The organism is Holophagales bacterium (assembly GCA_016699405.1).
In the GTDB taxonomy this organism is placed as follows: domain Bacteria; phylum Acidobacteriota; class Thermoanaerobaculia; order Multivoradales; family JAGPDF01; genus JAAYLR01.
Genome location: CP064972.1, coordinates 2,206,231 through 2,263,901, shown reverse-complemented (window position 1 = coordinate 2,263,901; position 57,671 = coordinate 2,206,231). Strand labels below are relative to the sequence as shown.

The 57,671-nt window shown below is 68.4% G+C and carries 33 protein-coding genes (2 of these 33 only partly in view); 13 read left to right on the top strand and 20 right to left on the bottom strand.

From position 1 onward, the window contains the following. The 6 genes from IPJ17_09355 to IPJ17_09330 all read left to right on the top strand — a co-directional run. Window positions 1-1,003: the 3' portion of a hypothetical protein gene (locus tag IPJ17_09355; GenBank protein ID QQR76134.1), read on the top strand. Its footprint begins 56 nt before the window's first position; the window shows 1,003 of its 1,059 coding nt (coding positions 57-1,059); its start codon lies off the left edge, out of view; it ends in the stop codon at window positions 1,001-1,003. Further along, on the top strand, window positions 1,000-2,067 hold the full coding sequence (gene argC / locus IPJ17_09350) for an N-acetyl-gamma-glutamyl-phosphate reductase (GenBank protein ID QQR75756.1): 1,068 nt from the start codon (window positions 1,000-1,002) through the stop codon (window positions 2,065-2,067). The genes IPJ17_09355 and argC overlap by 4 nt, the downstream gene beginning before the upstream one ends. Before the next feature lie 322 nt (window positions 2,068-2,389). Next, the gene (locus tag IPJ17_09345) at window positions 2,390-3,541 is read left to right on the top strand and encodes an aspartate aminotransferase family protein (GenBank protein QQR75755.1); all 1,152 of its coding nucleotides are present in this window, start codon (window positions 2,390-2,392) and stop codon (window positions 3,539-3,541) included. Continuing rightward, window positions 3,538-4,548, top strand: coding sequence for an N-acetylornithine carbamoyltransferase (locus tag IPJ17_09340; GenBank protein ID QQR75754.1), 1,011 nt, complete (start codon window positions 3,538-3,540; stop codon window positions 4,546-4,548). The genes IPJ17_09345 and IPJ17_09340 overlap by 4 nt, the downstream gene beginning before the upstream one ends. A 32-nt stretch (window positions 4,549-4,580) precedes the next feature. Further along, on the top strand, window positions 4,581-5,507 hold the full coding sequence (argB, locus tag IPJ17_09335; protein QQR75753.1) for an acetylglutamate kinase: 927 nt from the start codon (window positions 4,581-4,583) through the stop codon (window positions 5,505-5,507). 455 nt (window positions 5,508-5,962) lie between these two features. After that, a complete protein-coding gene (locus tag IPJ17_09330) occupies window positions 5,963-7,054 on the top strand; it encodes a M20/M25/M40 family metallo-hydrolase (GenBank protein ID QQR75752.1) in 1,092 nt (363 codons plus the stop codon). 143 nt (window positions 7,055-7,197) lie between these two features. Here the strand turns inward: IPJ17_09330 and IPJ17_09325 are convergent, their stop codons facing one another. From IPJ17_09325 to IPJ17_09305, 5 genes are read right to left on the bottom strand one after another with little or no spacing between them, the layout of a single operon-like run. Next, window positions 7,198-7,782, bottom strand: coding sequence for a suppressor of fused domain protein (locus tag IPJ17_09325; GenBank protein QQR75751.1), 585 nt, complete (start codon window positions 7,780-7,782; stop codon window positions 7,198-7,200). Beyond that, window positions 7,779-14,693 carry a VCBS repeat-containing protein gene (locus IPJ17_09320; protein ID QQR75750.1) on the bottom strand — a complete coding sequence of 2,305 codons (6,915 nt, stop codon included), beginning with the start codon at window positions 14,691-14,693 and terminating at the stop codon, window positions 7,779-7,781. The genes IPJ17_09325 and IPJ17_09320 overlap by 4 nt, the downstream gene beginning before the upstream one ends. A 32-nt stretch (window positions 14,694-14,725) precedes the next feature. After that, window positions 14,726-15,610 carry a VWA domain-containing protein gene (locus tag IPJ17_09315; GenBank protein QQR75749.1) on the bottom strand — a complete coding sequence of 295 codons (885 nt, stop codon included), beginning with the start codon at window positions 15,608-15,610 and terminating at the stop codon, window positions 14,726-14,728. Between the two features lie 24 nt (window positions 15,611-15,634). Beyond that, window positions 15,635-16,954: a VWA domain-containing protein gene (locus IPJ17_09310; protein QQR75748.1), complete on the bottom strand. Its 1,320-nt coding sequence runs from the start codon at window positions 16,952-16,954 to the stop codon at window positions 15,635-15,637. 10 nt (window positions 16,955-16,964) lie between these two features. Beyond that, on the bottom strand, window positions 16,965-17,654 hold the full coding sequence (locus IPJ17_09305; GenBank protein QQR75747.1) for a hypothetical protein: 690 nt from the start codon (window positions 17,652-17,654) through the stop codon (window positions 16,965-16,967). 220 nt (window positions 17,655-17,874) lie between these two features. Between IPJ17_09305 and IPJ17_09300 the strand changes: the two genes are divergently transcribed. Then, on the top strand, window positions 17,875-18,390 hold the full coding sequence (locus tag IPJ17_09300) for a sigma-70 family RNA polymerase sigma factor (GenBank protein ID QQR75746.1): 516 nt from the start codon (window positions 17,875-17,877) through the stop codon (window positions 18,388-18,390). Window positions 18,391-18,504: 114 nt separating this feature from the next. Here IPJ17_09300 and IPJ17_09295 read toward each other — a convergent pair whose 3' ends face one another. The 11 genes from IPJ17_09295 to IPJ17_09245 form a co-directional block, all read right to left on the bottom strand. Next, window positions 18,505-20,817, bottom strand: a complete 2,313-nt coding sequence (locus tag IPJ17_09295) for a TonB-dependent receptor (GenBank protein QQR75745.1) — start codon at window positions 20,815-20,817, stop codon at window positions 18,505-18,507. A gap of 85 nt (window positions 20,818-20,902) precedes the next feature. Continuing rightward, window positions 20,903-23,740 carry a cation-translocating P-type ATPase gene (locus IPJ17_09290; GenBank protein ID QQR76133.1) on the bottom strand — a complete coding sequence of 946 codons (2,838 nt, stop codon included), beginning with the start codon at window positions 23,738-23,740 and terminating at the stop codon, window positions 20,903-20,905. Window positions 23,741-23,878: 138 nt separating this feature from the next. Beyond that, complete coding sequence (locus IPJ17_09285) at window positions 23,879-25,195, bottom strand: SpoIIE family protein phosphatase (GenBank protein QQR75744.1); 1,317 nt, start codon at window positions 25,193-25,195, stop codon at window positions 23,879-23,881. 152 nt (window positions 25,196-25,347) lie between these two features. Further along, window positions 25,348-26,565 (bottom strand): ATP-binding protein, encoded by a 1,218-nt coding sequence (locus tag IPJ17_09280; protein QQR75743.1) that lies wholly within the window; start codon window positions 26,563-26,565, stop codon window positions 25,348-25,350. 99 nt (window positions 26,566-26,664) lie between these two features. Beyond that, entirely contained in the window at window positions 26,665-27,750 is a 1,086-nt protein-coding gene (locus IPJ17_09275) for a DUF3883 domain-containing protein (protein ID QQR75742.1), read from the bottom strand. Window positions 27,751-27,899: 149 nt separating this feature from the next. After that, complete coding sequence (locus IPJ17_09270; GenBank protein ID QQR75741.1) at window positions 27,900-30,020, bottom strand: UvrD-helicase domain-containing protein; 2,121 nt, start codon at window positions 30,018-30,020, stop codon at window positions 27,900-27,902. Further along, window positions 30,017-30,976, bottom strand: coding sequence for an RNA-directed DNA polymerase (locus IPJ17_09265; GenBank protein QQR75740.1), 960 nt, complete (start codon window positions 30,974-30,976; stop codon window positions 30,017-30,019). The genes IPJ17_09270 and IPJ17_09265 overlap by 4 nt, the downstream gene beginning before the upstream one ends. Window positions 30,977-31,139: 163 nt before the next feature. Further along, window positions 31,140-31,721 (bottom strand): hypothetical protein, encoded by a 582-nt coding sequence (locus IPJ17_09260; protein QQR75739.1) that lies wholly within the window; start codon window positions 31,719-31,721, stop codon window positions 31,140-31,142. A 684-nt stretch (window positions 31,722-32,405) separates the two neighbouring features. Beyond that, window positions 32,406-35,249, bottom strand: coding sequence for a site-specific DNA-methyltransferase (locus IPJ17_09255; GenBank protein ID QQR75738.1), 2,844 nt, complete (start codon window positions 35,247-35,249; stop codon window positions 32,406-32,408). Between the two features lie 22 nt (window positions 35,250-35,271). Further along, on the bottom strand, window positions 35,272-36,435 hold the full coding sequence (locus IPJ17_09250) for a Fic family protein (protein ID QQR75737.1): 1,164 nt from the start codon (window positions 36,433-36,435) through the stop codon (window positions 35,272-35,274). 163 nt (window positions 36,436-36,598) lie between these two features. Further along, window positions 36,599-39,655 (bottom strand): DEAD/DEAH box helicase family protein, encoded by a 3,057-nt coding sequence (locus IPJ17_09245; protein ID QQR75736.1) that lies wholly within the window; start codon window positions 39,653-39,655, stop codon window positions 36,599-36,601. 304 nt (window positions 39,656-39,959) lie between these two features. On the opposite strand from IPJ17_09245, the gene IPJ17_09240 reads away from it, so the two are divergent. From IPJ17_09240 to IPJ17_09215, 6 genes are all read left to right on the top strand, one after another. Next, window positions 39,960-40,460 (top strand): hypothetical protein, encoded by a 501-nt coding sequence (locus IPJ17_09240; GenBank protein QQR75735.1) that lies wholly within the window; start codon window positions 39,960-39,962, stop codon window positions 40,458-40,460. After that, window positions 40,457-41,428, top strand: a complete 972-nt coding sequence (locus IPJ17_09235) for a hypothetical protein (protein QQR75734.1) — start codon at window positions 40,457-40,459, stop codon at window positions 41,426-41,428. The genes IPJ17_09240 and IPJ17_09235 overlap by 4 nt, the downstream gene beginning before the upstream one ends. A 16-nt stretch (window positions 41,429-41,444) precedes the next feature. Continuing rightward, entirely contained in the window at window positions 41,445-42,473 is a 1,029-nt protein-coding gene (gene dctP / locus IPJ17_09230; GenBank protein QQR75733.1) for a TRAP transporter substrate-binding protein DctP, read from the top strand. Then, window positions 42,436-44,298 carry a TRAP transporter large permease subunit gene (locus tag IPJ17_09225; protein QQR75732.1) on the top strand — a complete coding sequence of 621 codons (1,863 nt, stop codon included), beginning with the start codon at window positions 42,436-42,438 and terminating at the stop codon, window positions 44,296-44,298. The genes dctP and IPJ17_09225 overlap by 38 nt, the downstream gene beginning before the upstream one ends. Window positions 44,299-44,455: 157 nt before the next feature. Further along, the gene (locus tag IPJ17_09220; GenBank protein ID QQR75731.1) at window positions 44,456-45,589 is read left to right on the top strand and encodes an efflux RND transporter periplasmic adaptor subunit; all 1,134 of its coding nucleotides are present in this window, start codon (window positions 44,456-44,458) and stop codon (window positions 45,587-45,589) included. A gap of 61 nt (window positions 45,590-45,650) precedes the next feature. After that, entirely contained in the window at window positions 45,651-48,812 is a 3,162-nt protein-coding gene (locus IPJ17_09215; GenBank protein ID QQR76132.1) for an efflux RND transporter permease subunit, read from the top strand. 19 nt (window positions 48,813-48,831) lie between these two features. Here the strand turns inward: IPJ17_09215 and IPJ17_09210 are convergent, their stop codons facing one another. The 4 genes from IPJ17_09210 to IPJ17_09195 all read right to left on the bottom strand — a co-directional run. Further along, a complete protein-coding gene (locus IPJ17_09210) occupies window positions 48,832-50,070 on the bottom strand; it encodes a hypothetical protein (GenBank protein QQR75730.1) in 1,239 nt (412 codons plus the stop codon). Window positions 50,071-50,114: 44 nt separating this feature from the next. After that, window positions 50,115-53,906: an SBBP repeat-containing protein gene (locus tag IPJ17_09205; protein ID QQR75729.1), complete on the bottom strand. Its 3,792-nt coding sequence runs from the start codon at window positions 53,904-53,906 to the stop codon at window positions 50,115-50,117. Between the two features lie 439 nt (window positions 53,907-54,345). Beyond that, on the bottom strand, window positions 54,346-56,163 hold the full coding sequence (locus tag IPJ17_09200) for a sigma 54-interacting transcriptional regulator (protein QQR75728.1): 1,818 nt from the start codon (window positions 56,161-56,163) through the stop codon (window positions 54,346-54,348). A gap of 7 nt (window positions 56,164-56,170) precedes the next feature. Beyond that, on the bottom strand, window positions 56,171-57,671 hold the 3' portion of the coding sequence (locus tag IPJ17_09195; GenBank protein QQR75727.1) for a serine/threonine protein kinase. 1,115 nt of this gene lie beyond the right edge of the window; 1,501 of the gene's 2,616 nt are visible here — the last part of the coding sequence; its start codon lies beyond the right edge, outside the window — the gene reads right to left on this strand; its stop codon occupies window positions 56,171-56,173.

The window sequence follows — 57,671 nt, the reverse complement described above, 5'->3', positions numbered from 1 at the left end:
CAAGCTCTCCGACGACATCCCCTGCGAAGAGGGGATCGTCGTCGCGGTGCGGGTGCTCAACGACAAGAACACCTACAACCAGATCGAGCTGCCGAGCGGTCGCATGGCGCAGGTGAAGAAGGGCGACCTCGTCGCCGGCGCCCTCGGCCACCGCAAGGCGCTCTTCGGCTACTCCGGGCACCTGCCGGAGTCGCTCGCGCCGGGCGACCAGATCAACCTGCTCAACATCGGCGGGGTGCTCGGCATCTGCGACTCGATCAACCCCGACCTCGGCCGGCCGTTCGCCTGCGAGGTCCTCGGCAGCGTGCTGCACTTCCCCTACCTCGGCGAGCGCATCGGCGTGCCGACGCGCATCGGCGAGGAACGGCTCGATCTCGCCGCGCCGCTCGAGGCCGCCGGCGTGCCGGTGCTGGCGCTCGTCGGCACCTGCATGAACGCCGGCAAGACGGCAGCCGCCTGCGCCCTGGTGCGCGAGATGTCGCACGCCGGCTGGACCGTCGACGCGCTCAAGGCGACCGGCGTCTCGCTGCGGCGCGACGTGCTGGCGATGGAAGACGCCGGGGCCCGGCGCACCGGCCTCTTCACCGATCTCGGGATCGTCGCCACGACCGCCAAGGTCGCCCCGGCGCTCGCGCGCACGCTGATCAGCCGGCTCGCCCACGAGAAGCCGGACGCCATCGTCGCCGAGCTCGGCGACGGCCTGCTCGGCGCCTACGGCGTCGACGCGATCCTCGAGGCGCCCGACCTGCGCGGCGCCTTCACCGCCGTGGTGCTCGCCGCCAACGACCCGGTCGCCGCCTGGGGCGGCATCCGCCTGCTGCGCGAGGAGTACGGGATCGAGCCGACGGTAGTCACCGGGCCGGCGACCGACAACCTCGTCGGCGTGCAGCAGATCGAGACGCGCCTCGGCGTGCCGGCGGTCAACGCCCGCACCGACGCGCCGCGCCTCACCCGGCTCGTCCTCGCCAAGCTCGGGCTGTCCGAGAACGGACCGCGCGGATGAGCGAGAGCACGGGAATCCCCGCCGTCGTCCTCGGCGGCAGCGGTTACGTCGCCGGCGAGCTCATGCGCCTGCTCGCCGGCCATCCGCGCTTCGCCGTCGTCGCCATCGCCTCCGAGGGGCACGCCGGAGAGCGCGTCGAGGCGCAGTTCCCACATCTGCGCGGCGCCTTCCCGGGGCTCGCCTTCGTCGCCCCCGCAGAGGTCGGTGGACACCTCGAGGGTCTGCCGCACGCCGCCGTCTTCGCGGCGCTCCCGCACGGCCACGCCGCCGCCGGCGTCGATCGTCTTCTCGGCCAGGCCGAGGCTTGCGGCTGCACGGCGCGCGTGGTCGACATCTCGGCCGACTTCCGCTACCCCGACGCGGCTGCCTACGAAGCGGTCTATCGCCATCCGCACGGCGCGCCGGCGCGGATGGCCGAGTTCGTCTCGGCGCTTCCCGAGCACCACCGTGGAGCGACGCCGCGCCACGTTGGACACCCCGGCTGCTTCACCACCGCGGTGACGCTCGCCACCGTGCCGCTGCTCGCCCTCGGTCTCGTCGAGCCGGAGATCTCGGTCACGGCGATCACCGGCTCGACCGGAGCCGGCCGCACGCCGACGGCGACGACGCACCACCCCGAGCGGCGCAGCACGCTCTTCGCCTACGGCGCGCTCGCCCATCGCCACGAGCCGGAGATGCGCGCCCTGGCGCTCGCCGCGACCGGCATCGAGCCCGATCTCGCCTTCGTGCCGCACGCCGGGCCGTTCGCACGCGGCATCCACGCGACGCTGCACGCGCGGCTGACGAGCGAGAGGACCGCGCAGGCGGTGCGCGAAGCGGTCGCCGGTTTCTACTCCCAGGCCCCGTTCGTCTGCGTCGAGAGCGAGCCGCCGAAGCTCCAGTCGGTCGTCGGCACGAATCGCGCCGTGCTCGCGTTTGCCGTGCGCGGTCGGCGCCTCGTGGCCTTCTCCGTCCTCGACAATCTGACGAAGGGCGCCGCCGGCGGCGCCGTGCAATGGATGAACCGTCTCTTCGACCTGCCGGAGACGGCCGGGCTCGAGGCCGCCGGCCTCGGATGGATCTGAACGCAGCCATGCACCCCGTCCGCTCCGCGGCGAACTTCGCCTGTCGACGCCCGGTCATCCTGAGCCAAGCTCTCGTCATCCCGAGCCACCCCCCCGTCTTCCTGAGCGCAGCGAAGGATCTGGGCGGGGGAAGCCGCCGCGAGATCGCACCGGCCACGTGCCGCCCCACCCCCAGGTCCTTCGCTCTCGCTCAGGACGACAGGGTGGACGTCTCGCGTACGTCCGCCTGCCCAGCCGTCGTCGTCCTCGGTCATTCCCTCTTCGCTCAGGTCGATGGGGTGAGGGCGTCCCATCCGTTCGCTGCCGTTGCCGGGGAGAATCCATGACCCGATCGAACTCTGAGAGCCCGCACCTCGTCCCTGTCTACGCCCAGCTCGGCGTCGAGCCCGTCGCCGGCGAGGGTTGCCGCCTGCGCACCGCCGACGGGCGGTGGCTCGTCGACTTCTACGGCGGTCACGCCGTGGCGCTCCTCGGCTACGGCCATCCGCGCCTGCTCGCCGCGCTCACCGAGGCGGCCGGCTCGCTCTTCTTCCAGAGCAACGCGGTGCCGAACGCCGCCCGCCGGCGCGCCGCCGAGCGACTCGCCGCCTTCGCCCCGGCGGGGCTCGACCAGGTCTTCTTCGTCAACTCCGGCGCCGAGGCCAACGAGAACGCCCTGCGGCTCGCCCTGCGCACGACCCGACGCACCCGGATCATCGCCGTCGAGGGGGCGTTCCACGGCCGCACCGCCGCCGCCGCCGCCGTGACTGCGGGCAGCGCCAAGTGGTACGGCTTCCCCTCGACTCCGTTCGCCGTGACCTTCGTGCCGCGCGACGACGAAGCTGCCCTCGCCGCCGTGCTCGATGACGACGTCGCCGCGGTGATCGTCGAGCCGGTGCAGGGTGTCGCCGGCGCCGTGGCGCTGTCGCGCGACTGGCTGCACGCGGCGCGGCGACTCACCGCCGAGCGCGGCGCGCTGCTCATCCTCGACGAGGTGCAGTGCGGCATGGGTCGCACCGGCGCGCCGTTCGCCGCCCAGCTGCACGGCGTCACGCCCGATCTGCTGACGACCGCCAAGGGCCTCGCCGGCGGCTTCCCGGTCGGCGCCCTGCTGATGGGCGACGCGCTTGCCGCGACGCTGCGGCTCGGCGACCTCGGCACCACCTTCGGCGGTGCGCCGATGGCCTGCGCCCTCGTCGAGACGGTGATCGACGTCATCGAACGCGACGATCTGCTCGCCAACGTGCGGCAGCAGTCGGCGGCGATCCTCGCCTCCTGTCGCGTCGGACCGGTGGTCGACATCCAGGGGCACGGCTTCCTGCTCGGCCTGCGCACCACGCGCCCGGCGCAGGAGATCCTCACCGAGCTGCTCGCCCGTGGCATCCTCGCCGGTGGCAGCGGCGACCCGCACGTCGTCCGCCTGCTGCCCCCGCTCGTGCTCGGGCGCGAGCACGTCGACCAGTTGGCCCAGGCCCTTTCGGAGATCTCCGCATGAAGAGCTTCCTCGACCTCGCCGACCTCTCGCTTGCCGAGATCGACGACCTCGTCGCCCTCGCCACGCGTCTCGAGCGGCAGGGCGCACCGGGAGCGCTCGCCGGCAAGGTGCTGGCGCTCCTCTTCTTCAACCCGTCGCTGCGCACCCTCGCCTCGTTCCAGTCGGGGATGGCGCGGCTCGGCGGCAGCTCGTTCGTCATCTCGCCCGGCCAGGGGAGCTGGCAGCTCGAGACGCGCGAGGGCGTGGTGATGGACGGCGTCGCCGCCGAGCACGTGCGCGAGGCGATCCCGGTGCTCGCCAGCTACGCCGACGCCATCGGCATCCGCTCCTTTGCCGGCGGCAAGGACCTCGTCGCCGACGTCGAGGAGCACGAGTTCCGCCGCATGGCCGCGCTCTCGCCGGTCCCGGTGATCAACCTCGAGTCGGCGGCCAACCACCCGTGCCAGGCGCTCGGCGACTGGAAGACGCTCGACGACCTCGCGGTGCCACGCCGCGGCGGGCGCTTCGTCCTCTCCTGGGCCAACCATCCGAAGGCGTTGCCGCTCGCCGTGCCCGCCGCGGCGGTGCACATGGCGGCGGCGCGCGGCATGGAGGTGGTCGTGCTGCGACCGGAGGCGTACGCGCTCCCCGCCCCGATCCTGGCGAAGGCCCGCGCCGCCGCCGCGCTCTCCGGCGGTTCGGTCGTCGAGACCGACGACCGCCAGGCGGCGATGGCGGGGGCGCACGTGCTCTACGCCAAGTCGTGGTCGTCGCCGGCCGTCTACGGCCACGAGGCCGAAGAGAGGCGGCTGCGCGCCGGACTCGCCGACTGGTGCGTCGACGAGCCGTGGTTCGCTCCCGCCGCTCCGGAGTGCCGCTTCATGCACTGCCTGCCGGTGCGGCGCAACGTGGTGGTATCCGACCGTGTCCTCGACGGCCCGCGCAGCGTGGTCGTGCACGAGGCGAAGAACCGCATGTGGGCGCAGATGGCGGTACTCGTCCGCCTGCTCGCCGCGCAGCAGCACTAGGCCCGCGAGCGGGCAGATCTGAGGAGACAGCGATGAAGGACGTGGGTCAGCGCGGAGTCGAAGTGGCGGCGCTCAAGCACGCCGTGCCTTACCTCGAGATGTTCCGGGGCAAGGTGTTCGTGGTCAAGATCGGCGGCGCGGCGATGGGTGACGCGCGCGCCATGGCCAGCCTGGCCGAGCAGCTCGGGGTGCTCCACCACCTCGGCGTGAAGGTCGTCGTGGTGCACGGCGGCGGGCCGCAGACGACGGCGCTCTCCGAGGCGTTGGGGCTCGAGGTAACGCTCGTCGCCGGACGCCGGGTCACCGACGAGCGGACGCTCGAGATCGCCACGATGGTGCTCAACGGCACGGCGAACACGGCGCTGCTCTCGGCCTGCCGCGCCTCGGGGCTTCCGGTGGTCGGCCTCTCGGGGGTCGACGCCGGCCTGGTCAAGGCGCGGCGCCGTCCGCCGGTGGACGTCGACGGCCACGACCAGCCGGTCGACTACGGGCACGTCGGCGACATCGTCTCGGTCGACGCCTCGCTGCTCCGCCATCTGCTCGACGGCGGCTTCCTGCCGATCGTCAGTCCGATCTCCGCCGACGAGCGCGGCGCACTGCTCAACGTCAACGCCGACAGTGTCGCCGCGGCGATCGCCCGCGCCCTGCCGGCCGAGAAGCTCGTGCTGCTGCAGGAGGCACCCGGGCTGCTGTCCAATCCCGAGGACCCGGATTCGCTCGTCTCCTACGTCGACCTCGCCGGGCTCGCCCGCCTGCGCGCCGGCGGCAGCCTCACCAAGGGGATGCTCCCCAAGGCGGCGGCGATCGAGAGCGCCATCTCGGGCGGCGTCAAGCGCGCCCACCTGATCTCCTTCAAGCTGCGCGACGCGCTGCTGCTCGAGCTCTTCACCAACGAGGGGTGCGGCACGATGGTCGTCGCCGAGCTGGCGAGCCTGCTGCCGGAGGAACAGAGCGAGTAGACTCTCGGGCCGATGACGGCTCGACGTCACGGCAGGCTCCGGAGCGTTCGCAGCACGACGCGAGCGTCGCGCGACGACCTCCGCGCTCGTTCGAGCGCCTGCCGTACCGCCCGCCCCCCGGGTCCCTCGCTCTCGCTCGGGAAGACGTGGGGAACGGCGGCCACCGTCGTCCCGAGCAACGCGAGGGACCTGGGCGGGGGGTCTCCGCCGGAACTCCTCGCGACGACGAGGAGAACGGCCACCGACGTCTCCCCCTCCGTCCTCCCGTGCAACGCAAGGGACCTGAAAGGACCCTCGGCGTCACGGCCTCTCCCAGCGATCCGGAACGCTGCGGTCGACCCCTCGTCCGCTGTCGTCCCGAGCAACGCGAGGGACCTGGGTGGGGGGTCTCCGCCGGGGATTCTCGGAACGATGCGCCGAGCCGCGGTGATCGCGCACTTCCCGGAGGACCTCACGTGCTGACCGACGCCGAAGTCCTCGCGCTGCATCGCGCCCTGGTGACGATCCCCTCGGTCTCGGGCTCCGAGAAGACGATCGTCGACTTCCTCGAGGAGTGGCTGGCGTCGCGCGGCGTCGTCGCCGAGCGGATCGGCGAGAGCCTCTTTGCCACCTGCGGTGCCCCGCTCGGCACGGCACCGCTCCTGCTCTTCGACACGCACCTCGACACCGTGCCGCCGGGCTCCGGCTGGACGCGCCCGCCGTTTTCCCCGACGGTCGACGAGGGGCGCGTCTATGGGCTCGGGAGCAACGACGCGAAGGCGTCGGTCGCCGCGATGATCGCCGCGCTTCTCGCGCTCTGCCGCGAGCCGCTGGCGGTCACGCTCGGGCTCGCCCTGGTCGAAGGCGAGGAGACTCGCGGCAAGGGGACGGAGAACGTGCTCGCCGCGCTCGCCGCGCGCGAGCTGCCGATCGCCGCCGCGGTGGTCGGCGAGCCGACCTCGCTCGACGTCGCGGTGGCGCAGAAGGGGCTGCTGATCCTCGAGCTCGTCGCCCGCGGCACCGCCTGCCACGCGGCGCACGCCGACGCGCTCGGCGCCGTCAACCCGATCCTCAAGCTCGCCCGCGATCTCGCACGACTGCCGCAGACCGACCTCGGACCGCCGCATCCGCAGCTCGGCTCGACGACGCTGCAGCCCACCGTTCTGCGCGCCGGCGAAGCGCGCAACAGCGTGCCCGGCGAAGCGACCGCCATCCTCGACCTGCGCACCGCCCCGGGGCTCGCACGCGGCGAGCTCGCGGCACGGCTCGGCGCGATGCTCGAGAGCGAGGTCGTCGTGCGCTCCGAGCGCCTGCTGCCGAAGGCCACCGCCGAGGACGCGGCGATCGTGCGGGCCGCCCTCGCCGCCCGGCCGGAGGCGCGGCTCTACGGCTCGCCGACCCTCTCGGACTGGGCGCTGCTCGGCGACATCCCGGCGATCAAGTGCGGGCCCGGCGCGAGCGCCCGCTCGCACACCGCCGACGAGCACGTGGGCGAGGAAGAGATCCTCGCCGGGGCCCGTTTCTTCGCCGATCTGGTTCGCGCCTTCGCACCGATCGCCACAAGCTGAGCCGGCAGCCGTCCGCGGATCTCGCCGCTCGACCGGCGTCGATGCATCGCCAGGCGCGTCGTGGCTGCGTCCTCTCGAGGTGATCGGCACCCCGCGACACGGCGAGCGACCGGCGGCGAAGACCGCGAAGAGAGCAGCCGGCGTCAGTCGCGCCGGAGGTCCAGCAGATCCGGGTCGGCTTCCAGCAGATGTGTCTCGAAGGCCTCCGGACCCCGCTCCTCGATCAAGTCCACTTCCGCCGCGTTGACAGGCAGGAGCCAGAGGACCTCGATCTCCCCGTGCGAGTCGCCATCGCCGGGCGCCGGGATCGTCGCCACCTCGTCACGGTGGTAGGTCGGAGGGTAGAGGAAGACGTGCCGCAGGTCACCCAGCTCGGAGAGCGGCCCATCGAGCTCGAGGACGGCCCCTGGATTGGCGGTCTCGCCCTCGTCGCGGATCCCCGTGGCGACACTGAAGAGCAGGCCGTAGAGGCGGTCGTCGAGGTCGGCATTCCAACCGCAGAGCAGGAGCTCCTGGCGCACCAGCTCGCCCTCCGGGCCGATCAGCGGCGAGTCCGAAAGTCCCAACGTGACTAGGGTGAAGGCCCCCTCGACCGGTTGGTCGGCGAAGGTGGCGATCGAGCAGGGTGCCGTTTGACTGCCCACGAGATCCCGGCCGGTGGTGACGCTCACCACCGGCCCGAGAATCCGCTCGAGATAGGTCCTGACGCGGTCGCTCGCGGTCGTCACCAGTATCCCAGCGCCTTGAGGATCTGCGTCGCCGCCTTGCGGCCCGCGGCCGTCGTCGGCTCGAATGCATGAGACACGTTTTCGGCCATGGTCAGGTAGCGCAGGTTCGGAGCGTAGTTGCTGATCTCGATCATATTCTTCCAGGTGACCACCTTCTTCGACTTCCCGGCCGCCCAGAGCAGATCGCGATAGGGGGCCTTGGCATGGTCGAGCTGCCAGATGCTGACCTTGCGCCCCTTGGTGCCGACGGCGATCTTCGTCGAGCGCGCGAATCGCTGCTTGCTGACTCCACTCTGGACGGCGCCCTTGATCGTCTGGCGCTTGAACACCAGGTCCTTGACCGACTTGCGGAAGCCCGGCCGCTTCGTCCCCTTGGCCGCGAGACAGAGGCCGTGGACGTTCTTGACCAGGACGTGGTCGGCCGAGACGAAGTAGTTCTCGGCACCGTCGATCGACAGATTGAAGACCGCCTGCGGAACGGGCAGCGTGCGGGTCTCGACCGACCGCAGCGGCACCGGCTCTCCCGCGAGATTCACCAGCGAGAGGTCGGCGTGGAGATCCTGGGCCGCAATCCACCCCATGCCGTGAACCCGGAAGGGATGATTCGCCGTCGCGTCGATCACCTCTCCCGACGCGGTGGTGACCCGGGTCAGGGTCGTCGCCTCGCCCTCGAGCGTTGCCGCCACGGAATAGGGACGGCTCGTGCCCTCTCCGCCCTCGACACCGAGCACGCGGTCCCCCACGGCGACCTTCTGAATCGGTTTCGCGTTGCCGTCGGCGGTGAGCACCGTCTCTCCCGGCAGGAAGCTCGAACAGGTCGAGCGCAGGCCGCGCGCCACCGCCGACTCGGCGGCCTCTCCGCCTTCGGTGACCAGCTCCGCTCCGGCCCGCGCCGCCCGACTCGCCCCCGAAGCCCCCTCCGCCGCTCTCCCGGCGCCGCGCAACAGGCGCCCGGCAGCCGCCCCGGCGCCGCCGAAGAGGAACCCGAACGCCGCGCCTTCGGCGGCCGAGATGAGGATCTCCTTGGCGCTGCCACCCCCCATGGCGGTGAACGCCGCGTTCTCGCCCGCCCCGACGAGGATTGCCCCGGCGATTCCGGCCGCCACCCCGGCGGTCGCCGCCACCTCGACGAGCGCGCCACCGACCGCACCGATGATCGCGCCCCCCAGAAGGCCGGCGTAGGTCTTCCCGCTCTTCCAGTCCCAGTTGGCCGGGTTGTAGTCGTGGTTGACCGCTGCGGCACCCATGTAGGCGCCGATCACCGCTCCGATGATGATCACCGCCAGGAACGCGAACTCACCGGTCGGGTCCATCTGGCTGATCGGGTTGTCCGCAGCGAGCACGTATGGGTTGAGGTACTGCGCCGCGGGGTCCGGTGTGGTGAATCGCCCGACCTCGGGGTCGTAGTAGCGCTGGCCGAAAAAATAGAGCTTGGAGTCGTCGTCGAAGCTCTTGTCGGTGAACTTCGGACGGAAGTTGTCCACGCCCTGGCTCGCGGACGGATCCACGCCGCCGAACGGCAGATAACCCACGGTGGCGCTCGCTTGACCCGCCGCATCGGTCACCGCGACCGTGCTCTGCACCAAGTCCTGAACGAAGTAGAGCGTTCCCTCGGTCGGGTTGCCCGGGCCGTTGGCGCCCGGGGTGAGTGCCGCGTCGGCCGGAATCGCCGTCGCCAGCAGGACCACCGCCGCCAACAACGGGGCGAGGGCGGCCATCGCCGGCTGTCGTCGGACGCAGAGGGTGGCGTCGCGGTCGCTTCGCCGACGCACGACCGCGATGGATGCCGCCACGGCGATGCCGGTGAGAAGCCACAGGAGTCCGACCTTCGACGCCGCCACGACCTGGGGTGACGACAACCGCGCGAGGATGCCGTGGCCCGAAGCGAGCACCGCCGCCCGCCATCCGTGCCCACCTTCGTAGAGGCGGGCCGCCATGGCGTGACGATGCTCGGCGGGCGCCGCGGTCGACGGCGTCGTGATGGCGACCGCGCGGCCGAACTGGCCGTCGATGTACTTCGTGGCGATCACCTTGCCGCCACCGTAGTCGGCGACCTCGAAGTCCGAAGACACGGCGAAGAACTGCTCGGTCGAGCCGATCGGACGGTAGAAGATCCGATTGCCGGCGAAGTCGTAGGCCACCACTCCCGGCGCCCCCGCCCCGTCCTTGGTGATGCCGACGACCTGGCCACCGGCGTTGTAGGTGAAGGTGAAGGCGCCCGTCGGATTGGTCAGCGACTTCAGCGTCCCGTTCTGGTTCCAGGTGAGGGCGGTTCCCGGCCCGTAGGAGGAGAGTCGGTCGCTGCCGGTCGGGTAACTGTAGGCGACGCCGTTGTGGTTCGTCCGATTGCCGACCTTGTCGTAGCCGTAGGACTCGCTGCCGTAGGGACCCTGCGCCGTGGTGAGAAAGCCCAGCTTGGCGGCATCGTAGGTGTAGGTCTCGTTGCCCCGGCTCCGTGCCAGGTCCTCGACCTGGGTCACGAAGTCGAGTCGATTCCAGGTGTACCGATTGGCGAAGAGCGTGGCCGATCCGCGCTTGGCGGTGATGGACTCGAGCTTGCCGGTGGCGACGGCATTCGGGTAGAAGGTGCGGGTCGTCTCGACACCGTTCTTGTACGTCGTGCGAAGCGGCACGCCATTCGCGTCGTACCCACCGTAGGTGACGTAGGTCTCTGCCGGCGCGCCGCCGACCGCGAGGTCGAGGGTCGAGGGGGAAGCGTCGGGCCGGTAGCTCACCGAAAGCTTCGCGCCGTCCGGGTAGACCTCGCCCACCACCTGCCCCAGAGGCGTGTAGTCCATGCCGTAGGACCAGCTTCGTCCCCCGAGCGCGACCGCCACGGCACGCGTCTGCTTGTACGGGTCGTAGCCGATCTCGTACGAATACCCGCCGAGGACGGGATGGGAGAGCTCGGCGCGGGTGACGTTGCCCCGGCCGTTCGCTGTCGCACCGTCATAAGTCAGGCGCAGCACGTTGGTGCCCGCCGTCGTGGTGCCGGTCACCGTCGTCGCGCGACCGAGATCGTCGTAGGCGTAGGCGACGGTGTTGCCGTCGGCGTCGGTCGATCCGGTCATCTGGTTGACGCCGTTCCAGTGGTAGCTGGTCGTCCCCGTGTCGACGCTGCGGGTCGACCGCAACCGACCGAGCGAGTCGTAGGTAAACACCACCTGACGACGATCGGGCAGCGTGTCGATCTGCACCAGCTCGCCCAGGGTGTTGTACTGGTAGCGGTACATCTCGCCGTTCGGGAAGGTCTGACTGGTGAGCTGACCGAAGGCGTCGAACTGGTCGATCTCGGTGCGCGCGTCGGCGGTGCCGAAGGCGTCCGTGGTGTAGACCTTGAGGGCGCCGAGCTGACTGAAGTCGATCTTCTGCACGGTCCCGTCCGGTTGGGTGATGGTCACCGGGCGGTTGTAGACGTCATAGGCCGTGACGATGAAGCTCGGCGCCTCGCTGGCGAAGTACGGCAGCGACGTGTGACTGACCTGCCCCTCGGCGTTGAAGCGGATCTCCTCGACGCGCGAGTTTGCGGCGTCGTCGCCGCGCGTCTCGGTCCGCCATTCGCGCTCCAGGCCGTCGGTGTAGGTCTTCTCCCAGAACCAGGTGGCGACGTCGTCGCTCGCGTTCCAGCTCGGCTTCGACGAGACCGTCGTGTAGGCGCCGAGCGCATCGCGGCCGAAGGAGGTGTGGCGCAACCGCACCGGCTGGGTCGGTGACCCGCCCGGCTCCGGTCCGAGCTCGTCGACCACCCGTCCGAGGGTGTCGACCTTCCACGAAAACAGATTGCCGTTCGGGTCGACGTTCTGGATCTGATGGCCGAACGCGGGCTCGTACTCGAAGGTGTCGACCAAGGACACCCCGGCCTCGTTCGGCGGCGAGGTCATGCGGGCGAGAAACGTGTGGTAGGTCGCGTCGAACTCGTAGGTCGTGGTCTTCCCCGCCGGATCGGTCGTCGTCAGCACGTTGCCGTAATCGTCGTAGGTCGAGGTCGACGTCACCCAGACGTCGTTCGAGTCGTCCCAGGTCGCCGACGAGGTGACGTTGCGGCGCTCGTCGTAGCTCTTCTTCGACCAACTGGCGTCGGAGGCCGGATCCCAGGTGGGGTTCGGGCTGGCGAGGAAGGAGCGGCAGCGACTCTCCGTCTTGGCCAGAAGCTCCTGGGTCACGTAGCCGAGCCGCCACGCGGCGACGTCGTTGTCGTAGCGGAAGCAGTTGAATCGACTGGTCGTCGTGACGCCGGGTTGGCCGAGGTCCGAGATCAGGCTGACGTTGCCGAAGGCGTCGTACTCGTAGACCTTCTCGAGCGTGTAGAGCCGCGCGCCACCATGGCTGTCGGCGTAGGCCGAGTACTTCTCCCCGGCCCGCACGAACTGGTGGATGCCCTTGGCCTGCAAGGCGTTCGTGGCGACGTCCCGATAGGTGAGATCGGTGGTGCCGAGGGCGACGCCGTTCTGGTTGTAGATGCCGTTGCGGGCCACGAGACCGTTCCCGGGCCAGTCCTGTCCGTAGAGCACCTCGGAGAATCGGGCATTCGAGTCCTGCGTCATCTTGACGGCACGGAATCCCAGCCAACCGATCCCGGTGTAGCCGACGCGGCCCTGGTCGTAGTGGTAGGAGAAGGAGTACCGCCCTCCTCGACCGTCGGTGTTGGTATACGCCGAGACGAGCGGCATCGACGTCTGGAGATCGACGACCGGATAGGCCGCGTTCCGGCCCTTGGAGTAGATCGACGCATCGGTCATCGGCCGATGCGTCACCAGGACCTCTCCACCGAGTCCGTTGACGACGCGAGTCAGCAGATCGGGCTGACCGACCGTGTTGAGCACCAGAGAGAGCTTCAGCCGCCCGCTCGCGTCCTGCGGGTCGAGGGCGTCCTGCTTGCCGTCGCCGTCGAGGTCGAGGAGCTTGAGGCCCAACGACTCCGTCGCCAGGGAGCTGTCGAAGGCAGGACCGGCGGTGAAGCTCTCGCCGTTGCCGTAGTACGGCAGGAAGCGCACCTTGCCGCCCACCTTCCAGAGCTGCACGAGATCGGCGCGGTCGTCGCCGTTGAGCGTCGCGCTCCACACGCCGAGGTTGTCGTCGCCGCCCGCCAGGGTCGTCGGACGGACGTTCCTGAAGGTCGTCCCGGTCGACAGATACGGTGCGACCTCGACGCTCGAGCCGTCGAGGGAGATCAGCAGCAGATCGCCCAGGCTGTCCCCGTTGACGTCCGCCGGCTCGATCTCGAGCTTGGTCGGGTTTCGCCCGGTGGCGACCGACACACCGCCCTCGAAGGCACGGCCGTCCGACAGGTAGTAGACGAACTGCACCGAACCGCCGGAGCGCTGGCCCTGGACCACGTCCACCCGTCCGTCGCCGTTGACGTCGAGCGGGAAGAACCCGAGGTTCTCTGTCGAGAAGGTCGTGCTGCTGGTGACCGCCGGGCTGAACGTCCCCGTGCCCGTCGAGGCGAAGACGACGAAGCCGACCTTGCCCGACTGCTCGATCAACTGGACCACATCCTCTCGTCCGTCAGCATCGACGTCGAGCGGGAGGTAGGCCAGCGCTTTCGCCGAGCGACCTGTCGCGGTCTGGACACTCGTCCCGAAGCCGGTGCCGTTCGACAGATAGGCGTAGAGACTCAATGCGCCGCCCTGGTCGACCGGCATGACGACGTCGCCCTGGCGGTCACCGTTGACGTCCATGGCGAGCAGTCCGAGATTCCCCGCATCGGTGCCGGTGTTCTGCGTCGACCCCGCGCCGAGACTGCGGCCGGTCGAGAGATAGGTCGTCAACGCGAGCTTCGCCGAGCTCTTGGCGGCACTGACGAAGTCGGTCTTGCCGTCGCCGTTGACATCCATCGGCAGGAGGCCGAGCAGCGCCGAGGTGCTCTGGCCGGTGTTGGTCGAAGAGCCCGAGGAGAACCCGTTGGCCGGGCTCGATTGCTCGAAGACGGTGGCCGGCAGACAGGTCGCCGTCGTCGGTGTCGCGGTCGTGCAGTCGAGGAGCGACGAGAGCCGACTCCGTTGCGTCACCGCGCTGGTGTCGTAGCCCAGCGCGTAGTGCTTGACGAGGACGGAGTCGACGTAGGTCTCGACGCTCGCCAGACGGACCAGGATCTGCCACGGGCTGCCACCGCTGTAGCCGGTGATGCGGTCGCTGCGCGATTCGTAGCCGAACACGACGGCACGCTGCGGGACCAGACCGGTTCTCTCGTTGCCGCTGTAGTCGATCCGCGTCGGGTAGTACTCGCCGAACAGCGGGTTGTTCGCGTAGGTGATGGCCGCAGCGTTGCCGTTGAGGTCGGTGTAGCGATCCTGACTCCAGACCCGCACCGCGCCGTCGCTGCGCCCGGTCGCCAGAATCCGCGACCCGGTCGTCCCGGTCGTGAATCCGAAGCGAAGCTCGGCGCCGTCCTTGTTCTGGGCCGAGAACCAGCAGGGCCCCTGACCGCAGCTGCCGTGCGAGACGACGCGCGTCCAGGTGTCTCGCATCATGCGGTATTCCGTGCCGTCGAAGCCGTACTCGCCGGACACCGCAAGCAGCGGCGTGCCGGCCAGACAGAAGCGATCGCGATAGCTGAAGCTGACCGCCGAGGTGTAGCCGTTCGGCACCTGGTTGGCGTTGCAGCGGGCGATGCTCTCGATGCCGTTCAACGCCCAGCCCATGCCGATCGTGCCGTTGTCGCGCTGGCTGTTGTAGGTCAACGCCAATTCGGGGGTCAGCCCGGCCGTCCCCGGCGGCAGCTCGAGGTCGATCTGGTAGGTGGCTGCACCGTTGCCGTCGACGCTGAAGACGCCGTCGATGGTGCCCACGGGCTCCGCAGGCACCGGGGCGGCGTGTGCCCTCGTCGCATCGGCCGCCGGCGAGCGGGCACCGAGCAGGGAGATCGTCAGGCAGAGGAGGGACAACGACCGAAGCAGGCGCAGTGTCATGGCTGGGTCCCCCGGGGCGGGTGAGCGGCAGGTCAGGCGAGCACGGCGTTGGTGAATCGACAGTTGCCCGGTCCGACGAAGGTCGCGCCGAGGGTCCAGCTACCCGCCGCAGGATCGGGAATGGAGAACACGGCGAAGCCGTCGCTCGCCCAATCGGGTGATCTCGTCACCGGCTTGCCGTCGGGATCGAGCAGGTCGGCCGTCACCCAGCGAGGGCCGCTGCCTGACCCATAGGTGATCGCTGGATCCCCCCAGAAGACCAGGAACGTCGCCATCGGGGTGCCGGCGCTCACTCGGCCGACGAGCGAGTACGACTGGTGGTTGCCGACCGTGCGCGAACCGACGCCGAGGATCTGGGCGATCCCCATCGACTCGACGAGATCGAGGAGGATGTTGAGCAACGCGGCCGGGTCGACGGCGAAGTTGTACTCCCCGCCGGTCCCGGCGGCGATGGCGCGCAGGGTCTCCTGTTGTCCGTGGTCTCCCAGCGCGATCGTCTCGACCGGCACGTCGGGAAGATCCTCGAGTGGGTCGCCGCCGCGATTCCACGGGCTGGCGGCGACCAGGACCATCGACTTCGGCGTGGGCTTCTTGGCCAACAACCGTGCACCGGCGCGCAGCGCTGCGCGCAGATTCGAGGCGGTGCCTCCCGCGCTCGTGGCGATCAGGGCATTCGTGGCGTCGTCGAGCACCTGCCGTTCGTCATAGGTCGCGAGGCCGAGCTTGGGAAAGATGCGCGACACCAATCCGCGGTAGCCGAGCACGGCGAACTGGTCACCGAGTTGAAGCAGGTTGAGGAAGGCCCCGAGCGCCGGCTGGGCCTCGGCCAAGGGCATCAGCTCGGTGCGGTCGACGATCAGCACGATCTTCTGCTGCTGGGTCTGGCGGTCCGGTCCCGAAGTGGCGGTCTTCTTCATCTCGAGGTTCCTTCGCGGCGCAGGTCAACCGACGGAGATGGTGAGGTGGCGGGTGCGCATCAACTCGCCTCCGCGCGGATGGGGTGCCACGGCCTCGACGCGGACGACGTACTCACCCGGCTTGTCGGTCTGGAACGTGAGCTCGTGCTCTCCCGCCGCGGTCTCGCGCACGGTCGGCCGGACGACGTGGCGCGGCAGCAGGTCGACGCCGGGCATCCGCTGCTCGCGCAGGCGCGTCAGCTTGCTCTCCGGAGTGCAGGGGCCGTCGGGGAGGTCGCGCATCGCGGCGAGTTCGCTCGCGTGGCGGGCCAGTGCCTCCCGCATCGACACGGACGGCACTTCGGCGCTTGCCCCGAGGCCGCCGCCGCCCACCGGATTGCCCTCGAAGGAGAGTCTCGTCCGGACCTTGAAGCTCTCGCCCGCCGGCACGATGCCCCGGGGGCCTTCGAGTGACAGCACCGCCAGCTGGTCCGGATCGATCGCGCCGGCCGTCACGTTCACCGTCTTGTTGCCGACGAAGACGGTGTCGAAGTACCAGTTCCCGGGCTTGGGATTGAGCAGCGTATAGACGACGAAACCGTAGTTGCGGTAGGTGGGCTGGATCGGGACGATCTTGAAGTCCGGATCGCGGACGGTGACCCCGATCTGGTTGTTGCCCGGCGTCCCCGAGGCGAAGGTCACCGTCGGATCGGCCCAATTGACCGAGATCGAGGCACTGTCCAACCCCGCCGAGAGCTTGACCACGGCGTTGAAGTGCTGCTGGTTGGTCATCCCCTTGCGCAGCGTGTTGTAGACGACCTGGCCGACACGGGCGTACTCGAGGATGTCGAAGTAGATACTGGCGAGGCCGATGGCATCGGGCGTGAACGAGTAGAACCCGCCCGTCTCTTGCGAGATCTTGCGCAGCAGGTCGAGCTGACCGTTGTTGCCGAGGGCGATCGTGTAGATGCGGATGCTCTTGTTCAGCACGCTCAGCGGATCGGGCCCCTGGTTCCAGATGCCGTCGGAAAGAAGCACTTGACCGCGCGGCTCGCTCTCCGGAACCAGGAGGTTGTTGCCGAAGGCGATGGCCTCGCCGATGTTCGTCATGTTGATCGACCGCAACGCCTGAATCGCTGCGGAGGCGGCGGCCGCCGTCGGCGGATTGAAGACCTCGAGATTCGCGGTGGTCGGATAGGTTCGGTAAGCGTTGTTGCTGAACGAGATGACGGCAAACCGGTCGCCCGGCTGGAACATGTTGACGAAGGTGTCCGCGTCGGCCTTGGCCGGCGTCAGATAACCGTACTGCTCCATGCTGCCGGAGATGTCGATCAACGTCGCGATCTTGGCGATGGCACGGGGCATGGGTTCTCCTTCAGCCGCAGATCGGGCTGGTCGTGAGGGGGAAGTTCTGGGACGTGCCGCCGCCTGGGGCGGGACAGAGGATCGACGCGCTGCCGCTCTGCGGATCGCCGAGCCAGATGTTGCCGGGGGTCGAGGCCGTGCCGTTGGTATTCCAGACCACCGCCTGATCCGTCGCCACCACCTTGCCGTTCATGTAGGCCGCGAGCGGCCCGACGAGGTCCGTCCCCTTGTAGACGGTGCCCTCGAAGGTGTTGTCGGCCGCCGTCGAGCTGCAGATCAGCGTGACGGTGGCACCGGGAGCGAAAGACGAGAGCGTGCCGCCGAAATCGTGGACCTGGGTGTCGCCCGGCAGCAGGCCGACGACGCCGGCGGAGTTGGGAAGGGCGCTCGCCAGCGTGGCGTAGAAGAGAGCGCCCTGGCCCGCGGTGGCGAAGAGCACCTGGCCGATCTGGTATCCCAGCTGCTGGAGGCGAAGGCAGACGTAATAGACGAAGGTCGGTCCTTCGCTCTGGATCGGGAAGAGCCAGCGGTTGGCCTGGTCGGCCGCCTCCCAGGCAAAGCCGAAGTCGAGCGCCGCGCTGTCGTAGAACAACACCGCGGTCGATCCGGTTTGTGACCGCGGTCTCGGCCGCCGTTCGACGATCGTCGCGACGATCTCGCGCGTCGCGACGCTCAGTCCGAAGGTTTCGTCCTGGCTCATCGTGCCTTCCCTCCTTGATCGATCCGGTTCCCCCGCCTGAGTCGACGATCCCTCCAAGGCCTCGCGATCGGTCGAGGTCACGATGCTCCTGAGGTGTCGCTTCCCAGATATAGATCCCGTCGACCCTCGTGCCGTGACATGACGTGCTGCATCCGCTACGATTCCCGAGGGTCAACACCTCAATTCGAGTCCCACTCGGCTTCTCCGCCTGCGGGGCACCATGAGCTCGCTTCCTCTTCGTGTGATCGACGCCCCGAGCCCGATCGAGGAGACGATCTCCCGATCGCGCCTGTCGTGTCTGAAGGTGTTGACGAGGTTCCGGATCCCGCCGGAGGACGCCGAGGATCTCCTGCAGGACGCCTTTCTCCTGCTGATCAAGAAGGGCGACGAGGTGCGCAACCCCGAGCTGTGGCTGCCCGTCGTGCTCGGCAATCTCTGCCGTCACCACCTGCGCAGCCGGCGACGCGAGCGCACGGTGGCCGTCGACTCGTCGCAGCTCGAGCAGTTCGCCGATGAACGCACCGCGGACCCGGCCCAGCGCGAGCGCGAGCACGATCTCGAGCTGCTCCTCGAGCGGATGCCGGAGCCCTGCCGCACGCTGTTGCGCCTGCGCTACCAGCTCGAGCTCGACCCCTCCGAGATCGCACGACGACTCGGCTGTCGGCCGACGAGCATCCGCAAGATGGCGCAGCGCTGCCTCGAACGGCTGGCGTCGCAGCGTGTCCGCTCGGGTTGAGGCGCGAGCGTCACTCGGCAGGAAAAAGCAAACGGCCCCGGACGAACCGGGGCCGCGAGGAATCTGCCGAGAGCGCAGCGCATCGGGCGACCGTCGGCCGCCCGGCGGTGCGACTCAGAAGTGGACGACGAATTCGAGCCCGACGAGACGCGGGTCGTTGGTCATTCCGGTCAGGTTGTTGAAGTCGATGCCGTTCTGCACGACGACTTCGTCGGTGAGGTTGCGCGCGAAGAGCGCCACTTCGTAGCGGGCCTCGGCGAAGGTGTAGCCGACGCGCGCTCCGAGCTCGAACGAGTCGGCCTTGAACTCCTTCGACTCGTAGAGGAAGAAGTTCTTCTCGCTGTGGTACGCCCAGTCGACGCTGGCGCTCAGCAGGCCCGAGCCGACCGGCTTGCGGAAGTCGATGATGCCGTCGAAGATCCACTCCGGCGCGTGCGGCAGCGCATTGCCGTCGATGCGCGCCAGACCGCCGACGATCGGGTCGGTCACCGTGCAGCCGCCGCCGCACGGCGCGACGAGCAGGCTGGGGTCGTCGATCTTCGTCTTGTTGTAGCTCGTGCCGAGGGTGATCAGCCACATCGGGCTCGGCGCGAAGTCGAGGTTGGCCTCGAACCCGTAGCCGTCGGTCTGGTCGGCGTTGAGCAGCGTCGCGGTGTTGTAGCGCCCGCCCACCGCGACGAGCTGCTGGCCGTCGACCTTGTAGTCGTAGATGGCGAGGTTCAGCCGCAGCTTGCGGTCGAGCAGCTCGCTCTTCAGGCCGAGCTCGGTGGAGAAGATCTTCTCTTCGTTGGCGATCGAAACGCAGTTGGTCGCCGGGTTGACGCCGCCTTCGAAGTCGGCGCAGAACATGATGCGCCCCTGGATCGACGGGGCGCGGAATCCCGTGCCGACACGACCGTAGAAGTTGAGCGTGTCGCTTGCCTTGTAGCTGCCGGACAGATCCCAGGTCAGCAGGTCGGCGTCGGTCTCGACGTGGATCGGGCGCACCAGCGGCGGCTGGAAGAGCGGCTGCGGGCGCTCGGCGGTGAAGTCCTTCTTGTCGGTCGTGTAGCGCAGACCGGCCTTGAAGCTCCAGCGGTCGGTGGGGCGGAAGTCGAACGAGCCGAAGAGCGCCCAGGAGTCGGACTCCTGGTGCTGCTTGGCGTAGCCGTTCTGCACGCCGCCGGCGAGCGTGTCGTAGCTGAAGCTGTCGACGTCGAGCTTCTCGTTGAAGTAGAAGGCACCGAACAGCCAGTCGAAGACGCCGCCGGTGTCGCTCGCCAGCCGCAGCTCCTCGGTGACCTGATCGAGGCTCGGAATGCCGTCGGCGCTCTCGGAGGGGAACGGGATCAGCCCGGGGCCCGACGGCGGGGCGAAGACGGCGCCGTAGCCGCCGTCGATGTCGCCGCGACTGTACATGTCGCTGATCGTCTCGTAGCCGGTCACCGAGGTCAGCTTGGCGAAGCCGAGGTCGTAGTTGAGCTTGAGCGCACCGCCCATCGAGTCGATCGTCTGCTCGTTGCGGCCGTCCTGGTAGACCTTGTCCTGGCGGAAGCCGTCCGCGAGGTCGTTGCTTCCCGCCTTGAGGATGTTGGCGCGGAAGATGCGGGCCGTACCGTCGAGCGACCAACCGTGCAGGTTGAGCAGGGCGTCGAAGCGGTCGTTCGGCTGCCACAGGAACTGCAGGCGCAGCGCCTGGGTGTCGAAGCCGCCGAGGGCGTCCTTCTTGCCGGTGAAGCCGTTGTCGACCCAGTCGGACTGCGACTGGTAGAGCACCGAGAGGCGCGCCGAGAGCGTCGGCGTGAGGGCGCCGCCATAGGCCGCCTGGACGTCGACGTTGTCGTAGCTGCCGTAGGAGGCGCGCAGGAAGCCCTCACGCTCCTGGCTCGGCTTGACGGTGTCGAACTTGACGACGCCGGCCGGCGTGTTGCGGCCGAAGAGCGTCCCCTGCGGTCCGCGCAGGACCTCGGTGTGGTCGATGTCGAAAAGCGGCATCCCCTTGACCACCGGGTTTTCGAGCACCACCTCGTCGACGATCATCGAGACCGGCTGCGAGGCGTTGAGGTCGAAGTCGGTGTTGCCCAGGCCGCGGATGTAGAAGCGCGGGAAGGCGCGACCGAACGACGACTCGAGCAGCAGGCTGGGAACGCGGCCCGACAGCACCTTGACGTCGCCGCCGCCGGCCGAAAGCAGTTGCATCTGCTCGCTGTCGAGCGTGGTGATCGACAGCGGCACCTCCTGGATGTTCTCCTCGCGCTTCTGCGCGGTGACGACGATCTCGTCGAGGACCACCGGCATCTGCTCGGGCGAGTCCGCCTTCGCTTCGGCCGGCGGCGGGGTCGGCGTCGCCGGGGCGGCAGGGGTCTGCCCCCAGGCTGCACCGCCGACGGCCACCGCCAGGGCGAGTGTCATCCCTCCGAACGAACGCCTGAACGACGTGGTTTCCATGGGCTCTCCTCCATAAGGAACTGCGAAGAGGGACTCTAGCACCGCAGTGCGGCAAGGGGCTCCGGCCGGCGCGGCCCACACCCGCTCAGGTCGGACGCCCGGAGGCGCTCGCCCTCCGGCGGTCGGCGAGCCGCAGAACCACCTTCTGCGCCTCGCGCAACCAGAGGACGCTGCTCGCCACGGCGAGACAGCGCAGCCAGTCTCCGACCCCGAGCGAGACCGTCCCGAAGGCGCGCTGCAGGGCGGGGACCTCGAGCACGATCCCCTGCAGGGCGAGGGACAGGACGAGCGAGGCCCAGAGCCAGCGGTTGGTGAAGAGACGCGAGAAGGCGCTCCGCTCGTCCGAGCGCGCATTGAGGACGTTGAAGAGCTGGAAGAGCATGAGGGTGGTGAAGGCCATCGTCTGCGCGAACGGCAGGTCGCCGTTCCCCTCCACCATCCCGCCGGGCAGCGCGGCGTCGAGCACGAAGAGCGTGCCGGCCGCCATCGCGAGGCCGACGAGGCCGATGCCGCGCCACATCCGTGGGGTGATCGTCCTCTCGCCGGCGGGGCGCGCCGACCGGATCATCAGGTCCTCGTCCGGCGGATCCACACCGAGCGCCAAGGCCGGCGCGCCGTCGGTCACCAGGTTGATCCACAGCAGTTGCGTCGCCAGGAGCGGCAGGACGACGGCGCCCTCCTTGGCAGGCAGACCGAGACGGTGAGCCAGCAGCACGCCGAAGAACATCGTCAGCACCTCGCCGATGTTCGACGAGAGCAGGAAGCGCAGGAACCGGCGGATGTTGGCGAAGACCGCCCGCCCCTCCTCCACGGCGGCGACCAGCGTGGCGAAGTTGTCGTCGGCGAGCACCAGGTCGGCCGCCTCCTTCGAGACGTCAGTGCCGGTGATCCCCATCGCCACGCCGATATCGGCCATCTTCAGCGCCGGAGCGTCGTTGACCCCGTCGCCGGTCATCGCGACGATCGCGCCGCCGTGCTGCAGCGCCTGGACGAGCCGCAGCTTGTGCGCGGGGTTGACCCGGGCATAGACCGCCGTCGCGTCGACCGCCAGTCTCAGCGCTTCGTCGTCCATCCGTTCGAGCTCGGCACCGGTGACCACCCGACCGTCGTCGGAGATGCCGAGCTCGCGGGCGATGACCACCGCCGTCCGCGGATGATCGCCGGTGATCATCAGCGGCCGGATCCCCGCCCCGCGGGCGCGCGCCACCGCCTCCTTCGCCTCGGCGCGCGGCGGGTCAATCATGCCGACGAGCCCGAGGAAGACGAGGTCGCGCTCCGCCTGCTCGCTCACCTGGCCGCCGGCCGGGAGCATCTCGTCCGTCAGCCAGCGGGTCGCGATCCCGAGCGTGCGCAGCGCCGCGTCGGCGAGCGCGTCGTTGGTCCGCAGGATCGCCGCCCGGCGCTCCGGCGTGAGCGGCCGCACCTCGGCACCGACGAGCTCGGCGGCGCAGCGTTCGAGCACCACGCCGGGAGCGCCCTTGGTGAAGACGACCAGGCGCCGGTCGCTTTCGGCATCGCGGTGGATGGTGCTCATCAACTTGCGTTCGGAGGAGAACGGCACCTCCCCGACGCGCGGCAGCCGCGCGGCGAGGGCCGAGGGGGCGAGCCCGGCCTTGCGTGCGGCGGCGAGCAGCGCCGCCTCGGTCGGATCGCCCTGCGCGCTCGAGCGGCCGTCGCGCTCGACGATCGCGGCGTTGTTGGCGCGATCGGCGGCGGTCAAGGCACGCTCGAGCTCCAGGCGCAACGCCCCGTCGAGCGGCCCGCCGTCCTCGCGCGTCACGTCCCCCTCGGGTCCGTAGCCGGAGCCGCCGAACGCCACGCGCCCGCTCGCGGTGACCAGCATCCGCACGGTCATCTCGTTGCGGGTCAAGGTGCCGGTCTTGTCGGAGGCGATGACGCTCGCCGAGCCCAGCGTCTCGACCGCAGCGAGATGGCGGACGATCGCCCGGCGCTTCGCCAGGCGCTGTACGCCGAGGGCGAGCACGGCGGTGACCACCGCCGGCAGCCCCTCCGGCACCGCGGCGACGGCGAGCGCCACGCCGAGGATCAGGGCGTCGAGGAACGCCGCGGCGCTGCGCACCTGGTCGACGACGACGATGGTGGCGATCATCACCGCCGCGATCACCAGCACGGCGAGCCCGAGTCGTCTTCCGAGGCGGTCGAGCTCGCGCTGCAGCGGCGTCGACGTGGCGCGCGTCTCGCCGAGCAGGACGGCGATGCGCCCCATCTCGGTCCGCATCCCGGTCGCCGTGACCAGCGCCTTGCCGTGCCCGTAGGTGACGGCGGTGCCGCTCCAGATCATGTTGACGCGGTCGCCGAGGGCGGCCTCGGCGGCGATCGGCGCCGTCTCCTTGTCGACCGGCTGGCTCTCGCCGGTCAACGCCGCTTCGCCGGTCTGCAACCCGGTCACCTCGACGAGCCGCGCATCGGCGGCGAGGGTGTCGCCCTCCTCGATTAGCACGAGGTCGCCGGGGACGAGCTCGGCGGCCGGCACGCGGCGGCGCTCGCCAGCGCGGATCGCCGTGGCCTCGGCCGCGGACATCGCCTTGAGCGCCGCCACCGCCGCCTCCGCCCGCGACTCGAGCACGAAGCCGAGGGTGGCGTTGAGCAGCACCACCGCGAGGATGGCGAACGACTCGTAGGGCAGCGTCGTGTCGCGCTCCAGCGCCCAAAGCACCGCCGAGATCGCCGTGGCCGCCAGCAGCAGCAGGACCAGCACGTCCCGGAACTGGGCGGCGAACCGCCGCCAGGCGGCGACGGGCTTCACCGTCGCCAGCTCGTTGCGACCGAAGCGCAGGAGACGCGCCGCGGCCTCCGCGTCGCTCAGGCCGCGCTGGGCGTCGGTACCGAGCGCCTTCGCCACCTCGTCGACCGACTGCCGATACGGGGCGCTTCGATCCTCTTGCGACGGAACGTCTGCGATCACGGGGCGGAACCTCGAGCGTGAGGACGGGTGTGAAGCCGGTGCCTGAAACGGTCGACGGGAGAGAGCGCGGCCCCGGCACGCTGCCCGGAGTCACCGCACGAAGCCGCGGCCGAACCCGCAACCCCCGGGGGCAGCCTACTCCTGTGCGACCGAACGCCGCAGGACGAGCAGCGTCAGGTCGTCGGCGAGATGGGGCGAGGCGGTGAAAGCGCGCACCTGGGCTACCAGCTCGTCGACCAGCGCCGCGGCCGAAAGGCCGCGCGAGCCGGCGAGCGCCGCCATCAGCCGGCCGGAGCCGAGCTCCTCGCCCGCCGGGTTCGCCGCCTCGAGCAACCCGTCGGTGAAGAGCACCAACCGGTCGCCGGGAGCGAGCGTCGTCTCACGCTCGACATGCCCGGCGTCGCCGAAGACGCCGAGCGCCGGTCCGCAGTTCGGCAGCTCCTCGAGCCTGCCATCGGCGCGCTCGAGCACCGCGAGCGGGTGGCCGCAGCTCGCGTAGGTCAGCCGGCCGCTCGCCGGTTCGAGCAGGGCGTAGATGCAGGTGACGAACTGGCGCGGCGCCGCCGACTCGCGCAACAGCCGGCCGACCTCCGTCACCGTGGCATCGACCCTGGTCCCCAGATCGTGGCGCGAGCGCAGCAGCGCGCGGAAGGTCGCCATGACCAGAGCCGCCGGCACGCCCTTGCCGGCGACATCGGCGATCACCAGGCCGAGCCGACCGTCGGGAAGTGGCAGGAAGTCGAAGTAGTCGCCGCCGAGCTCGAGGCTCGGCAGACAGACGCCGGCGAGGTCGTAGCCCGGCAGCACCGGCGCTGCCGCCGGCAACAGGCCGGTCTGCACGTCGCGGGCGATGCGGAGCTGCGTCTCGAGGTGCTCGCGGTCGAGCAGGTGGCGGTGGAGCATCGCCTTCTCGATCGCCATCGCCGCCGCCTCGGCGAAGAACTCGAGCAGCCCGACATCGCGCGCGTCGAAGGCGTCGAGGCGATCGCTCTCGACGTTGAGGGCGGCGATCGTGCGGCCGTCGACGACGACCGGCACCGCGAGCTCCGAGCGCGTCTCGTTCCTTCCGACGACGTAGCGGGGATCCCGGCTGACATCCGGTACGAGCACGCTCTGACCGGTGCGGATGGCATGCCCGACGATCCCCCGCCCGGAGCTGAGCATCGCGTCGTCGGCGACGGGCCGGATCTCGAAGCCGCGGCGCGCCACCCCGGCGATCACCCCCGGCGGCCGCTCCCGCCCCGGGTAGAGATCCTCGGCGAGCGCGAAGATCCCGGCCGCGTCGTAGTCCACCACGGACCCCACCGCTCCGAGCAGCGTGTCGAGCGTCTCGGTCAGATCGAGCGTCCCCCGGCTGCGCCGCGAGATCTCGAGCAGCAGCGCACACTTCTCCTCGGCGCCGAGCTCCCGCCCGTCGCGCGGTGCGCCGCCGACCGCCGGATTCGCTGTCATGTTCCCCTCTGCAACGAGGATACGACGGCTTCAGTGCCGGGGTTGCGGACCGGAGAGGACGCGCCGGGCATTGCACCCAACGTCCGCAAGGAGCGTTGGCTCAGACGGGGACTTCACCGGCTCGGAAGACTCCCCAGCTCGGGACAACCGGCTCAGGCCGAGCCCTTCTCGGAAGCCGAGGCAGACCTTGGCTGGAATTCCGGGATGGCCCGGCGCATGAACTCGTCGAACAGCGGGACGGTGAATGCCATTTCGCCATGGGCCGGGCTGTAGACCATGCCCTTCCGGATGAGATTGGCGCGCACCGGTCCGAGGCTCGTCAGCTTCACGCGCAACGCGTCGGCGATCTCCGCGGTGCGGTAGGGGCCGGCGCCGAGCTCCGCCATCGCCCGCAGGAAGGTCTTCTCCCCGGGCGTCAGCCGATCGAATCGGACACGGAAGAAGTTCTCGTCGAGGCGCGGAAGCACGATGGCTGTCGCGTCATGAACGATCTGCAGGGTAATCGGCGAGGAGGGCGCCCGATTCCAGGACTGGTAGCCCCACTCCTGCAGGAAGTACGGGTAGCCCTGAGTGAGCCTGAAGATCTCCTCCAAGGCAGCCGGCTCGACGACCACCCCGGCGGCCAGCGCGGGTTCCTTGATGGCCTTGGCAGCATCCTCTCGAGACAGTGCACCGATGTCTGGGAAGCTGAAGCGCCGTTCAGCGTATGACTTCGCTTCGCCGGCGAGTCCGGGCAGGATCGGCAGCCCCGCTCCGAACAGGACGAATGGAAGCTGGCCCTGCTGGATCCGGTGGAGCGCCATGATCAGCGCTCCCAGCTCCTTCTGACTGAAGTACTGGATCTCGTCGATGAAGAGCGCCACCCCGGTCTTCTTGTCCTCGGCCGCTTCTGCGATAGCCACGAGGAGGTTGGGAAGGTCGATCTCGAGGTCTCCGCTGTCGGCGGCTCCCGCCTCCGGTTCGATGTCGAGCCCGAAGGTCACGTCGCTGACCGTGACTCGGATCGCGCCAATGAAGCTCCGCAGGACGGCGAGGCCCCGCTTGACCTTGCCGCCCGCCCCGGCGGCGCGGTCCAGCTCGAAGAGGAGGTTCTTGAGGTAAGGCACCAAGAGCTCGGCCAGTGGCTTCTCTTCGAGGGCTTCGATGGAGACTGTGCGGTACTCCTGCTGAGCCGCCAGACGCTTGATCTCGTTGAGGAGAACGGTCTTTCCGACCCCCCGCAGCCCCGTGAGCAGCAGGCTCTTCTCGGGCCGCCGGAGTTTCACCCGGCCGAGGAGTATCCTCGCCTGTTCCAAGACCGGATCCCGCCCGACGAGTTCGGGAGGGGGAGATCCGGCACCGGGGGAGAAGGGATTCTGGATCGGGTCCATGGCCTCGTTTATAGCAAGTTCTAGCCGCCTATAGCCATTTATAGCCGTTTTCGGCAATAAATCGCTATATCTCGGGGCGGCTGCCGGCGAGGAGCGGGACTACGACCGCCAAGCGACATGGGAATCGGGGCTGACATGCCAGGTCGACGCTTCGATGCGCCAGCCGTCGGGCGCCGAGGTGATCGGGTTCCCAAGGTCTTCGAGAGTCGGGCTCTTGTCGACCGACCAAACCCTGAAGAGGCGCCACGCAGGATCGTTCTTGGCGCACCGGATCTCATTCTCCGAGATGAAGAACCCGTAGTCCTGCTCTCGCCCGCGTGTGGTCGACTTGACCTCGACGTGAATCTCGCGCCCCAAGTCGTCGAAGCTGCGGATGTCGTAGCCGAGTGCGGCCGAGTCGTCGGCCACCAGCTTGGTCGCTTCTGCAAGGTCAGGTCGATTCCCCGCCAGTAGGCGCCGCCTGAGCTCCTCGAACACGAACAGCTCTCCCGCTAGGCCGATCCTCTCCCGCTCGTCGGCCCGGCACTGTCGCGCCTTCAGGGTGGCTGCGAAGTCGATCGCGGTGCCCTCGTCGTCGGGCGCAAGGCCTGCATTGACCAGGTTCGCGACCACCCACATGTAGGACTGGATCTCGATGAGGCTCGGCGTTCCATAGATCGAAAGCTCGTTGCGCAGGAAGTCGGTGACGCGCAAGAGCTCCTCGTAGGCCTTCCAGGAGATGTTGGAGGCCAGCCTTGTCGACAGGCCGTAATGCGTGAGCAGGGCATCGAAGCGCTCCGGCCGAACCGGCATGAAGCTCCGCGGCTCCAACAAGAAGGCCAGGTAAGCCAGGAAAGGCCACTTGCAGCCCAGCCGGTGCGCCTTCAGGTAAGACGCGAAAGCGTCGAACCGTGGGCCGAACGACGCGGCCGAGGAGTCGCCTCCGAGCAGATACTCGAAGAGCGCCTCCTCGAGGCCGGCTACGGCTTGGGTTGTAGTCGCAAGGAACAGGGGCGAGTGAGAGCAGCTCTTTGGTCCGTGCCGCTGCTGCTCTAGCAGGTTCCGGCTGACGCGTTGCTCGCAGGCAGCCTTCACCGCCCCGAGGATCTTCCCGGGGGATCGACGCCAGGCCTTCCAGCGATCGAGATGCAAGGCCTTCGCACCGTCGGCATAGGCCAGATGCTTGTAGGCGACCTCGTCACGCACGAAGTACGGATGGTCGAAGCTCCTGAAGGTCTCGCCTCCGCTCTTCTCCTCGGCCCACCGCAGAAAGGCGCGATGAGAGCGATTGAACGCCTCTCGATCCGGGACCTCGTTCACTCTCCACCCTCCAGGTCTCGGCCTCTCGCCGATCCTCAGGCTGTCGGTCCAGTTCGCAGGTCCTCAAGGAACTCCGACCCCGGCTCGACCCCGGTCACCAGCAGCCGGTCCCGCGCCCGCGTGCAGGCGACGTAGAGCAGGTGCCGCTCGGTGTCGTAGACGTCCTCGAGGTCCGCCTCGTCGGTGACGCTCTCAATCCGCGACTGGAGCGGCAGCACCTCGTCGTCGCAGGCGGCGACGATCACCGCGCGGTACTCAAGGCCCTTGGCGAGGTGCATGGTGCCGACGGCGACGGCGCCTGCCGCTCCACTGGCCTGGCCGCCGTGCTGGCGGTCGAGCTCGAGGGGGCGAAGGCCCGCTGCCCGGACCGCCGCGCCGGCGCGCTCGAGCTCGGCTTCGGAGCGGACGAAGATCCCGATCTCCTGCGGGGCGTACCCCTCGCCGATGCGGGCGCGCAACCACGCGGCGATGGCGGCCGATTCCGCGGCTGCCGAGCCGAACCGCTCGACCGCCGGCTCGGGGCCGTTGAAGGCGGAGAGGGTCCGCCGCCGCTCTTCGGTGTTGCCGTCGACGTCGGCGAGCTCAGCGGGCAGCAGCCGATCGGCCTGACGGCGGATCTGATGCGAGGTCCGGTAGTTGATCCGCAACGTCTGCGAGCGCCCGCGCACGTCGACGCCGAGGGAGCGCCAGGAGAACGGCGTCTGGAAGATCCGCTGCCCGAGGTCGCCGGCGAAGAAGAGGGAATCCGGACGGTCTCCCCCGAGCGCCGCGAGGAAGCGCAGCTCGGCGACGCCGAGGTCCTGGGCTTCGTCGATCACCGCGAAGTCGAACGGCGGCCGCTTCGCCTTCGCCAAGTGCCGTTCGAGCCGGCGGAAGAGCCCCGGCTCGGTCGAGAGCCCCCCGGCTTCGAGCCGGTCGCGGACGAGCGAGAAGATCGACCAGAGCACCGAGCGCTGGGTCTCGGCGAGGCGGGTCTTGCGCCCGAGCCGCTGGACGTCGCGGTACTGCTCCCAGCTCTCGATCTGCCAGGCGTCGACGACTGCCGTCCACTCGGCGAAGAGGAACTCGGGGCGGAAGCGGTGCCCCTCGATCCGGCCGGCGGCCTCGCGCAGGAACCGGCGGATCTCCTCGGCGCCCGCCAGGTGCGGCGCCCCGAAGTTCGCCTCGTAGAGCCGCCGGGCGACGGCGCCCAACGACTGCACTTCGAGCCGCTCGGCGAGCCGCGTCTCCTTGCCGATCAGCCGCCGCAGGCGCAGGTGGAGGGCGCCAGCGAGCGGCTCGGAGAAGGTGGCGAGAAGGACACGCGCCTCCGGGCGGCTCCGCGCCAGGTGCACGGCGCGGTGGAGCGCCACGATCGTCTTGCCGGTCCCGGCAGACCCGGCCACTCGCGCCGGCCCGCCGTAGCTCTTCTCGACGATCTCGCGCTGGGTGGGGTGGAGGAAGACCATCCACTTCTCCCACGGGTACTCGAGCGCCCGTTCGAGCTCTTCGACGTTCGCCATGAGGCGAAAGCGCCGCTGCGCGTCGGGATGCGCGAACGGATCCGCCCCCGCCGGCGCCTGCACCGGCCGCACCGGCCGCCCCCCGGTCGCCAGATCCAGCAGCGCTTCGGCTGCTTCCCCCGGCAGGTGCTCCGCAAGCTGAAGGAGGCTCTCTTCCGTCGCCTCGGTAACTTCGCCGACCCATTCTGCGGGAACGCCGTAGGCCAGCAGCTCGTCGCGCGGCACGTCGCGGAAGAGCGGCAGCTTCGGCACCTGCGCAGCCGGTTCACTGGGGGCCTCAACGAGCCTGGGAACGACGACTTCGCGCACCACCTCGCGCACGCTCTCGCGCAGCTCGACTAGCTGCGCCGCCCCGGTCGTCGGATGCCGCTCGATCTTCCTCGACTCCGCCCACCGGTAGGCGTCGTCGTGGTGCCCTACGTAGCAGAGCAGCAGTCTGCCCTCGCTTCGGTGAACGATTATTCTCAGGTCCGCATTGACGCGCACCGACCAGAGGCTCTTGTCCTTCGCCTTGTCGAGCCGGTGGAACTGGAAGCCGGGGTGCGCGGGGTTGAGTTGAAGGTCAAACGCGGCGGTCTTTGCCGCCTTTTGCGAATCGCCGCCAAGCCTCCCGAGACTGTCGGCAAAGGAGTCGGCGATAAGGAACTCGCTCACTCTTCCTCCGACAGACGGTCAATCGAGTCCGCGTAGCGCAAGTGACCCGCTACTCGTGCGGCGTCCTCCGACCTGACTTTTCCGACGGCCGAGAGGTGCCTAAGGGCTCGGATCCGATTGCGATACCCCTTTGTCAACCGAGGCCGGTCGCCGTGCACAACCAGCCCATGGACCTTGAGCCGAATGGGACTCTCCGCCAACTCTTCCTTCGCGTCGTTGAGGTCCCAACCGCCGGCTGTCACGACGGCCTTGACGCGATCGGGCAACCCAGCTGGCACGGCTGCCTGTCCGGAGAAGACGATGTCGTCGGCGTAGCGGGTGAGCCGAGCGCCGAACTCCCTGGCGAGCTCGTGCAGTTGCTGGTCCTGCTCTCTGAATACGAGGTTCGAAAGGACCGGGCTAGCTGGTGACCCCTGTGCAAGCCCCTCTCCGTAACAGCAGAGGCTCGCTGCCAGCTCCGCTCCATGACCCGGGTACCCCAAGCCTTGAAGCGCTCCCACAACCCGAGTTCTGGAGACACTCGGAAAGAAGTCGGCGAGATCGACCGAGTAGATCCACCTCGCTCGCGCGTGCACGCGAGCAGCCATTGGGGCCGAGCGCCCAGGCACGAATCCGAAGACCCACGGATCAAACTCGAGTGCCGCCGCCAGGTGGGTCCCAAACCACTTCTGAAACACCTTCAAGCCCACCTTCGGCGAGTGGATCTGCCTCTTCTTCCTTCCAGTCCTGATGACAAATGACCTGTAGTAGCGCTCCGGGTTTCTCCGCAATGCACCGACGAACTTGCTGCTCACACCGAAGAGACACGCAAGCGCGCGCACTGAGACAACTGGAGGGAGCCGTCGCTCGCCAAGGTGGCCTATGTCTGGCCAATACAGCTCGGCGACTCCATCGCCCAACGCGGCGCGGTAGTCAGCAGCAGTACGGAAGGAGACGAAAAATGGCGGCGGCTTCACGGGATTAGCAAAGCCCGGAGGCTTTCATTGAGATCGCCGGCTCCTCGTCGAGCGATCCGAAGGAGCGACCGGCGAGGAGCCGGCGCCCTTCTGTGGCTGACCTGCGCAACGGCTGGGCGTGATGCACGCCCGCGCGCAAAGCCGCCGCCATTCAGACTAGTGTCTACCATCGGCGCCTCGCCAGCGCAAGGACCCTCTCAATGTCGGAACTCGCTCGAAAGTCCCCGTGCGGAACAAGCCGGCCGCCCTCGTCGGTGAGCGAGTAGTCGCCGTTCGCGTGGCGGACGATTAGACCCTTCCGCCTGAGGGTGTCCAGGCGGCTCCTGAGCCACTTTTCGGAGATTTCGAAGCCCAGATCCTGCAGAGCGACGCCCACTTCACGTCCGCTAGCAGGTGCCGTCTTCTTCACAGCTCGTAGAACCACTGCGCTCGCGGGGAGGTCTTGAGGGTTCCCCACGACCACTTCCACGCCGTCAAGACCAAGAAGGCCCAGACATTGCGAAGCCACATCTCGAATGAGCCCACTTCGGCGCTGAGTCCCGCCAGCCGGCCGAACTTCGATCCATGCTACGGCAGGTGGTCTGTCCAAGTCAGACAGGGCCACAGCCTCGATCTCCTCCCCAAACCGGCGGCGCAGCGTGGCCTCGAGCGCGACCCTCGTCTCATCTTGTTCGCCTCTCCCGACTACTATCCAGTCGACTTGGGCTCCCGTACGCCGCCGAACCTCCGCCGAGATCTTCTCCATGCGACTATGAGAAATGCGGCGCCTTGACGCGCGCCTCCCGACGAGGTCTTGAGGCACCAAAGCGACGAGCCGCGTTCCGTCTTCGTCAACTTGGCGAAGCTCAACAGATTCCGCGACTGGGCCAACGACCGCGAGTGCCTCCCGCAGAGCTCTCAAGCTAGCTGATGATGGCTGCATGCCGATACTCCCGTCGCACAGTCCCCACGAGAAACTGCACCCTCCTCTCCCATTCTCGCGCAGCGGCGAGTGAGGTCTCACGGAGCCGCAGCTGACCGCCACGCAGCTCCATCCGGATCTCCGGCTCGTAGTCGGCGATTCGCCTCGTTTCTCGCGCTTGCCGCAAGAGGTCCGCCAATGCCTGTAGCGCCTGGCGTACCTGTCTCCGGGTCTTCGAGGCGTCGCCTGGCGCAAGTTGGTTCCCTCGAACCTGTGCCGCGAGCTGGTTTGCGAACACGGCGAAGAACTTCCCCGTCAGCAGATCAGGCATGTCGGCGTGACCCATCACCGACCACCGTGAATTCACAGCACGCAGCAGGCTCCGGACCTCCAAGAAGGCGGCATAGTAGTAGCGGTTCAGAGCGCTTCGCCCGAACAGGTCCTGGCGCTGCGCATCTCCCGCTGTGCTCGCTTCGTCAGCGAGAGACCTTCCTACAACCCACATTCAGGTCACCTCCAGCGCCGCCATCACACCCGAAACACCTTCATCACCTCATCCCCAAGGTGATTGATCACCTTCACCGCAATCCTCCCCGACTGCGGCTTCGCGAACGGCCGCGAGGTGTCGCTGTGGAGCGTCGACCACGCCTCTTCGTCGATCTCGGCTTTGAGGGTGGTCTTCAGCGCCTTGTAGGGGTCGTTGGCGCCGAGGAAGTAGGCGTGGCGGACGAAGAAGGACTCTTCGTTGTAGTCGGTGTCGATGAACCAGCAGGCGATGCCTTCGGGGCCGTCGCTGCGGATCTCGCCGGTCTGGGGGTGGAAGACGTCGACGCCTTTGACTTTGACCTGGATCTGGTTGCCTTCGGCGGGCAGGAGCTCGATGTCGGGCTCGCCGAAAATGACGAAGAGGTTGCCCTTGCCGGTGTTCTTCAGGTCCTCGGCCATGTGCAGGTCGGCGTTCATGCGGGCCTTGAGGATGGGGATGGGGCCGAGCCGGGCGAGCTCGCTCGAGTGGACGTCGTAGTTGAAGGCGCAGGCGATGAGGACGTCGAAGTCGGCGTCGCCGCACTCCTTGGCGGCGGCCACCAAGTCGGGGCGGTTGACGGTGCCGAACTCGGGGCCGATGAAGATGCCGGCGCGGCGCTGGGTCTTGCCCTCGAGGTACTTGCCTTCGCCGCAGATGTACTTGCCGGGCCAGGGCGTGAGGGACAGGAAGACGATCTTGTCTTCCTTGTGCGCTTGCTGCACGCCGGCGGTCTTCAGGTTCTCGAGGATCAGCGACGGGAAGTCCTGCTTGTTGCCGTACCCGAGCTTCTTCTCGGCGACGTCGATCAGCTCGTCGTTCTCGTCGACGCCGAGCGTGCGGTGGGGCGAGAGGCTCTCGACGGTGAACGGCCCGGCGACGCGGACCTTCTTGCCGTCTTCGTAGGGCTTGTCGAAGAGGAACTCGTATTCGGCCTTGGCAGCGATCGAGGCGTCGATCTCGCGCTGGCGGGCGATGCGCTGCTCCCACCACTGCGTGTGGAGCTCCTTCGCCTTGGCCGGCCACTTCGGGTCGGCTTCGCGTGGGATCTCCCACTCTTCCCACTTCTTGCCGAGGGCTTCGTTCAGAGACGAAAGCAAAGACGTCTGGGTAGGGAGGTACTTCTCCCAGATGACGTCGATCTCGGCGTTGTTGGCGATCGACTTGAGGGTGACGTGGGGCACGCGCTCGTAGACGAAGCCGTGTCGGACGTCTCCGCGCGTCGGAGCTGTCGACGGCTCGCAGCGGGTGATCTCGGCCTCCCTTCGCTGGCCGTCCTTGCTGTCGGCGAGTAGGTAGAACGGATACCGCGCCCCCATGATGCGAGCCCGCGCCAATGCCAGGGCCACTCTCGAGGTGTCGACCGTGATCCAGCGGCGTCCCCATTGCTCCGCTATGAACGCAGTGGTGCCAGAGCCGCAGGTGGGGTCGAGTACAAGATCGCCCGGATCGCTCGTCATCAGAAGACACCTTTGAATCAAGGGCGTAGGCGTCTGCACGACGTAGACCTTCGGATCTGCGCGACTCTGAATGCCTCCGATGTCCACCCAGGCATTCCCAATGGCGGTTGCGCTGAAGTCGTCGAGGTAGCGGACGTAAGAGAGACTGTTGGTGGTCAGCTCAATGCGGTCAGCACGCAGCAGCCGTTCCATTCCGAACTCGTTGGTCTTCCATCGCACCTTGATCGAGGGTCGGATCGTCGTCCCGTCAATGGTGACCGGGAACCATGAGGCAGCCCCTTCACCCTTGTCTCGGCCCACACTCTGGCTGGTTAGGTTGTCCTGCCGGTAGACCCGTGAACCGCTTGTCAGCTCCTCCTCCAGACAGCGTTCGGTCGGAGTTAGGCTTCTTCGCTGAAGATCGGGCAAGCGGACCCGCGAGTACTTCTCAGCGCCGTCCTCGCCAAGCTCCTTGGAACCGAAAAGAGCTCGGTACTTCGTCTCCTCGTGGTTTCGCGCGTACCAGAGGACATAGTCAACAACACCCGGAAGATAGACGCCTGTCGACCCGCCTGAAGTCTTCGTCGAAATCTGCGCGATGAAGTTCTCGTCTCCAAAGACCTCATCCATTACTCCCCGCACCCGATGCACGTTCTCGTCCCCGATCTGCACGAAGATCGAGCCGGAGTCGGTGAGGAGGTCGCGGGCGACGGTGAGGCGGTCGCGGAGGTAGGTGAGGTAGCTATGGATGCCGTCGCGCCAGGTGTCGCGGAAGGCTTTGACCTGCTCGGGCTCGCGGGTGATGTGCTCGGCGTTGCCGTCCTTGACGTCGCGGCTGGTCGTCGACCACTGGAAGTTCGAGTTGAACTTGATCCCGTACGGCGGGTCGAGGTAGATGCACTGCACCTTGCCGCGCAGGCCCTCGCGCTCGGCGAGCGAGGCCATCACCTGGAGGCTGTCGCCGAGGATCATCCGGTTCGACCAGTTGGCGTCGTGCTGGTAGAACTCGGTCTTCGCCTCTTGCGAGGGCAGGCCGTTGAAGTCGGCGAAGAGATCCACCTGGAAACCGGACCGCTCTGACGCGGCTTCGGAGCTGCGGCGCATCAGGTCGTCGATCAGCACCTTCGGGTGGACCTTCTCCTGGATGAAGAGCGGCGGCGCCGGGACGACCAGGTCCGACCAGTCCTTCTCGTCCTTGCCGCGCCAGACGAGCTGCGGGTCGAGGTCCCGGTTGCGCTCGGCCTTCTCCTCTGCGAGGCCTGAAGCCCCGCGCGGATAGCGCACCTCCACCGGGCTCTCGCCTTCCCGCGCCAGCACCGACTGGTACTCCGCCGTCGGGATGTGCTTCCGGGAAGCCTCCTCGTGGCGGAGCGCTTCGACCTGCTTGGGGGACTTCGGCTTCTTCGCCATACTCAGCTCTTCCCTCTCCCGGTCACAGCGGCTCCGCCCCCTCGCCGAGGATCGCGACGTAGCGGTCGTACAAGAAGACGCGGTTCCGTTCTCGCCCCGTCAGCTCGCGAGCGATTCCGAGCTTCACCAGCGCCTCGGCCCCCGTGGCCGCCGTCGGAAACGACAGCCCTGAACGCCTCGACAGGTCCGTGATCGTAGTCAGCGGGCGCGACCGCAGCGCGGCAAAAAGCCGCAGCAGGCTGCTCGACTTCCGCCCCTGCCCGGAGATTCGCCCCTCGTCCTCCCGGAAGAGCGTGAGCAGCCGATGTGCGGTCGCCACCGCTGCGCCCGCCGTCTGCGCAACGCCCTCGAGGAAGAACTCCACCCAGGCCTCCCAGTCACCTTGCAGGCGCACTTCGTCGAGCAGCCGGTAGTACTCCGCCCGGTGTTGCTTCAAGAAGAGGCTCAGGTAGAGGAGTGGCTGCTGGATCACTCGCTCCTCGTTGAGAAGCAGGGCGATCAGCAGGCGGCCCACCCGGCCGTTGCCGTCGAGAAACGGGTGGATCGTCTCGAACTGGGCGTGCGCCAGCGCCGCCTTCACCAAGGTCGGCAGCCCCGGTTCCGCGTCGTGGAGGAACCTCTCCAGCGCCGCCATGCACTCCTCTACCCGGGCCGGCGGGCAGGGAACAAAGTGCGCATCGCCGGGCCGGGTGCCCCCGACCCAGTTCTGGGTCCGGCGGAATTCGCCTGGCGCCTTTTCTGCTCCGCGGCCGCGTTCGAGAAGCCTGCCGTGAACTTCGCGCAGCAGCCGATTCGAGAGCGGAAATCCGCCACGCAGTCGGTTCAACCCATGCTCCTGGGCGGCGACGTAGTTCGAGACCTCGACGACGTCGTCGAACGGGACGCCCGGCGCCTCCTCCATCTCGAACAGCAGAAGGTCCGAGAGCGAAGACTGCGTCCCCTCGATCTGCGACGAGAGCAGGGCCTCGCGCCGAACGTAGGCGTAGAGAAAGAGCTCGGGGTCTGGCAGCAGTGCCGAGATTCCGTCGAGTCGGCCGCAGGCCAGAAGAGCTCGTTCGAGCAGCTTCTGACGTTCGCCGGTCAGGTCGATCGGTGGATCGGGGGGAAGGGGATTGGGCACGAAGGCTCGAACGGCCTCGCCGGCCGTCGTGGTCACTTCGTAGTTGCCAGAAACCCCTCGTTTCACTGGGCTTTCCCCTGTTGAACGCCTGCGATAGAGCCAAGGGGCCCGAGCCGGCTCCCGTTCAAGAACCTTTCATTCGGTCGAATGTTATCAAAAAAATCGCGCTCAATTTTAATAAAGAGACACGCGCCGGCCCCTGCCCGCACCCCGCCCACCTGGAAGACGCTCATCTCGAGGCGGCCCCATTCGCTTCGCGGAGGGCCTCCTCCACCCGGCTGTTGAACTCGCTACCGATCTCCCAAACGTCCCGCAGCTCGACGAACGCCCACCTTCCGAAGCTGCCGAGGTGGTTGACCCCCGGGATCCAGTAGGTGTCCATCGTCGCCTTCTTCTCCTTGGCGTCCTCGCCGCGGTAGCCCTTGATCTCGACGACCAGGTGGAGGAGGTCGTCCTCCCCGCGGCCGTCGTCGACCAGGACGATGAAGTCCGGCCGATAGTGCTTCTTCACCGAGCCGAGCAGATACGGCACCTCGAAGCCGAGGCTGTGGTTCTTGACGTAGGCACGCACCCGCGGATGGTCCTCGACCACCCGGCAGAGCTCTGCCTCCCAGTCGCTGTCGAAGACCACGTAGTTGACGTGGCAGCGGTCGGCGTGCGTCTTCCAGAGCGTCTGCTTCGAAGTCACGAAGTGGACGTGGCGCGTCGAGCCGGCGGCGTTGTACGGGTCGAGCATCGCGGTGATCGGGCTCGTGCCGGCGTGCGAGGCGACGATGCCGCGATGGATGCGCTGGCAGGCGAGGTCGGCAAGCTCGAGGTAAAGGAGCTGTGCCGGATAGGTGCCCCCCTTGCAGACGAGGTGAGCGTCGAGCCACTCGCGGGTGACGCGCTTCAACTGACCGAAGAGATGGAGCTTCGGCTCGCCGCCAGGGTCGCGCCAGAGCGTGTAGAGAAGACGCTGGGTGAGGTGGAAGAGGAGCGTCGAGTGGCGGACGTCGCCGAGATGCTCGAGCGAGAGGTTCACCCCTTCGCCGATGATCCCCTCGTTGCGCGTCTTCGTCGCGCCGACCATGTCGGGAGTCAGGACCAGCGTCGAGTCGGCGTCGAACGCGGCGGAGAGGCGCTCGCTCGGCAGCTCGACGCGGTAGCCCTCGACCCGTGGAAAGCGGATCTCGCAGCCGTCACGTTCCGGCGAAAGCGCACGGATCTGCACCGTCGGCCGCGGCGGCTTCGGCGGCGCCACCACCGGCTTGGCGGTGAAATCGAAGGGGATGCCGAGGATGTCGGCGTACTCGACGTTGAGCAAACCCTGCTCGTTGAGCTCGTACGACTGACGGCGCAGGGCACGGCCGATCACCTGCTCGCAGAGGAGCTGCGTGCCGAAGGCGCGGACACCGAGAATGTGGGTGACGGTGTTGGCGTCCCAGCCCTCGGTCAGCATCGAGACCGAAACCACGCAGCGCGTGGCGCCGCCGAGGCGGTCCTTCTTGCCGACCGTGTTCATCACCTCGCGCAGAAGGTCCTGGTCGGAGAGGTCCGCAGCGTCCTGGCGGTTGCCGGTGCGCTCGACGATCTCGCGGCGGAAGCGCTCGATCTCGGGACCGGCGGCGGTGCGGAAGGCCTCGTCGAGCGCCTCGCCGGAGTCGAGCTGCTCGCTGTCGATGAGCAGCGTGCGCGGACGGGGCAGGGGGTTGCCGTGCTCATCGTAGTTCGAGAAGAGCGGGAACTTGCCGAGGAAGGGCGGCGGCGTCACCCCGTCTTCGCCCTCCGGGTAGTCGAAGCCGGCGATGAAGTCGTAGACCAGCTTCGAGGTCGAGGTGTTGTTGCAGACGACGATGAAGCAGGGCGGGACGTCGATCGCCGCCTGCTGCCAGAGCTCGTACGTCCTTGCGTAGTGGCCGTAGAGCGCCTCGAGCGCCGTCTGTAGCTCGACCGGGAGCTGGAGCGGGTCGTAGCCTTTGGCGGCGGTGCCGCGGCCCTTCTTCGGCATCTTCTTGCCGATGTGCTCCCAGAGATTGCGGAACATCGGCATGTCGCCGCCGGGGATGTTGTCGGCAACCGGGACGCGCGGCAGCTTGACGATGCCGCACTCGATCGCATCCATGAGCGAGAAGTCGCTCATCGTCCAGGGGAAGAGGACGCCTTCGGCTTCACCCGAACCGCGCAGGAAGAAGGGGGTCGCCGAGAGGTCGACGACGCGCGCGAGACCGAGCTTGGCCTTGACCGCTTCGAGCCCGGAGATCCAAAGCCGCGCGGCCTCGCGGTTCTTCTCGGCCTCCTCGCGTTCGTCACCCTTGAGGTCTTCGTCCGTGTCGTCGCCCGGCTTCTCGCGGTAGCAATGGTGGGCCTCGTCGTTGATCGCCAGGATGTTCTTCAGGCCCATGAGATCCGGCATCACGCGCTGGAGCATCTGGCCCTCGGTCTCGACCGAGCGAATCTCCTCGCCCCGCCGCCCCTGAAGCAGCCGGCGGCCGCCCTTCGAAATCTCCAGCGTCTCGCGCAGCTTGAGCGCCTGGAAGTTGGTGATGACGATCTTGGCGCGGCCGAGGTCGGGCAACAGGTCCGCCGGCACCAGCTCGCGGCTCTGGTAGTAGCTGTCCGGATCATTCGGCTGGAGAACGCGCAGGCGGTCCTTGATCGTCAGGCCCGGCGTGACGACCAGAAATCCACGCGTGAACCGGGGGCTTCCCGGACGGCGCACGGCGTTGATCGTCTGCCAGGCGATCAGCATCGCCATGACCGTCGTCTTGCCGGCGCCGGTCGCGAGCTTGAGCGCCAGCCGGGAGAGCCCGGGGTTCCACTGCGCGTTGGCCTGGTCGAGGTGGTCGAGGAAGCGCTTGCCGCGCGGGCCGAAGTTGGGGGCGACCTCGGTCAGCCAGATCAGCGTCTCGATCGCCTCGACCTGGCAGAAGAAAGGGCGGAGGTCGCTGAAGGCATGGTGCCGCCAATGCTGCAGGAGGCGCACCGATTCGGGCGTGACCTGCCACTGCTCGGGGTTGGGCAAGGCGCGCCAGGCATCGACCTGCTGGCGGAGCTCGTTGATGACCGCCGACGTGAGCTCGTACTGCTGCGCCTCGGTCGAGAGCCCCTGGCCTTCCTCGAAGACCAGCCCCTTCTGCCCCGGCTTCTGCTTCTTCGGCTTGGGAATCGGAGTGATGAACTCCGCTCGCCGTCGCCGCTCGGCGATCTCCCCGGTCGGTTGGCCCTGGAAGTCGAGCACCCAGTGCTGGCGCGGGTACTCGTACGGCGAGTTGAGGATCGGCTGGTCGAAGAAGCGGTCGGTCATCCCGAGGATCCTGGGCGGCGAGCTTGGGCCAGGTTCTGGCCGAGTCGTGGAGGCACGACCCGAGGCTAGCGCGAGATCTTTACCGCTGTAAACCTCCGAGAGATCACTCGCTCCCGTGGCGCACCTGGCCGTGGCGGCGCACGCCTTATCCAGGCTTGGCCCTTCTCCGGCCGCTCTCGCGTGTCTTGGAGGAGGGGCAAGGCCGGCGCGGGACGGGCCTCGCGGCCGGCGGCTTCGGCGACTGCGCCGGGGCCACGACCCCGCTATCATTGCCGCCGATCCGTAGAACCCGAGGAGCCTCTCCATGTCCGCCGCTCAGAGCCCTGTCCCGACAACGACGAATGCGCCGCCCGAGCCTTCGGTGAAGCCGGCGGCCGGTCGCCCCTGGCGGGAGCGGGCGGCGGCGTGGGCGTTGGGGCTCGCGGCGCTGTCGTTGCTGGGGATCGCGCTCGTTCACGGCGCGGCCTACGTGACGGCGTCGATCGCGCTCGCCAACAGCGGGCTCTCCCCCGCCTACAAAGAGGCGTTCGGCTCGCTCTGGCTCGGCTTCTCGCTGCAGGCCACCGTGCTGGCGGGCGTGCTCGGGCTGGCCGCCCTGCGGCCGAGCTCGGTGTCGCGTGCCGTCGTCGGCATCTGCGGCTTGCTGCCGGTGCTGAGCGTCGCGCTGTTGCAGCGTTCGCTCGGCGGGACCTTCTCCGGATTCCTGCTCGCCGTCGCCTGCGCCCTGGTGCTCGCCGGGATGGCCCTGCAACCCAGCCGGGCGAGCGGCGAGCGGCGCCGCGCCGAGGCCAAGGAGGGGCGATGAGCTCCGACGCTCGGCGACCCCAGGGGTCGACCACGACCTCCCGGCACGCTTCGCCCGGGCGTCGTCTCGCGGCGGCGTTGCTGCTGCCGATCCTCGGGCTCGCCGGCTGTTCGGTGCAGCGCCTGGTGGCGCGCACCGCAGGCCAGGCGCTCGCCGGCGGCGGCAGCGTCTGGTCGTCGGACGACGACCCGGAGCTGGTGCGTGAGGCGTTCCCCTTCGCCTTGAAGACGATCGAGTCGCTGCTCGCCGCCGCGCCCGACGATCCGGGCCTGCTGCTCGCCGCCAGCTCGAGCTTCACCCAGTACGTCGAGGGGTTCCTCGCCGCCCAGGCCGACGAGCTCGAGGCGACCGATTTCGCCGCGTCGCGCGCGCTGCGCGCTCGCGCTGCCCGCCTGCTCGCGCGGGGCACGTCCTACGGCATGCGCGGGCTCGAACAGGCCTCGCCGGGGTTGCGCGCCGCGCTCGCCGATCGCGACCGCGCCGACGCGGCGCTCGCCCGCCTCGGGCGTGCCCAAGTGCCTCTTCTCTACTGGACCGCGGCGTCGTGGGGGGCGCGCATCTCCCAGGCCAAGGACGACCCGACGCTCTCGGCCGACCTGCCGAGCGTCGAGCGGCTGATGAGCCGCGCGCGGGCGCTCGACCCGGGCTTCGGCGACGGCGCGATCTTCGACTTCTACATCGTCTGGGACGGGGCGCGACCGGCCGCCGCAGGCGGTTCGGCTGCCCGGGCGGAAGCGGCGCTCGCCGAGGCACTGCGCTACGCCCGCGGCCGACGCGCCGCCCCGTTCGTCGCCTTCGCCGAGACCGTCTGCGTCGCCGCCCAGGATCGGCAGCGCTTCGAGCAGGCTCTCGCCGACGCGCTCGCCGTCGACGCCGCGGCGAGCGGCGAGCATCGGCTCGCCAATCTGCTGACCCAACGGCGCGCCGCCTGGCTGCGCGAGCGCGCCGACGAGCTCTTCGTGGACTGACTGGAGAAACGCTTCGATGCGACTGCGCACGTTCTTCCTTCCCCTCGTCGTCGCCTGCACCCTCGCCGCCCTCTCGCCCGCGGCGGCGTCGGCGCAGAAGGTGACGATCAAGATCGCCACCCTCGTGCCCCAGGGCTCGGCCTGGCACACCACGTTGCAGGAGATGGCCCAACGCTGGCAGGAGCTCTCCGGCGGGCGCGTCACCGTGCGGCTCTATGCCGGCGGCGTGGCCGGCGACGACGGCGACGTGGTGCGCAAGATGCGGCTCGGCACGCTCGACGGCGGCCTGCTGTCGCCGGCGGGGCTCGCCGAGATCGACCGCTCGTCGAACGCCCTGCTGATCCCGCTCGCCTACGCGAGCTACGAGGAGCTCGAGGCGGTCTCCGCCGGACTGACGCCGACGATCGCCCAGGCGTTCTCCGGCAAGGGCTTCGTGCTGCTCTCCTGGGCCGACGCCGGCTGGGTCCGCTTCTTCACCAAGAGCGCGGTGCGCACGCCGACCGACCTCAAGGGGCAGAAGCTCTACGCCTGGAACGGCGACCCGGCGACGATCGAGCTCTGGAAGGCCGCCGGCTTCAACCCGGTGCCGCTCCCGGCCACCGAGATCTCGACGGCGTTGCAGACCGGGATGATCACCGCCGTGCCGACCTCGCCGCAGGCCGCCGTGCTGCTGCAGTGGTACGAGAAGGCGCCGTTCATGACCGATCTGCCCTGGGCGGTGCTCGTCGGCGGCATGGTGCTCTCCGACGCGGCCTGGAAGAAGATCCCCGAGGAGCTGCACGGGCCGTTCGTCGAGTCGGCGCGCGAGACCGGCCGCAAGCTCTCGCAGCAGACGCGCGAAAGCGCCGCCGGCTTCGTCGAGGCGATGACCAAGCGCGGTCTCACCGTCGTCGCGGTCGACGCCGCCGCCCGCGCCGACTGGCAACACGCCGCCGAAGCGGCCTACCCGAAGCTGCGCGAGGGCTTCCTCCCCTCGGCGCTCCTCGACCAGGCGCTCGCCCTGCGCGATGCCGAGCGGGCGCGGAGCAAGGGCAAGGGCAAGTGAGCGCGGCGTGAAGCGACTGATCGCCGCCGCGCACCGGTGCGAAGAGGGTCTGCTCACCGGAGCCTTCCTGCTCGCCATCGCCCTGCCGCTCAGCGAAGCGGTCGGCAGGCCACTCGGCGGATGGCACGTCCCGGGCACCGCCGTCTACGTCCAGCAGCTGACGCTCTGGCTGGCCTTGCTCGGCGGCCTTCTCGCCGCGCGCGACGGCGGTCACCTGACGCTCTCCACCGCCGAGTTCCTGCGCGAGGGGACGACGGCGCGGCGTCTCGCCACCGGCTTCGCCGCCGCCGTCGGCACGGCGGTGACGGCGGTGCTCGCCTACGGCGCGGCCCAGGTCGTGCTCGCCAACCGTCAGCAGGGCGAACGGCTGCCGTTCGGCGCCCCGCTCTGGTGGAGCGAGCTGGTGATGCCGGTGGCCTTCGCGCTGATCGCCCTGCGCCTGGCTTGGCGCAACGAGGCCGGCTGGAGCGGGAGGATCGCCGCGTGGCTGGCGGCCGGGGGCGCGTTCGCCCTCGGCTGGCTCGCCGAGCCGCCCTCCGGCATCTTCTTCTGGCTGTTGGTCGGCGCGGTGCTCCTCGCCGCAGTGGTCGGAGCGCCGGTCTTCACCGCGATGGCCGGCGTCGGCCTGCTGCTCTTCTTCGCCGACTCGACCCCGGTCTCCGCGGTCCCGGCCGAGATCTACCGGCTCGTCGCCTCGCCCACCCTGCCGGCGATCCCGCTGCTCACCGCCTGCGGCTACGTGCTCGCCGAGTCGCGCGCCGCCGAGCGACTGGTGCGCTTCTTCCGCGCCCTCTTCGGCTGGCTGCCGGGGGGGATCGCCCTGCTGGTCGCCGGCGTCTGCGCCCTCTTCACCACCTTCACCGGCGGCTCGGGGATCACCATCCTCGCCCTCGGCGGCCTCGTCTACCCGATGCTGCGCGAGGAGGGCTACTCGGAGCGCTTTGCGCTCGGCCTGGTCACCGCCGGCGGCAGCCTCGGGCTGCTCTTCCCGCCGAGCCTGCCGGTGATCCTCTTCGCCGTCGTGGCGAGCGCGCCGGCCGACGACCTGTTCGTCGCCGGCTTCGTCCCGGCGCTGCTGCTCGTCGGCCTGACCGCCGGCTACGGCATGTGGGTCGGCCGGCGGCAGCAGCGCGCCGCACCGCCATTCTCCTGGCGCGAGCTCGGCGCCGCGGCGTGGGCGGCGAAGTGGGAGGTCTCGGTCCCGCTGCTCGTCGTCGGGCTCTTCGCCAGCGGCGTCGCGACGATGGTCGAGACCGCCGCGGCGGCCGCCGCCTACGCGCTCTTCGTCGAATGCGTCGTCATGCGCGAGATCCACCCGTGGCGCGACCTGCCGCGCGTCCTGCTCAAGGGCGGGCGATTGGTGGGCGGCGTGCTGGTGCTCTTGGCGAGCGCCATGGGGCTGACGTCGTACCTGGTCGACGCCCAGATCCCCGACCGCCTCCTGGCGCTCGCCCAGGCGCACATCGACTCGAAGCTGGTCTTCCTGCTGGCGCTCAACGTCTTCTTGCTCGTGCTCGGCTCGGTGCTCGAAATCTACTCGGCGATCGTCGTCCTCACCCCGCTCGTCGTGCCGCTCGGCGTCGCCTTCGGCATCGACCCGCTGCACCTCGGAGTGATCTTCCTCGCCAACCTCGAGCTCGGCTTCCTCTTCCCGCCGGTGGGGTTGAATCTCTTCCTCTCCGCCTCGCGCTTCTCGGTGCCGATCACTCGGCTTTACCGCGACGTCTGGCCGTTCTTCGCCCTGCGCGCCGCCGGCGTGCTGCTCGTCACCTACCTGCCCTGGCTCTCGCTCGCCCTGCCCCGCCTCCTCGCCAAGTCGCCCTGACCGGGCGAGCGCAGGCCGTCCGTTCGGGTGTGGACGAATCGCCCGGCGCTCTCCAGAATCGACCGGCAACGCCGCCCGCCGCCCCTGGCGTCCGGCGAGTCGAGCCTCGCTCCGGCGTCGAGCAGAAACCGCCGACCGCGTGCTCTCGGAGATCCCGGTGACCAAGCGAACGGCATGTCGAGTGATGGCGCTGCTCCTCGGTGGGCTCGCCTTCGCCTGTGGTGGAGAACGCGAGGGCACGAGCGGCGCCCGCCGGGCCGCGCGCAGCCTGCCGGTGCGGCAGGCGAGCGTGGTGACGCGCGACGTGGTCTACAAGGTCGAAGCGCTCGGCTCGCTCGAACCGGCCGAGCTCGGCCAGATCACCGCCGAGGTCGCCGGCGCCGTCAAGGAGGTGCGCTTCCAGGCGGGCGACCGCGTCACGCCGTCGACGGTCCTGGCGCGCATCGATCCCGAACGCTACCGCCTCGAGGCCGCGAAGGCCGAAGCGACGCACCGCAAGGCGGTCGCCGACGCCGAGCGCGCCCAGGCCGAGCTCACGCGGCGCGAGGCGCTGGCGCGCGATCGCCTGGTTGCCGAGGAGGAGCTGGCGCGCGCGCGGATCGAAGCCGAACGGCTGGCGGCGGAGGCCGCGTCGGCGCAGGCTTCGCTCGACATCGCCCGCCTCGCCGAGCGGCGCTCCGAGGTCCGCCCGCCGCGCGCCGGCGAGATCAACACGCGCAGCGTCGACACCGGGCAGTTCGTTTCGGTGGGCAACGTGCTGGCGACGCTGGTCGACCTCGGACGGCTGCGGCTGCGCTTCAAGGTCTCCGACGTCGAGTCGCTGCGCGCCGAGAAGAACCCGTCGGTGCGCTTCCGCGTCGCCACGCTCGGCGATCGCGAGTTCGCGGCGACCGTCTATCACGTCGGTGCGGTGGCCGATCCGGCGACGCGGCAGGTCGAAGTGCTCGCCTGGGTCGACAACCCCGGCGCGCTGCGTCCGGGCTTCTTCGCCGAGGTGACGCTCGCCACCGAGAAGCACGCCGACGCCCTCGTCGTGCCGGAGGGCGCCGTGCAGGCGAGCGAACGCGGCTTCGTCGTCTACGTCGTCGAGGACGGGATCGCCCGCCAGCGCGCCGTGCGGATCGGCCTGCGCACCGGCGGCGGGGAGGTCGAGATCCTCTCCGGTCTCGCCGCCGGCGAGCAGATCGTCACCGAAGGCTCCGACCGCCTCGCCGACGGCATCGCCGTCGAAGCGGTCGCCGGCGGCACCTCCACGGCCCAGGGCTCTCCGGCCGCCAGCGGCGGGAACTGACATGACCGACCGCACCCCGAGCCCGAACACCTCCGAGGACCCGGCGGCGATCGCCACCGGGATGACGCTCGCCGACATCTCGATCCGCAATCACGTCTTCGCCTGGATCCTGATGGCCGCGCTCATCGGCTTCGGCATTCTCTGCTACACCGGCGCCGGCGGCGTCTTCCGCGGCCTCGGCATCAGCCAGAACCCGGACGTCGACTACCCGATCGTCAACGTCGGCGTGTCGTGGGAGGGCGCCTCGCCCGAGATCATGGAGAGCGACGTCGTCGACCCGCTCGAGGACGCCTGCTCGACCGTCGAGGGCGTCGTCCAGATGTCGTCGACCGCCCGCCAGGGCTCGGCGAGCATCACCCTCGAGTTCGAGATCGGCCGCAACATCGACGCGGCGCTCCAGGACGTGCAGACCAAGGTCTCGCAGGCGGTCCACGACCTGCCGCGCGAGATGGACCCGCCGAACATCTCGAAGACGAACCCCGAGGACCAGCCGATCATCCGGCTCGCCCTTTCCGGCGACCGGCCGCCGCTCTTCCTCGCCGACTACGTGCGCAACGTCATCCGGCCGCAGCTGCAGATGATCGACGGCGTCGGCGAGATCCACGTCTTCGGCTTCCGCGACCGCAACGTGCGCGTCTGGTACGACGCCGCGCGACTCGAGGCGCAGGGCCTGACGGTGCTCGACGTCAATCGGGCGATCGCCCGGGAGCATCAAGAGGTCCCGGCGGGCCGCATCGAGAGCGGCGAGCGCGAGATGAACGTGCGCGCCGAAGGCGAGGCGATCGACATCTCCTCGTTCCGCGACCTGGTCGTCACCTACGCTCAGGGCGCCCCGGTCCGCCTCAAGGACGTCGCCGTGGTCGAGGACGGCCTCGAGGACCGCCGCCGCCTCAACCGCGCCATGGGCGAGACCTCGATCGGCTTCGGCATCACCAAGCTGCGCGGCGCCAACGCCGTGCAGGTCGGCCGCGACGTCAAGGCGCGGATGGCGACCCTGGCGGCGCAGCTTCCCGAAGGGATGAAGCTCGACGTCAACTGGGACACCACCGTCTTCGTCGAGCGCTCGATCCACGAGATCCTCTTCACCCTGCTGCTCGCGGCGCTCCTGACCGGGCTCGTCTGCTGGCTCTTCCTCGGCTCCTGGTCGACGACGGTCAACATCCTGCTCGCCATTCCGACCTCGATCCTCGGCACCTTCATCGTCATCTACTTCCTCGGCTTCACGCTCAACACCTACACGGTGCTCGGCCTGACGCTGGTCGTCGGCATCGTCGTCGACGACGCGATCATGGTGCTGGAGAACATCTACCGGCACCGCGAGCAGGGCGAGGGCAAGGTGAAGGCCGCCTCGCTCGGGGCGCGCGAGATCACCTTCGCCGCGGCGGCGACGACGCTGGCGATCGTCGCCATCTTCCTGCCGGTGGCGTTCATGAAGGGGATCATCGGCAAGTTCTTCTTCCAGTTCGGCGTCACGATCTCGGTGGCCGTGCTCATCTCGCTGCTCGAGGCGCTGACGCTCGCCCCGATGCGCTGCTCGCAGTTCCTCGAGGTCGAGCACCGCGGGCGCCTCGGGCGGACGATGGACGCGATCTTCCAGCGCCTGGCGACCGGCTACTCGCGGGCGCTGGCGCCGACCCTCGCCCATCGCGGCCGGGTGCTCGCCGGTTCGCTGCTCTTCTTCGCGCTGTCGCTCGGCACGATCTTCTTCCTGCGCCAGGAGTTCACGCCGAGTCAGGACATGAGCCGCTTCACCCTGCGCTTCTCGACGCCGGTGGGCACCAGCCTCGACGCCACCGACCGCTACTTCCGCCAGATCGAGTCGCGCATGATCGCCCGCCCCGAGGTGACGCTCTTTGCCGGCAGCGTCGGCGGCGGCTCCGACGTCAACTCCGGCCAGGCCTACGTCAACCTGCTCGAGCCGCGCGAACGACCGGTCGATCGGAAGAGCGGACGTCGCCCGACGCAGCTCGAGATCATGGACGACGTGCGACGCGAGCTCGCCAGCATCCCGGGCGGGCGCGCCATGCTGCAGGACATCTCGCAGACCGGCTTCTCGCCGTCGCGCGGCGGCGGCTTCCCGGTCGAATTCAACATCCGCGGGCCGAACTGGGAGGTGCTCGCCACCTCCGCGCGGGAGATCGCCGAGCGGATGCGCAACTCGGGCCTGGTCACCGACGTCGACAGCGACTACCGCGTCGGCATGCCCGAAGTCCGGGTCATCCCCGACCGCAACCGCGCCGCCGACCTCGGGGTGAGCATGGCGACGATCGGCGAGACGGTGAACGCGGCGATCGGCGGGGCACGCGTCGGCAAGTTCAAGGACCAGGGGCGGCGCTTCGCCATCCGCGCCCGCCTGCTCGCGCCGCAGCGCGAACGGCCCGAGGACATCGCGCGACTCCTGGTGCGGACGGGCAGCGGCGAGCTGGTGCGGCTCGGCGACCTCATCCGCATCGAGCAGTCGCCGACCCTGCAGGCGATCACCCGTCGCGACCGGGAGCGCGCCATCACGATCTTCGCCAACGTCTCCCGCGGCGTCTCGCAGGCCAAGGCGGTCGACGGTTCGCTCGCCGTCGCGCGCGAGGTCCTGCCGGACGGCTACCGCGCCGTGGTCTCCGGCAGCACCAAGGCGTTCCGCGAGTCGTTCGAGTCGCTCTGGTTCGCCTTCGGCCTCGGCCTGGTGATGGCGTACATGGTGCTCGCCTCGCAGTTCAACTCGTTTTCCCATCCGGTCACCGTGCTACTCGCCCTGCCCTTCTCGGTGAGCGGCGCGCTGCTGGCCCTCTGGATCGGCGGCCAGAGCCTGAACGTCTACAGCATGCTCGGACTGATCCTGCTCGTCGGCATCGCCAAGAAGAACTCGATCATGCTGGTCGACTTCACCAATCAGATGCGGCGGCGCGGGCTCGACCGGCAGTCGGCGCTGCTCGAGGCCTGTCCGATCCGCCTGCGGCCGATCCTCATGACCTCGATCGCCACGATCGCCGGCGCGCTCCCTCCCGCCCTCGCCATTGGCCCCGGCGCCGAAGTCCAGCGCCCGATGGCCCTCGCCCTCGTCGGCGGCATGGCGGTCTCGACGCTGCTCACCCTCTTCGTCGTCCCCGCCGGCTACAGCCTGCTCGACGAGGGGATCGAACGGCTGGGCGCGCCTCGCCGCGCGCGCGCAAGCGACGCCCTCGGCGCAGCACCAAAGAGCGTCGGCGCACTCTCCGACGAGAACTCGTAACGACCCGCACGAGGCCTCACTACTCGGTCAGAACGACGGCCACACCCGACACTCCGGCGAAGTCCTCGGTGATATTGATCACCGCGTTCGCTCCGAGCTTCGCCGCCTCCTTCTTAAGGTCGGCGTCGATTTCCCCGCGCTTTCTGGAGATTCCGACGAGGTTGTACTTCTGGGCGCTCACTCGCCCGAGCTCTCGATAGTGCCCGGCTGGCCTATCGGTGAAATAGAGCGTGACTTCGCCCGGTCGATGGGGACGACCATCCGCTCCGGTCGAGCTCGCGACGGGCGAGCTACCGACCGGCATGCCGCTCGGGTTCGTCGCACTTCCGCCGCTCGAAGGTGGCGTCGCGCTACGCGCTTCGCTCCGCCTGATCATCGCCTCAATCACCGGTTGGCTGACGCCCTTCTTCTTGAGCGCGACGAGGGCATCGACCGAAACGTCGAAGCCCTCGGCTGGTGCCTGCTGGATCTTCGCCAGGATGATCGAGTCGCCGAGCCCGGAGGCGGCCAGGGCAACGATGTCCTGGTTCGAGAGTCGCTCCGCTTCCGACCCGGCGGATGGTTTCGTTCCCTGGGTCGAGATCGGGGCCGGCACCTGCCGGTCAACTCGCGGAGCCGGGGCCACCGCCTGACTTCCCGCGGTGGAACGGAGGGCGGCCAGGAACTCCTGAGACCTAGCCAACACGGCATCTGCGTCGAGGAGCGCATCCGAGAGCGTCTCGTTGTAGTTCTCGGCGCTGTAGGAACGCCCGAATCGCTTTGCGCTGCCCGTCACGACGCCCTTCCAACGCAGCGATCCCGACGCGTCCCTCACCGCGACGTTCAGCAGGACCGACCCGACATAGGTCGACTCCTCGACGACCTTGAGCTCGGTGACCTCCGCGGTGAGCACGACCGTCCCACCGGAGTCGACGATCGGTAACCCCAACTCGGAGAGGAAGCGGCGCAGCTGCCCGCGACAGAATTCGGGGACGGAGTCCGCAGTCGACACCGGAAGCACGACTCCGTCGTCGGCATCCTCCCGGTTCTCGCCGATCAGCTCCGGCGGACCGCTGCGAGCGTCGGTGAAGGCCCCGACCTCGACACGGACTCCCTGCAGCGCCGTCAGGTCGATGGCGCCGAGACCGAGCTCACCGACTTTCGTCGTCGGCGCCCATTGCAAAGTCAGGTTCGACAACGGCTTCTTCTTGGCGAGCACTGGAGTGAATGAGACCGTCAGCATGAGAGGGAACAGGACGAGCAGCGGTCGACAGCGCATGCGACTCTCCTTTATAGGGAATCTCCCACAACAACATACCCTGACTAACGTCTGCTGGCGCTCTGAGCGCTCACCCTGACCACTTCGAGCGGCACGGCGTCCTCCAAAGATGTCCGCTCGTTCAGCGCCTCGAATTCGGCTCTGGCGGCCTCCCGAACAACATCGGGCGACGCACTCGCCTGCGAGGAGCAAGTCGCGAAGGCACTGGTGTCCTGAATAGGCTGGAACTTCGTGTGAGGTTGGTTGGTATAGGTCCTAACTGCACCGGTCCCCGTGTCGGTGACGGTCATCACCACGTTAACGTCCGTCAGCCCACCTGCGAAGACCCAGTAGTGCCCGCCTAGGCCGCACCCATTCAGGACCTTGACGACCACCTCGACGTTTGAGCTGGCGAAGAACCACAAATACCCGGTATCCGCGGTCAATTGGACGGCCTGAGCGACGCCTGCGTTGCCCCCGCCAGCATCGAATCGAGCGGTTACCTGGAAGCGATTCCCATTGAGGCAGAGCGCCGTAGCCGTCTCGACGCACGGTCCACCTCCGCCACCGTCCACCTTCGAAGTAACAGTGAAATCCCCGATGTTGTCGGGATAGTAGTGGTCGTTGACAGCGAATTCGAGCGCTCCACTTCGATCGGCAATGAAGCTCCCGCCGCGCCCGACGTAGAACCAGGGCCCGCCGGAGCCAACCCGAGCCACGAGCGAGGCTACCTCCGACGAGGGCACTGGACAGCTCGAAGTGCAGGTCTGTCCGTTCCCCTCTGGCCCAGCCGACGGGTGCCCGGGCTCAGTAGCCCAGGAGTTCATCCGGCCCCAGGCGTTGATGGTGACTCGGTCCCCTGAGCCGACGGAGAGGCCTGTCGCAGAGCCTGCGGAACTGGATGGAACGACCAGATTGACCGAGCCATCGGCTCCCACGCACCTCGAGCTACCGAAGCCGAATCGGTCGCGGCCGGCGCCATCATCGGCTCCTCCTTGGCTGAAGGTCGAGAGGAACTCGTAGTAGTAGGTCCCATTCACCAACCGCATGAGCGCGACGGTCAGGTAATAACAGCCCGGCAAGGGAGGTGCGTGCGCGATCCAGCCGGTGTCGACGTTCGTCCAGGCGCTATTGGCCGCGAGGTAGCCAAGGTCGTAGGTTGCGAGCGTCGAGTGATAGACCGTCTGGCCGAAGACCGGAAGGTCGGTCGTCGCCCAGAGCTGCAATTGGAGCGGGCCAGCCGTCGACGAGCTCGAGTTCGAGATGCGTGGCACCTCCATTCGCGTGCCCAGGGTGCTCCAGTCACCGGAGACAAATCCCTCGAGAGCTAGGCCGTTCGCTCTCTCGACAAGGCGCCCAGAACCAATCGGAGAACCCGGAGCCGCGGCAGCCAGGTTTGCGTGCAAGCGGCCGGCCGAAAGCTCACGCCACGCGCTCTCCCTGACCACCTCGAGCGACACGGCATCCCCCAAGGATGTCAGCTCGTTTAGCGCCTCGGATTCGGCTCTGGCGGCCTCCCGAACAACATCGGGCGACGCACTCGCCTGCGAGGAGCAGGTCGCAAATGCGCTAGTGTCCTGAATGGGTTGGAACTTCGTGTGAGGTGGGTTGGTATAGGTCCTGACTGCACCGGTCGCTGTGTCGGTGACCGTCATCACGACATTGACGTCCGTCAGCCCACCAGCGAAGACCCAGTAGTGACCACCCAGGCCGCACCCGTTCAGGACCTTGACGACCACCTCGACGTTCGAGCTGGCGAAGAACCATAGATAGCCTGTGTCAGGGGTAAGTTGGACAACGTTGGCCAAGCCCGAGTTCCCGCCCCCCGCGTCGAAAGCCGCAGCCACCTGGAAGCGGGAGTTGTTGAGGCAGAGTACTGTCGAGCCCGCAGAACAGGCGGCGGGGCCTGGTGTACCGATCTTCGCTACGAAAGCGTCGCTCCCGCCGCCGGAGGTTGCCTGTATCGAGCCTGCACCAGTGCCCGGAAAACTCGTCGAACTCGTGTAGCCAGCCACATAGGCGTTGCCAAGGCCGTCGACGGCGATTCCGTATGCCTGATCCAGCGCCGGGCCACCCAGAAACGTCGCGTACACAACTCTGGTGCCTGCGCTGTCGATCTTCGCTACGAGCGCGTCCCTCCCGCCGCCGTTCACAGACTGGATCGAGCCCCCGTCGATACCCGGAACTGTGGCAGATTCACTCAAGCCGGCCACATACGCGTTGCCGGCGGGATCCACAGCGACCGCAAGTAGATAGTCGTTGTCGCGACCGCCCAGAAAGCTCGAGTAGAGGATTCTCGTGCCCGCCGCATTGACCTTTGTAACAAAGGCGTCACCACCAGGGTCACCGAGCGTCGGTTGGATCGAGCTCCCAGTGACACCGGGGAAGATCGCGGAGTCTGTACCGCCTACGATGTAGGCATTCGCCGCGGCATCTACAGCAACGGCCCGGCCCCAGTCGGCTCCGCTGCCGCCGAGGAAGGTCGAGTACGAGATGCGTGTTCCACCGGCACCTATCTTTGTAATGAAAGCATCAAAGGAACCACCGTGATGGGTCGGCTGAATGGAACTCCCACCAGTTCCAGGAAACGACGTCGAGGCCGTAGCGCCCGTCACGTACGCGCTGCCTGTAGCGTCGACCGCGATCCCGGCGAAATAGTCTGTGTCACCTCCTCCCAGGAATGTCGAGTAGAGGATCGCGGTCCCGGTGGCATTGATCTTCGTGACGAAGATGTCGCTCAGACCACCACCATTCGATGGCTGGATCGAGCTGCCGTTGACGCCGGGAAAGAAGCTTGACCTGGTGCCACCGGCGATGTACGCATTGCCGGCGACGTCCACCGCGACGACACCGCCATAGTCGGCATCCGCACCACCCAAGAATGTCGAGTAGAGAACGGCGGTACCCGTGGAGTTGATCTTCGTAACGAACGCGTCGTAGGTGCCGCCGCCGTATGACGCCTGAATCGAAGCCCCGCTAAGGCCAGGAAGAGCAACGGAGGAGGTTGTGCCTACGAGGTACACATTCCCGACAGCGTCAACTGCGATGTTCGGGTAGTTCGAGTAGTCGTCCCCCGACCCTCCCAGAAACGTCGAGTAGACGATCGCAGTTCCTGCCGCGTTGATCTTTGTAACGAAGAGGTCCGCGCCACCCCCGAGCGTCGGTTGGAGCGAGCTCCCGCTAGTGCCAGGGAAGACGGCCGAGTGAGTCACTCCCGCCACATAGGCATTGCCGCCGCCGTCGACGGCGATGCCTCTTGCACTGTCACTGTCGCCGGCGCCAAGGAATGTCGAGTAGACCAACAAAGGGTCAATCACTAGCGGCTGAGCTGGATCATACCGACCCACCTCGAAGCCAACTTCTTGATTGACGGGGTCAGCCCTGCCTAGCGACGGAGCAGAGGGAAATACCACGAAGTGCCCGTCCACTCGACGTCGTCGCCCTCCGAACTCCTGGTACAAGGTCGGAGCGGGCTGGACTAGATCACCAACCGCCGTATGCAGAATCAGCTCGCCTCGTGTCCCGAGGCTGATCGCGTCAGTGCCGGCGAAGGCCAGCCGTATCCGCGCTGGGTTCGCGTGCGGCGCAAGGACGACATCATACTCGAGCTGGCCCTGGTTCCCTCGGTAGACGAGGTCTACTCTTGGATAGACGCCCTCGACACGGATGCGAGCGTAGTGAGAAACGCTTGTGTGCCACTTTCGCGGGTCGTTACCTACTAGGTAGTTGCTGGTCGTAGCTATTGGTTCGAGTCCGCTCATGTGGGCGTCGCTGTTCCCCCCGACGAGTTGCATTCTCAGGACTGCAGAGTCCTTCCCTGGGCGGGCCAAGTTGAACACCGCTTCGGTGGGCGTCAAGAAGAGCGTGAATCCTCGTCCTCGACTCAGGAATCGGACTTCACGATCTACCTGCCCCTCATTGGCCTCGAATGTGAGCGGAAGCCTCCCGTACTTCTCTGTGATCTCGGCTGATCGCGTGAGGTTCCGTGTTGACTGACTTGCACATACTGGGGTCGCCCAAGCGGAGAGCCCCACCATTGCACACGAAAAGAAGAGGTCAACGGATCGCATCACGCTCCCTTTCAATCCCGTTCCGCTTGCTAGAGGCACCTCTGAGGGCAGGACGTTTCTGCCTGTCTCGCCTTCCAGTGGACAGCACGTTCGATGCCACTTGCGCATGCGGACCTGAGGCCGTCGAGGCCCGCCTGGCCGCCCACTCGGCCTGGCTGGTACCCAACTCGGCGCCAACTTCAGTGGGCGCCGGTCGCAGGTTGTCTCACGATGCGGAGAGTGGACCTCAGCCCAGCCCGAGCCGCTTCATCTTCTTCCTAAGGCCTTCGCGGCTGAGGTCGAGGAGGCGGGCGGCGGCGGCTTTGTTGCCGGAGGTGGCTTCGAGGGCGCGGCGGATCGCTTCCCGGTCGATGCGGGCGTGGCGCTCGGCGCGCTCGGGGCCTTCGGCGAGGCCACTACGCGCCGCGGGGGAGAAGCCAGTAGAGGCCGAGCTCGGCGAGGAGCTCTCGGTGGCCGCGGGCTCGGGGAGATGGAGATGCTCGCTGCGCAGGAGATCGCCGGAGGGGCATGCGACGACCGCGCGAAGGATCTCGCTCTCGAGATCGCGCACGTTGCCGGGCCAGTCGTAGGCCATCAGAAGCTCGAGGGCGCGACGGCTCACGCCGCGCAGCGACTTGTGGTACTCGGCGGCGAAGCGCCGAGCGAAGGCAAGGACGAGCGCCGGGATGTCCTCCCGCCGCTCGCGTAGCGGCGGCACTCGGATCTCGAGCTGGCGCAGGCGGTAGTAGAGGTCCGCACGGAAGGAGCCGTCGCGCACCATCGCCGGTAGATCGCGATTGGTCGCCGCGATGACTCGCACGTCGACCTTGCGTGCCTGCGAGGCGCCGAGCGGCCAGACCTCGCGCTCCTGCAAGACGCGGAGCAGCTTCGCCTGGAGAGCAGGCGACATGTCGCCTATTTCGTCGAGGAGCAACGTGCCGCCATGGGCGCTCGCGAAGTGGCCGGGGCGCGCGGCCACACCTGTTGCTGCCCGATCGACGACTCCGAACAGCTCCGCCTCCAAGAGCTCACCTGGCAACGCGGGGCAACTCACCGGGACGAAGGGCCCGCGCCCTCTCGCTCCCGAACCATGGAGGAGACGGGCGACCAGCTCCTTTCCAGTACCACTCTCGCCGAGCAACAGGACGTCGGCCCGGGAGGAGAGCGCGGCCCGCACCCGCTGCAACAGATCGCGGGTCGCCGGCGCGCTACCGAAGATCGCGCCGTCGGGCAGTCGCAGATCCTCGTGCGTCACTTCCAATGGGGACGCGACCTTCTCTACGCCGCCTCCCGAGAGCTTCAACAGGAGATACTCGAGCAGCGCTCGGCGCCACAGGCTGCCGGCATCGGCCAGCGCTGCCGTTCGCGCGGCGATCGCTGCCAGACCATCCGGCCGCCACGCGATCTGCCACCGTCCTTGCGCAGCGAAGCGCTCGGCGCCTCGCCGGCGCAAACGCACCGGAACCCGTTCCAAGACCGCTTCCAGATCATCTCCTTCGAGGTCACCGGCCAGCTCTTGAACGGCCGGCCGGGCGCGGTCTGCGAGATCGACCAGCACCAAGAGCTCGGCGCCGAGGATGGTCCGTACGCGCTCGAAGAGGCTCGACCTCCGCTGACCGAGCATCGCCCGCGACATCGTCTCCACCTCACGGATCAACACGATGCCGTGGCGAGCCGCGCCCTCCTCGCCATGGCCTCCGCGGCTCGCCGAAGGGTCGGGGACCACTTCGGTGGTTCGCTCGGTCTCGCCGAGCGAGAGCGCGATCTCCAAGTCGCCAGCCGACGCATCGAGCAGGCGCAGCTCGATGTAGCCGATCCGCACAGAGACGCCGGGTGTCAAAAGCACTTCGGCTACGCGCCTGCCAGCGACGACCAGGCCGTTCTTCGAGCCGAGGTCGATCAGCCGCACTCCCCCGCTCACCAGCTCGAATCGCGCATGCCGGCGAGAGACGCCGGGGAACGGCAGAACGAGTGCGTTCGAGCTCGCTGAACCGAGAACGCCCTCCTTCTCCGCCAGTACCAGCTCCCGGACCAACTCGCCGTGTAAGACGAGGAGTCGCCTCACGTCGGCTCTATCGTCCACTCGCGACTCTCTCTTGCTCGCGGAGACGCGCTGACAACGCTCGCAGTCGGTCTTCGGCCAAATGGCGATCGAATCGCGCTGCCACGTCCGTGCCTGCCGCGAGTGTGAAAGCGGCTAAGGCCCGCGCGAAGGCAGTCTTCGCCTCCTCCGCACGGCCTAGCTCGCCGAGGAGCTGGCCGCGGAGTGAATGGAGCTGACCTTTCGCCTCGTCCGCTCGCGCGAGAATCGGGTCGAGCTCGGCGATTAGGTCCGCCGGCGGGGCACCGGCAGCGTGCCGGATCTCCAGGTACCACGACTTGATGGGATCGGTCGAGTTCGGAAGCATCGGGTCGAGACCTTCCACATCCACCGGTGCGCCCGAACGCCAGTTCACGTACTGCTCGGCAAGTCGCCCCATTGCGGGGGCACCCGAGCTGTCGAGGAACGACGCAATCGAGCGCCGCGCCGCCTCCCAGTTGCCGGCCTCGGCGAGCGCGGTGACGAGGGCGAAGAGGTAGTAGTGCTTCTGCCGTCCACCCGTCGGCCCGCCATCGAACATCAGACCCTTCTCGTACCAGGCGGCCGCACGCCGCAGATCGCCGGCGAGATGAAATGCCTTGGCCGCGTCCCAGGCGACATTGGATGGCGACTCGGCACGCAGAAAGAGCGGCTCGAGCCGCTCCTCGGCCTCCTTCTCACGGCCGGCCGAGATGAAGGCGCGGCCCAGCCAGCGCTCCGCTACCTCCGCCAGGCGAACGTCTCCGGCCTGGCGCGCCGATTCGAGTGCGACTGACATCTCGGCAACCGCCTGCGAGGTCGCCCCGACTCCCCGTGAGCGCTCCGCCTCTCGAAGAGCGGTGTACGCTGCTTCCCGAGCCTTCCGGCGGAACCCATCGTGGTCGATGGGTAGCGAGACGGATGATCCGTCGTAGCGCAATCTCTCTCGCCGCCCATCTTCATAGCTCACCGAAAGCGTCCTGGTGGCGTCGTCGAGCTCGATCACCTTCCCCTCGACTCCGAGATCACATGCCACTCTTCCGGGCGGGAGAAGCGAGTACCAAAGCAGATCACTTGGTACCACTCCGTTGTCGCGCGGCAGCTCCGGTGAGAACGCCCTACCGGGATGAGCACGAACACCCTCGATTCCGTGCACGATCGGCAGCTTGACGGCAGCCATCGCGTTAATCCAACCCATTCCGTTGTTGATGCCGAGCAGCAGGAGCACCGGCGCGCCGTCGATGCGGTGGACGCCGGCCGGGCAGTAGTGACCGAGCGCCTGAAAGACGATCGACCAACGACTCGCCGCCGGCTCGAACATCATCACGAACGATGGCGCCTTGAGCATGTGATTGAAGCTGGCGAAAATCTCGTCGATGCCATCCCCGTCGACGTCCTCGGCCCGGAGGCGGCCCGGCACGAAGCGCGGGCTCACATCGTGGAACGGAATCTCGGTTGTCGGAACTTCCATCTCGCGGATGACTTTCCCGGTTTCGGGGTCGAGAAAGGTCAAG

Coding starts and splice junctions, on each gene's coding strand:
- argC (QQR75756.1), top strand. CDS start 1,000: ATGAGCGAGAGCACGGGAATCCCCGCCGTCGTCCTCGGCGGCAGCGGT.
- IPJ17_09345 (QQR75755.1), top strand. CDS start 2,390: ATGACCCGATCGAACTCTGAGAGCCCGCACCTCGTCCCTGTCTACGCC.
- IPJ17_09340 (QQR75754.1), top strand. CDS start 3,538: ATGAAGAGCTTCCTCGACCTCGCCGACCTCTCGCTTGCCGAGATCGAC.
- argB (QQR75753.1), top strand. CDS start 4,581: ATGAAGGACGTGGGTCAGCGCGGAGTCGAAGTGGCGGCGCTCAAGCAC.
- IPJ17_09320 (QQR75750.1), bottom strand. CDS start 14,693: ATGACACTGCGCCTGCTTCGGTCGTTGTCCCTCCTCTGCCTGACGATC.
- IPJ17_09315 (QQR75749.1), bottom strand. CDS start 15,610: ATGAAGAAGACCGCCACTTCGGGACCGGACCGCCAGACCCAGCAGCAG.
- IPJ17_09310 (QQR75748.1), bottom strand. CDS start 16,954: ATGCCCCGTGCCATCGCCAAGATCGCGACGTTGATCGACATCTCCGGC.
- IPJ17_09305 (QQR75747.1), bottom strand. CDS start 17,654: ATGAGCCAGGACGAAACCTTCGGACTGAGCGTCGCGACGCGCGAGATC.
- IPJ17_09300 (QQR75746.1), top strand. CDS start 17,875: ATGAGCTCGCTTCCTCTTCGTGTGATCGACGCCCCGAGCCCGATCGAG.
- IPJ17_09295 (QQR75745.1), bottom strand. CDS start 20,817: ATGGAAACCACGTCGTTCAGGCGTTCGTTCGGAGGGATGACACTCGCC.
- IPJ17_09285 (QQR75744.1), bottom strand. CDS start 25,195: ATGACAGCGAATCCGGCGGTCGGCGGCGCACCGCGCGACGGGCGGGAG.
- IPJ17_09280 (QQR75743.1), bottom strand. CDS start 26,565: ATGGACCCGATCCAGAATCCCTTCTCCCCCGGTGCCGGATCTCCCCCT.
- IPJ17_09260 (QQR75739.1), bottom strand. CDS start 31,721: ATGGAGAAGATCTCGGCGGAGGTTCGGCGGCGTACGGGAGCCCAAGTC.
- IPJ17_09255 (QQR75738.1), bottom strand. CDS start 35,249: ATGGCGAAGAAGCCGAAGTCCCCCAAGCAGGTCGAAGCGCTCCGCCAC.
- IPJ17_09245 (QQR75736.1), bottom strand. CDS start 39,655: ATGACCGACCGCTTCTTCGACCAGCCGATCCTCAACTCGCCGTACGAG.
- IPJ17_09240 (QQR75735.1), top strand. CDS start 39,960: ATGTCCGCCGCTCAGAGCCCTGTCCCGACAACGACGAATGCGCCGCCC.
- IPJ17_09235 (QQR75734.1), top strand. CDS start 40,457: ATGAGCTCCGACGCTCGGCGACCCCAGGGGTCGACCACGACCTCCCGG.
- dctP (QQR75733.1), top strand. CDS start 41,445: ATGCGACTGCGCACGTTCTTCCTTCCCCTCGTCGTCGCCTGCACCCTC.
- IPJ17_09225 (QQR75732.1), top strand. CDS start 42,436: ATGCCGAGCGGGCGCGGAGCAAGGGCAAGGGCAAGTGAGCGCGGCGTG.
- IPJ17_09215 (QQR76132.1), top strand. CDS start 45,651: ATGACGCTCGCCGACATCTCGATCCGCAATCACGTCTTCGCCTGGATC.
- IPJ17_09210 (QQR75730.1), bottom strand. CDS start 50,070: ATGCGCTGTCGACCGCTGCTCGTCCTGTTCCCTCTCATGCTGACGGTC.